Source organism: Streptosporangium lutulentum (assembly GCF_030811455.1).
Lineage (GTDB): Bacteria > Actinomycetota > Actinomycetes > Streptosporangiales > Streptosporangiaceae > Streptosporangium > Streptosporangium lutulentum.
Map to the genome: position 1 here is coordinate 4,006,414 of NZ_JAUSQU010000001.1, position 57,671 is coordinate 4,064,084.

Here is a 57,671-nt window from a genome sequence, read left to right on the forward strand (position 1 = left end):
GCCCCCGGCGCCGGAACATCACCACTCGGTATCGGCCTCACCGGAGGCTCTCACCTGGCAAATCGGATTTCTTGAGCGTTCACGGGCGTGTTCGGACCGTTCCAGGTAGGCCCTGGCGTTCGAAACTGCGATCATTGACGGGTGAGTGCCATCATCGCCCGCCGCTACAAACTTGTCTCCCGCGTCGGCCAGGGAGCGACAGGTGTCGTCTGGCGTGCCTTCGACCTACTGCTGGAGCGAGAGGTGGCATTGAAGGAGATCGCTCTCCCTCCCGGGCCCGCCGCGGCCGAACAGCGGCGCCGGGTGGTGCGCGAGGCCCGGATGGCCGCACGACTGAGCCATCGGGGGATCGTCACGGTGCACAACCTCACCGAGGAGGCCGAGCGGCTCTGGATCGTGATGGAGTTCCTGGAGGCCCTGACGCTGCACGACACGATCGTGCAAGCGGGCCCTCTCCCGGTGGACATGGTGGCCGCGATGGGACGCCGCCTGCTGGAGGCTCTGCGGCACGCCCACGACGGCGGGGTCATCCATCGTGACATCAAGCCCGCCAACATCATGCTGACCGGCGACCGGGTGGTGCTGGCCGACTTCGGCTTCGCCGCGCCGGAGGGCACGGCCAACACCTCGATGCGCGGCACGCCGGCGTTCATCGCGCCGGAGACGCTGCACGGCCACGGCGGGACCCGCGAGGCGGACATGTGGTCGTTCGGGGCCACGCTGTACATGGCGGTGGAGGGCAGGACGCCGTTCCGCACGGTGGATTCGATGGCCGACCTGGTCGCGGCGCTGCAGGAGCCGCCGCGCGCGCCGCGGCGGGCGGGCGCGCTGGAGCCGGTGCTGCGCGGGTTGTTGCGCAAGGATCCACGCTCACGGCTGAGCGCGGAGCAGACGTCGCTGATGCTGTCGGACACGCGCTGCTTCAGCGCGGCCTGAGCGGTCCGGGCACGATTCGAGGACGGCGCGGGCACGGTCCCCGGCATCCGCCGGTCGCGTCGGCCACGCCACAGGCGACGCCCCTGACTCCCCGCTCAGGGGAGCGGAAGGGTCAGGGCGGCGTTCCGCGCACCCAAGCAACCGAATCGTTACATAAAATCACCCAATGTAACCATATAGTGCGTTATTTCAAGTGAAGATGTGAAGCAATTGAGGGCCCGGCTTCTACACGCAACGGGTGGTTCATGGGAACAGGTAAGGGAAAGCCGCGCCTACTGGGAGGCCGTTACCGGCTGATCTCACCGATCGAGCAGACGTCCATGAGCGTGACGTGGCGGGCCCACGACTCCCTGCTCCGGCGAGATGTGGCGATCAAGGAGATCCGGCCGCGATTCCTCGAGCACGGGGCGGATCTGCGCGACGCGCGCCGCCGGGCACTGCGCGAGGCGCGTTCGGCGGGACGGCTGAACCATCCGGCGGTGCTCTCCGTACACGATCTGCTGGAGGAGGGCCAACGGCTCTGGATCGTGATGGAGCTCCTCCAGGCCCACACGTTGAAGGAGACGGTGCGGCGGCTGAGCCATCTGCCGGTCCGCCGGGTGGCGTGGATCGGGCTCCAGCTCCTGGGCGGGTTGCGCCACGCGCACGGGGCGGGCGTGCTGCACCGCGACATCGGTCCGAGCAACATCCTGCTGACCGGCGACCGGGTGGTGCTGTCGGACTTCGGGCTCTCGGCGCTGAACGGCAAGGCGCTGAACGGGAGTTCGGGGGCGCTGGCGACCACTCCGGCCACCTGCACCCCCGACTACATGGCGCCGGAGCGGCTGCGGGGCATGCCGGCGACCCCGGCGGCGGACCTGTGGTCGTTCGGAGCGAGCCTGTACTTCGCGGTGGAGGGCCGGCCGCCGTACTCCGCTTCGGACGAGCTGGCGGCGCTGGGCATGAAGACGACCAGGGATCTGCGGCCGGCCCGGAGGGCAGGCCCGCTCCACCCCGTCCTGGAGGGGCTGCTCCAGTGCGATCCGGCGGTGCGCATCAGCGCCAGGCGCGCGGCGCGCATGCTGTCGGAGCTCTCGCGGGTGAAGGGCACCGCGACGGCGCCGCCACCGCGGCTGTCCATGGCGCGGCGCCCTCCCCACTCCTTTACATCGTAGATCAAAAACTCTGGGCGCGGCACGCCTCCACGAACCGGGGAGCCAGGTGAGGGCTGCCGGCCCAGTGCAGGTGCAGGTAGGAGGCGCTCACCCGGTCGTCGGCGAATCCGTCGGCACCGCCCCGCCAGCGGAACAGGGGCCGCTCGGGTGCGGGATCCACGGCGGTGCGGTGGAACTCGTGACCGCGGTAGCGCTCCCCGTCCCTGGTCAGCACCGAGTCCCGGACGGCCACCGCGTCGCGGTACCCGAGGGTGAGGGTGCCGGTCATCCGGGCCTCGATGTCGAGGATTCCGCACATCGGCCTGCCGTCCAGCTGCCTGGCGAGGTAGAGCAGGCCCGCGCACTCGGCCGAGATCGGCCCGTCGAACGCGGCGACCTCCTTGCGCAGCGGTTCGTTGGCCGACAGCTCCGCCGCGTACACCTCGGGGAAACCACCGCCGATGACGATCCCCCTGGCCCCCTCCGGCAGGGTCTCGTCGGTGAGGGGGTCGAAGGGGACGACCTCGGCTCCCGCGGCCGTCAGGAGCTCGGCCTGCTCGGTGTAGCCGAAGGTGAACGCCTGGCCGCCCGCGACCGCGATCCTCACGGAGGCGGGGGCGGAAGGGCCGGGGGTCCACGGGGCCGCGGGCAGCGGCGGGGCCGAGCGGGCGAGCCGCAGGAGCTCCTCCAGGTCGCAGGAGGCCGCGATCAGCGCGGCGACGGCGTCCATGGCCTGGGCGGCCTGGGTGCGGCGTTCGGCGGCGGGGACGAGGCCCAGGTGGCGGGAGGGGGTGGCGACGGCGTCGCTGCGGCGGATCGCGCCCAGCACCGGGACGCCGCTCTCGGCGAGGGCCTCGCGGCAGATGCTCTCGTGCCGTTCGGAGCCGATCCGGTTGAGGATCACCCCGCCGAGCCGGATCCGGGTGTCGTAGGAGGCGAACCCGTGCACGAGCGCGGCCACGGACCGGCTCTGCTTGGCGGCGTCCACGACCAGGACCACCGGCGCGTCCAGCAGCCTGGCGACGTGCGCGGTGGAGGCGAACTCGCTCGCGCCCGCGCCGTCGTACAGGCCCATCACCCCCTCGACCACCGCGAGGTCGGCCCCGGCGGCGCCGTGCCCGAAGAGCGGGGCGATGCGCTCCTCCCCCACCAGCCACGGGTCGAGGTTGCGCCCGGGACGGCCGGTGGCCAGGGCGTGGTAGCTGGGGTCGATGTAGTCGGGGCCCACCTTGTGCGGGGAGACCGCCATGCCCCGGCGGGTGAACGCGGCCATCAGCCCGGTCGCCACGGTGGTCTTGCCCGCTCCCGAGGCCGGGGCCGCGATGACCAGACGGGCTACCATTCGATGCCCTTCTGGCCCTTCTGCCCGGCGTCCATGGGGTGCTTGACCTTGCCCATCTCCGTCACCAGGTCGGCGGCGTCGAGCAGCCGGGGGTCGGCGTCGCGGCCGGTGATGACGACGTGCTGGCTTCCGGGCCGGGCCCGCAGGGTGTCGATCACGTCGTCGACGTCGATCCAGCCCCACTTCATCGGATAGGTGAACTCGTCGAGCACGTACAGGCGGAACGTCTCGGCGGCGAGGTCGCGTTTGATCTGCTCCCAGCCCTCGCGGGCGTCGGCGGCGTGGTCCTCCTCGCTGCCGGGGCGCTGGATCCAGGACCAGCCCTCTCCCATCTTGTGCCAGGAGACCGATCCGCCCTCTCCGGAGTCGCCGAGCACCCGCAGGGCGCGTTCCTCGCCGATCCGCCACTTGGCGGACTTGACGAACTGGAAGACCCCGATCGGCCAGCCCTGGTCCCAGCCGCGCAGGGCGAGGCCGAAGGCGGCGGTGGACTTGCCCTTGCCCGGTCCGGTGTGGACGATCAGCAGCGGCCGGGCGCGGCGCTGCCGGGTGGTGAGACCGTCCTCGGGAACGCTGACCGGTTTGCCCTGCGGCATCGTCAGTCCTCTCTCTTCGTCATGCGGCGCTCCGCCGCTCACGGATCATGCCGGCGAGGTCGGTGAGGTCGTCGAGACGCACCGTCTCGGCCCCCATCCGCCCGGCCAGGGCTCGGGCGAGGCCCAGGCGGACGTGCCCGCCCTCGCAGTCGACCACCACGCTCGTGACCCCGGCCAGGAGTCCCGCCGCGCGATGCGACTCCTCCACGGTGCCCGAGGTGGCCCGCCCGTCGGTGACCAGGACCACCAGCGGGCGCCTGGCCGGGTCGCGCAGGCGTTCGACCCTCAGCACCTCGGCGGCGCGCAGCAGCCCGGCGGCCAGGGGGGTACGGCCTCCGACGGGCAGCTCGCGCAGGCGGGCCGCGCCGGTCTCGACCGAGGAGGTGGGCGGCAGGACGAGGTCGGCGCGGGTGCCCCGGAAGGTGATGAGCCCGACCTTGTCGCGGCGCTGGTAGGCGTCGAGCAGCAGTCCCATCACGGCGGTCTTGACGGCGCGCATGCGCTGCCTGGCCGCCATGGACCCGCTGGCGTCGACGACGAACAGGACCAGGTTTCCCTCGCGGCCCTCGCGGACGGCCTCCCTGAGGTCTCCGCGCCGCAGGAGCAGGCCCGCGCCGCTCCTGCCGCGTTCGAGCTGGTACGGCGCGGCGGCGCCGACGGTCGCCCGCAGGTGCAGGGAGCCCGGGCGCCCCTGGGGAACGCGGGCGCCGGTGGTCCGGCCGAGGGGTGTCATGGCCCTGGACCGCCGTCCCGGAGCCCCCGAGCCGACCCCCGGGACCGTGAACAGCCTGGTCCTCGCCGCGGGGTCGGCGTCGAAGGTCTGCTCGCGGCCTCCGGGACCGGCCTCCGGCCCGGGGCCGGCGGAGGGCTGGGCGCCGGAGGGCGGGGTGGTGGGGGGCGGGGCGCCCGGCGCTCCGGGGTCCGGGGCTGCGGGTCCCGGGACGTCCGGGGTCGCGGAGGCGGTGGAGTCGGTGGAGTCGGTGGAGTCGGTGGAGTCGGCGCCGCCGCCCGAACCGTCCGGCCCCTGATCGTCGGGGCCCGCGCCGCCCGGACCCTCCGGACCCGGGTCGTCCGGATCCGGGTCCTCGGGGCCCACGGCGGCCGGGTCGTCGGGAATCCGGTTCAGGAGGTCCTCCAGCTTGGACTCGTCCAGGCCGGGGGCGTCGAAGGGGTCACGGCGCCGGCGGTGCGGAAGGGCGAGCCTGGCGGCCTCGCGCACGTCGTCGGCGGTGACGACGGTACGGCCCTGCCAGGCGGCGTGGGCGATCGCCGCACTCGCGGTGACCAGGTCGGCGCGGAGCCCGTCCACCTCGAACGCCGCGCAGACCGTGGCGATCTGCAACAGCGCGGAGTCGGGCAGCACCACCCGGGGCAGCCGGGCCCGGGCCTCGGCGATCCGCCTCGCCAGGTCCTGCTCCTCGCCGGCCCACTTCTGGGCGAAGGCGTCGGGGTCGGCCTCGAACGCCAGGCGCCGCCGTACCACCTCCGCCCGCTCCGGCGCCTCCCGCGACGCCCGGACCTCCACGGTCAGCCCGAAACGGTCCAGGAGTTGCGGCCGGAGCTCCCCCTCTTCGGGGTTCATGGTGCCCACCAGCAGGAACCGGGCCGCGTGCCGTACCGACACGCCTTCGCGCTCGACGTAGCACGTGCCCAGCGCGGCGGCGTCCAGCAGCAGGTCGACCAGGTGGTCGTGGAGCAGGTTGACCTCGTCCACGTAGAGGACGCCCCGGTGGGCGCCCGCCAGGAGGCCGGGTTCGAAGGACTTCACGCCCTCGGTGAGCGCCCGTTCGATGTCGAGGGAGCCGACCAGGCGGTCCTCGGAGGCGCCGACCGGCAGCTCCACCAGGCGGGCGGGCCGCACGGTACCGGCCGCGGAACCCGCGGGCGGCTCGGCGTGCGCCCGGGCCTCGTGCGGCCCGTCGGGGCAGCCGGGGTCCGGGGTCGCGGGGTCGCAGGAGAAGCGGCAGCCGCTCACCACCTCGACGGGGGGCAGCAGCGCGGCCAGCGCCCGCACGATCGTGGACTTGGCCGTGCCCTTCTCCCCTCTGACCAGCACCCCGCCGGAGCGGGGGGACACGGCGTTGAGGATCAGCGCGAGCTTCAGGTCCTCCGATCCCACGATCGCGGTGAAGGGATAACGGGACTCACGCACCTTCGAGATCTCCTTGCCTTTTGTCATGGGGTGTAGCTCAGCTGCCAGCGCCCGCCCCGGCCGGTGAGCGCGACGCGGGCCAGCGGCGCGACGTCGATCCGCCAGAACGCCGCGGCGGGCGCCCCGAGGGCGTGGACGACCGCGGCGCGGATGACCGGGGGGTGGGTGATCGCGACGAGCCTGCCGGGGGCGCGGCCGGCGAGCCAGCCCGCCACCCTGCCGAGGAGGCCGGCGATCGACTCTCCCCCGTGGGGCGCCGCGGCGGGGTCGCCGAGCCAGGAGGCGAGAGCCTCGGGTTCGGCGGCCTCGACCTCGCCGAGCGTCCGGCCGCTCCAGCGACCATAGTCGCAGTCGGCGAGCAGCGGGTCGGGGTCGGCCCGCAGGCCGAGCGCCGCGGCGGTCTGGACGCAGCGCACCTCGGCGGGGCAGGCCGCCGAGCCGCGGCCGAACTCCCGCGCCAGGCCGGTGGCCCGGCGCAGGCCGCGTTCGTCGAGCGGTTCGTCACCCGGGAACGCGGCCCGTGCCGTCGCCGAGGTGGAGGCGTGACAGACGAACAGCAAGCGGGTGACCCCCGAGGGGGTCGTCACCCCGTGCTGCGCCCGCGCGCGGCGAAGGCGAACAGCGCGCCGATGCCGGTCCAGAACACCGCCTGGGTGCCGATGGACGCGATCCGGAAGTTCCACAGGAGATCGGCGGGGAAGCCCGCGGGCACCTCGTTGATCTCCGGAAGGAGGATCAAGGCCACGGCCACGGGGATCAGCACCGAAGCCCCCGCCGACAGCCAGCGCAGCCAGGGCTCACGCTGTGCGGCGTACCGGTAGGCGGCGGCGCCCGCGGCGACGGCGAGGATCCCGATGAGCACCGCGACCAGGTAGAGCACGGTGCGCTGGTTGATCGTCTCGGGATCACCGACCGCAGGTGGGTTGGCGGGATATTTCAGGAAAGGGATGAGGACGATGGCGCCGAAGGCGGCGGCCGCGAGGGTCACCGCGAGCACCGGTTCGGAGCGGGGCCCGGCCCGGCCGCGCAGGAACGCGTAGACGAGGGCGAACAGCCCCCCGACGGCCAGTCCGTACAGGGCCAGGGCGAGGAAGAGCCCGAAGCGCTGCCCGTCCCTGCTGACCAGTGCCTCGTCCTCGTCGTGGGAGTGGGCCGCGGGTTCGGCGGCCTCGTGGGAGTGGGATCCGGCCGCCGGGGCGGCGGCCGAGGCCGCCTCCTCGATCGCGATGGCCTGGTCGATGCGCGGCTCGCCCACGGCGTAGGCGAAGGCTGCCGCGAACAGCCCGGCGAGCAGTCCGGCGAGTAGTCCCCGGACGATGAGTTTGGTGATCACATGCGGCTCAGTGACACGGGACGCCGAGCAGATGGCGCCCGTCGTGCATGAGCTCGTGCAGGTAGTTCCCGGCCTGCGAGACCGCTCCCTGGTCGAACGTGACCAGGTAGGCGAGCAGCAGCAGCACCGGTACGGCGAGCAGCCACCAGGTGAGTGAGGACAACGGGATGGGCTTGGCGTGCGGAGCCGAGATCTGGCTCACGGCCACCTCCTTCGGGATTGACGCGTCCCTTTTTCGTAGGTCGGTGGCGGTCGAGTGACCTGGCTTCCGGCACTGACGTGCCGGTTACAGTGGCGCGACCGCACCGGTATTTCACCGGATTTCCCTCGCACCGCCACAAATCCCCCGGAACGTACCCCGGTTACCTATCCCCCGTCAATCCAGACATCAAGACCATCCGGACATGACGGTGCGGGGAGGCGATCCCATCGGGACCGCCTCCCCGCACGATCGGAGGATCACTACTCGCCGGTGAGGGCCGTCACCAGCTCCGCGGCGGTCCGGCAGCGGTCGAACAGCTCACCCACGTGGGCCTTGGTGCCGCGCAGCGGCTCCAGGGTCGGAACGCGCTGCAGCGACTCGCGGCCGGGGATGTCGAAGATCACCGAGTCCCAGGAGGCGGCGGCGACCGACTCGCTGTACTGGCTCAGGCAACGCCCCCGGAAGTAGGCGCGGGTGTCGCTGGGCGGGATCTCGATGGCCCGCTGGACCTCTTCCTCGGTGACCAGCCGCTGCATCCGGCCCCGGGCGACCAGCCGGTTGTACAGACCGCGGTCGGGCCGGATGTCGGAGTACTGGAGGTCGACGAGCTGCAGGCGCGAGTGGGACCAGGGAAGGTTGTCGCGGGTGCGGTAACCCTCCAGCAGTTCCAGCTTGGCGACCCAGTCCAGCTCCCTGGAGAGCTGCATCGGGTCCTCGGCCAGACGGGTGAGGACCGACTCCCAGCGGTCCAGGACGTCCTTGGTGGGCTCGTCCACGCCGTTGGCGCTGCGCTCCTCGGCATACTTGCGCGCCAGCTCCAGATACTCCATCTGGAGCTGTACGGCCGTCAGCCTGCGGCCGTCGCGCATCGGGATCTCGTATTTGAGCGTGGGGTCGTGGGAGACCGCCCGCAGGGCCTGGACCGGGTTGTCCACGGTGAGATCGCGGGTGAAGTAACCGTCCTCGATCATGGCGAGGACCAGCGCGGTGGATCCGAGCTTCAGGTAAGTAGAGATCTCCGACATGTTGGCGTCACCGATGATGACGTGCAGGCGGCGATACTTCTCCGGATCGGCGTGCGGCTCGTCGCGGGTGTTGATGATCGGCCGCTTGAGCGTGGTCTCCAGGCCCACCTCGACCTCGAAGAAGTCGGCGCGCTGGCTGATCTGGAAGCCCTCGCTGCGTGAGTCCTGGCCGATGCCGACCTTGCCCGCGCCGGTGACGACCTGCCGGGAGACGAAGAACGGCGTCAGGTGCCTGACGATGTCGGCGAACGGCGTGGCCCGCCGCATCAGGTAGTTCTCGTGGCAACCGTAGGAGGCGCCCTTGTTGTCGGTGTTGTTCTTGTAAAGCTGGATCGGGGCGTTGGCCGGCACCGCCGAGGCGCGGACCGCCGCGTCGTGCATGACCCGCTCCCCCGCCTTGTCCCAGATCACCGCGGCTCGCGGGTTGGTGCACTCGGGAGTGGAGTATTCGGGATGGGCATGGTCCACATAAAGCCGGGCGCCGTTGGTCAGGATCACGTTGGCCAGGCCCAGATCCTCATCCGTGAGCTGGCTCTGGTCGGCCACCTCCCTGGCCAGGTCGAAACCTCGCGCGTCTCGCAGAGGATTCTCCTCCTCGAAGTCCCAGCGCGCGCGCCGCGCCCGGGCCGTCGAGGCGGCCAGGTAGGCGTTCACGACTTGGGAGGAGGTCACCATCGCGTTGGCCCCCGGCTGTCCGGGCACGGAGATGCCGTATTCGGTCTCGATGCCCATCACCCGCCGTACCGTCATGCGCACCCTCTGTTCATCCGGGACTGTTCTCTTCTCCGTATGTATTCCCGACCCTAGACCCTTCACTATGCCCGGTGGTCGGACAGTTATGGCACCGAGGCCTTTTCGCCCGCAACGAGGGGCCCCACGACGGGCGGAACGGGCGCCGGCGAGGGCCTTCCCCGCCGCCGGGCCTTCACGAACTCCTGGACGGGGCGTTCGGCCACCCGGTACACGAGGTAGGAGAAGGCCATCGCGGCCAGCACGGTGACCGCGGCGGTCAGCCAGGGCGGCAGCGTGTCCCGCAGGGCCGGAACGATCAGGACGGCGGCCGTGGCGTGGAAGAGGTAGAGGGGGTAGGTGAGCGCCCCCAGGACGGTCAGGCCCCGCCAGCGGAGCCGGCGCAGCCCGCCGAGCGCCACCATCGCCATGAGCACGTAGAAGCCGATCACGGTGGCGGCGACGGCCCAGCCGGGCACGGGCATCGCGGCGTAGCCGACCAGCTCGATCCGCCCCTCGACCCGGTCGAGCGCCGCGCTGACCGCCAGGCCCGCGCTGATCCCGGCGACGCACCACAGGATCAGCTTGGGCCCGTACCTGGTCATCAGGAAGAAGGCCATGCCGCCGACGAAGTACGCCGCGTACTTGGGCATCACCACGAGCTCGACCCACGCGTCGTCGCTGCCCGCGAAGAACCCCGCGGCCAGCAGCCAGACGCCCATGAAGATCAGGCAGCGGTTGAACGTCACCCCGGTGAGGATCAGGATCGAGATCAGCACGTAGAAGCGGAGCTCGACCCAGAGCGACCAGTAGACGCCGTTGGCGTCGTAGACGCCGAAGGCCCGCTGGAGGAGCGTGAGGTTGACCCCGTACTCCCCGAGGCTGAGCTTGGGGTCCAGGGCCGTGGCGGCGGTCAGGCCGTAGACGGCGGCGGTGGCGCCGACGCTGATCCAGTAGGCGGGGAAGATCCGCACCAGCCGGGAGAGGGCGAACGCGCCGAGGCCGCGGCCCCAGATGCTCATCAGGATGACGAAGCCACTGATCATGAAGAACAGCTCGACGCCGAGGATGCCGAGCCCGGACAGCGTGGAGATCGCGGGGAACAGCTTCGCCGGGCGATCCCCCCACACCGAGGCGAAGGCGATGAAGTAGTGGAAGGAGAGCACCGCCATGGCGGCGACGAAGCGCAGGAGGTCGAGTTCGGTGAGACGGCCGCTTCCCCCGGCCGCACCGCGAGGCCCCGCGCCTGTCACCTGGAGGCCGGGTCGAAGTGTTCACGCACGCCACTTGGACGGCATTTCGATCAGTTGGGTTCCCTGTGGCGCCAGTTCACTTCTGTGTACTTTCGTGACGGATGCGAAAAGGGAATCGACGCCATAAAACGCCGACGGCGCGGTCCCCTCCGTCGAGGGGACCGCGCCGCCGGCGCGCTTGCTAGAGGTATTGACCGGTGTTGGCCACCGTGTCGATGGAACGGCCGGCCTCGGTGCCCTGCTTGCCCGTCACGAGGGTGCGGATGTAGACGATCCGCTCGCCCTTCTTGCCGGAGATCCGGGCCCAGTCGTCGGGGTTGGTGGTGTTGGGCAGGTCCTCGTTCTCGGAGAACTCGTCCACGCAGGCCGCCAGCAGATGCTGGATCCGCAGGCCCTTCTGCCCGGTCTCGAGGAACTGCTTGATCGCCATCTTCTTGCCGCGGTCCACGATGTTCTGGATCATGGCGCCGGAGTTGAAGTCCTTGAAGTACAGGACCTCCTTGTCACCGTTGGCGTAGGTCACCTCGAGGAAGCGGTTCTCCTCGCTCTCGGTGTACATCCGCTCGACGACCCGCTGGATCATGCCCGCGATGGTCCCCTCACGGCTGTCGCCGTGTTCGGAGAGATCTTCGGGGTGGAGCGGGAGCTCCGAGATGAGGTACTTCGAGAAGATGTCCCTGGCCGCCTCGGCGTCCGGCCGCTCAATCTTGATCTTGACGTCCAGGCGGCCGGGCCGCAGGATCGCCGGGTCGATCATGTCCTCGCGGTTGGAGGCGCCGATGACGATGACGTTCTCCAGCCCCTCGACACCGTCGATCTCGCTCAGGAGCTGGGGGACGATGGTGTTCTCGACGTCGGAGGAGACGCCCGAGCCTCGGGTCCGGAAGATCGAGTCCATCTCGTCGAAGAACACGATCACCGGGGTGCCCTCGGAGGCCTTCTCCCGAGCCCGCTGGAAGACCAGGCGGATGTGCCGCTCGGTCTCACCGACGTACTTGTTGAGAAGCTCCGGACCCTTGATGTTGAGGAAGAAGCTCTTGCCGGACTGGCCGGTCTTCTCCGCGACCTGCTTGGCCAGGGAGTTGGCGACGGCCTTGGCGATGAGCGTCTTGCCGCAACCGGGCGGACCGTACAGCAGCACGCCCTTGGGCGGGCGAAGCTTGTGCTCCCGGAAGAGGTCGGCGTGCAGGTAGGGAAGCTCGATGGCGTCCCGGATCTGCTCGATCTGCCGCATGAGGCCGCCGATCTCCTCGTAGGAGATGTCGGGCACCTCCTCCAGGACGAGCTCTTCGACCTCCGACTTGGGGATGCGCTCGTAGACGTAGCCCGAGCGCGACTCCAGAAGCAGCGAGTCTCCGGCCCGGATCGGCTGGCCCACCAGCGAGTCGGCCAGTTTCACCACCCGCTCCTCGTCGGCGTGCGAGATCACCAGCGCGCGCTGGCCGTCCTCAAGGAGTTCCTTGAGCATCACGATCTCGCCGAGTTCCTCGAACCCGAGGGCCTCGACGACGTTGAGCGCCTCGTTGAGCATGACCTCCTGGCCACGCTTCAGCGAGTCGACGTCCACCGCTGGGCTGACGTTCACTCGGAGTTTGCGGCCACCGGTGAAAACCTCCACCGTGCCGTCTTCTCTGGCTTCAAGGAACACACCGAACCCGGATGGCGGCTGCGCCAGCCGGTCCACTTCCTCCTTGAGGGCGACGATCTGGTCCCTGGCCTCCTTGAGGGTGGCCACCAGACGCTCGTTCTGGCCGGTGACGGCCGCGAGATTCGCCTGTATGTCATGGAGACGCTCTTCAAGAATCCTGGCCTGCCGGGGAGACTCCGTCAGCTTCCGACGTAACGCGGTGATCTCCTCCTGCAGGAAGGAGACCTGTGTTGTGAGGTCAGCGACCTCCCGTTCGCGCTGCGCGGCTCGAGCCTCAGCGTCGTCGCGAGCTGCCACGGCGTCACCTCCTTCCCAGTCGAGACCGACTACTTAAAACCCTACCCATCTGGGGGCTCTCGCTTACCTAGGTGAGCGGTGTTCGTATGGCTACATTAAGTGCGTGGTGATTAATCCCTTTTAGCGCGTTTAGTGCCTAGAAGCATAAGAACACGGCAATCTGTTCCCGTGGACTCCCCGGCGCACTGTCGTGGCCGAATCGTCATCATGCGGTGGTGGCCGTGGACTCCTCGCCCTGTACCCCCTTAGCCGGACGCCTGCGGCGGGGTGGCGGCGTCACCCCGTCGGCCATGCGACGAGCCGTGACGAGAAAACCGGTGTGGCCGACCATCCTGTGATCGGGCCTCACGGCAAGCCCTTCGACATGCCAGTCGCGAACCAGGGTCTCCCACGCATGGGGCTCGGTGAAACTCCCGTGATCGCGCAGAGTTTCGACGGTACGGGACAACTGGGTCGTCGTCGCCACATAACAGCAGATAACACCACCCGGCGTGAGGGCCTTGGACGCGGCGTCCACGCACTCCCAGGGAGCCAGCATGTCAAGGATGATCCGGTCGACGTCGCTCTCGTCGAGGGCGTCCACGAAGTCGCCGACCACCAGGCGCCACTGGTCCATCGGTCCGCCATAGAACTTTTCCACGTTCTTGGTGGCGACCTCGGCGAAATCCTCACGCCGTTCGTAGGAGGTGACGCTTCCCTCCGAACCCACCGCACGGAGCAGGAAGCAGGTGAGAGCCCCGGAGCCGACCCCCGCCTCCACCACGCGGGCGCCGGGGAAGATGTCGGCCATGCCGACGATCTGCGCCGAGTCCTTCGGGTAGATCACCGCCGCGCCGCGCGGCATGGAGAGCGTGTAGTCGGAGAGCAGATGCCTGAACGCGAGATACTGGGTCCCGCCGGACGAGCGCACCACCGAACCCTCGGGCTGCCCGATCAGCTCACTGTGAGGGATCCCGCCCTTGTGCGTGTGGAATACGCCGTCTTCCTTCAACGTCACCGTGTGACGCTTGTTCTTGGGGTCGGTGAGCTGAACCTGATCCCCGGCCTGAAACGGCCCATGCCTGCGAAAACCCATGCCCGCAAGGTTATCGGCGTACGGCGGCGCCCGGTTCCGGCCGGGGAACCCGGCCCACGGGAGAACCGGCCTCTCGGCGGGCACCCCGTGGTTCGTGCGGGGTGCCCGCCCTCGGCGCCTTCCGGATCAGTCGGCGCCGAACGCGGCCCTGAGCTTGGCGTAGGCGGCGTCGGTTCCCTGCAGGGCCCGGTCGATGTCGGCGTCGGTGTGGGCGGCCGACAGGAACCAGTTGTGCCAGGGGTGGAGGTAGACGCCTTCGCGCAGGCAGGCCGAGGACCAGAACATGGCCTTCTCCAGGGTGGCGTCTCCCTCGAAGGAGAGCCACGGGATCTGCACCGGACCGGTCTGGTTGACCACGAAGCCGTGCGAGGCGGCCTGGGCGGCGAGGCCCTCCCGCAGTCGGGTTCCCGCCCGCTCCATCAGGGCGACGCCGTCGATGGCGCGCAGGGTCTCGATGGTGGCCTTGGCCGCGGCCATCGGGGCGGCGTTGAACCAGAACGAGCCGGTGGAGTAGATCGTCTGAGCCGGGCCCCGCAGGGAGTCCACACCGGTGACCGCGGCGATCGGATAGCCGTTGGCCATGGCCTTGCTGAAGGCGTAGAGGTCGGGGCGGACGCCCAGGGTCTCCCAGGAGCCGCCGAGGTCGAGCCGCCAGCCGCCGCGCACGTCGTCGATGACCAGCGCGGCGCCGATCCGGTCGGCCAGGGCCCGCAGGCCGCGGGCGAACTCACCGGCGGCGAGCTCCTGGTCCTCGAAGGAGTCGTGCTTGAACGGCGTCACGATGATCGCGGCGACGTCGCCCTCGGCCTGGGCCGCGGCGGCCTCGGCGCTGGCCAGGTCGTTGTAGGTGTACTCGATCAGGTCGGCGCGCTCGTTGGGCGTGGTGCCCGACAGGCTGGGCGTGCACCAGGGGTCGGCCCCGTGGTAGGAGCCGTGGGCCATGAGCACCTTGGTGCGGCCGGTGGCGGCCCGGGCGATCATCAGGGCCTGGGTGGTGGCGTCGGTGCCGTTCTTGGAGAACATCACCCATTCGGCCTGCGGGACGGTCTCCACCATCAGCTCGGCGAGCTCCACGTAGACCGGGCCGGGGCCGTTGAGACAGTCGCCCTCGGCGAGCTGCGCGGCGACCGCGGCCTCCACGGCGGGGTGACGGTGGCCGATCACGATGGGACCCCAGGAGCACATGAGGTCGACGTACTCGCGGCCGTCGGCGTCGCGCTGGCGGCAGCCCTCGCCGCCCACGAAGAACTGCGGGTAGCCGGGGCCGTGCAGGGCCGCGTTGAGATGGCCGTACATGCCGCCGGGCACGACCTTGGCGGCCCGCTCCCGGAGATCGGCGTCGTTGAACATATGTCTCTTCCCTTCAGTCCTTGTCCCGCAGTTCCCGCACGCCGTCCAGGCCGGCGTCCGAGCCGAGGCCGCCCGCGACGCGGGCGGCCACCGCGGTGCCGAGCCGGGCGGCGCCGACGACCTCCCGGCCGTCGATCAGACCGGCGATGAACCCGGCGCAGTAGGCGTCGCCGCAGCCGGTGGTGTCCACGACCGGAACGTCGAGCGCGGGGACGCGGGTGACGCCCTCCCCGCGCCGGGCGACGAGGCTTCCCTCACCGCCCAGCGTGACCAGCACGGCCCGCGGTCCCTCGGCCAGCAGGGCGGTCGCCGCCTCCTCCACACCGGCCGCGCCGCTCATCAGGAGCGCCTGCTCCTCGTTGGGCAGGAGGTAGTCGATGTGCGGGAGGAAACTCCGTGCCCCCTGCATCAGATCCGGCATGTTGGACAGCAGGTCCATCGTGACGATCGTGCCCCCCGCCCGCGCCTCGTCCAGCAGCGCGAAGAACCCGGGGTCGTACAGACCCCAGGTCACGTCCATGCCGCCCAGATGCACGACCTTCGCGCCGAGAACGCGCTCGCGGTCCAGGTCGGCGAGGGACAGGCTCAGGTTGGCGCCGGGGACGTGGAAGGACGGGCGCCCGCCGTCGGGCCGGATGGGCAGGATCGAGGCCGAGGTCTGCTCGCCGTCCTTGCGGACGATCCCGGTCACGTCCACCCCGCGCCGCCCCATGACCATGACGAGGAAGTCCCCGAGCTCGTCGCCGCCCGCCGCTCCCATCGAGACGACGGGGACGCCCAGCGCGGCCAGGTCGACGGCCGTCCCGGCCGCGGCGCCCGCCGCGGTGATGCGGATCTGCTCCAGCAGGTGGGTGTCCTGCCCCTCCGGGATCGACTCCACGGGCCTGGCGAGCACGTCCACGATGTGCACGCCGAGGGTGACGACGGTCATAGCGAGTCCTCCTCATATCCTGAGCGGATAGTAGACGGGCGTCCGACTAAAATGTCAACGAGTCCGTCCGGGAGGGATCGAGTTGCCGAAGATCGTCAATCACAGCGAGCGCCGCGAGGAGGTCGTCGAGGCCACCCGCCGCGTCATCCTGCGCGAGGGCATCGAGGCGGCCACCACCAGGGCCATCGCCAGGGAGGCCGGCTACTCCAACGGCGTGCTCACCCACTACTTCGCCGACAAGGACGACATCATGCTGTCGGCGCTGCACCTGTCGCACCGGCACATCGTGGAGCGCCTGCGGGGCAAGCTCGCCGGTCTGACCGGCCTGGCCGCGCTGCGCGAACTCCTCCTGGACAACCTGCCGCTGGACGACGAGCGCGCCGAGGAGAGCGGGCTGGAGATCGGCTTCTGGAGCCGCAGCATGACCAGCCCTGCCCTGCACCAGGCGCAGCGCGCCGAGGCCGAAGAGCTGCGCTACCTGGTGCGCAGCCTGCTCGGCACGGCCGCCGAGGCCGGAGAGATCGCCACGGGGGAGGATCTCGACGACGTCACCGAGCGGCTGCTCGCCCTGGTCGACGGGCTGAGCGTGCACCACCTGCTCTATCCCGACCGGCTGGGCGCCGGGCGCCTGGAACGGCTGCTCGGCGCCGAACTCGACCGGCTTCAGTCCAGCAGCTCGTAGAGCCGGTCCGCCACTCCCCCGGCGGTGGGCCGCTCGGCCTCGTCGCCGAGACAGGCGTGAACGAGCCCGGACAGCTCGGGCTCCAGATCCGCGTCGACCGACGGCGGCGTGCCGTAGACCTTGCGCAGGGTCAGCAGCGGGTCGCGCGCGGGCAGCTCGCCGTAGAGGCCGGCGCCGGTCACCGTCCGGTGCAGGGTCGCGCCCAGGGACCACACGTCCCCCGCCGGGGTGGGCCTCTCTCCCTGCAGCATGGCCGGGTCGGCGAACTCCACCGACCCGACGTCCCCCATCCCCGTCACCGTCACGCCCGGCGTCAGCACCCGCGACAGGCCCAGATCGGAGAGCTTGCCGCCGAGCTCGGTGAGCAGCACGTTGCCGGGACGGATGTCACCGTGCACGATGCCCTCCTCGTGCAGCGCCTGCGCGGCGCGGGCCACGCAGGCGACGGAGCGCAGCACCCGCTCCCGCGACGGCGGCTCGGCCGGATGGGCGAGCGAGCCCTCGGGCAGATACTCCATCGAGTAGTAGAAAATCCCGCCCTGCCGGCCGGCGTCGTAGAGCCTCACCAGGTACGGCGACCGCACCGCGGCGAACGCCCTCAACTCCCCGGTGGCCCGCCGGAACGCGTCGTCCCCGGTGTCCCCCATCACCTTCACCGCGACGAGGTCCACCTCGACGGGCAGTCGTCCGGGCCGCTTCGCCAGGTAGAACTCGCCATGTTCGCCCGCTCCCAGCGACCGGACGAACTCGTAATCGGCGATGCCCTCCACCAACGGTCTCCCTCCGCGCTGCAGGACGTCCGCGCGACACTCGCGGTGACATTCCTCACACGGTAATGGCATCAATGCCATTTCCGGGGCCTTTCCTTACTTAAGGAGAGCGCGTTCCCCGTGCCTCACATAAATCCGCTTCCCCTTGATGTGGTGATCGTCCTCGCCGCCGTGCGATCGTTCGGAACCGCCCGGTCCTCTACCGGTTGCGGTGCGACTCGTAGCGCATGGTGCGGGAGACCCCGATCCGCACGGTCGTACCGGGCAGGATCGCGACCTGCTCGTTCGGCGGGATGTCGTAGAAGTTGGGGTCACCGGGCGGCTGGATCTGGGTGCCGTTGACCGAGCCCAGGTCCACCAGGTTGACGTCCCAGTTGTCCAGCGCCACCCGCAGGTGGCGGCGGGACACCGACCCGTCGGGGCTGGTGACCTTGGCCGGGCGGACCGAGCCGTCCGCGACCTCCGGAGCCCGCTCGGGGTCGCGGCCCACCAGGTAGTCGGTGTCGAGCCGGAGCGTCATGCCGTCGTCCAGGAGCAGCACTCCCAGCGGCGGGCGCGGCCCCTTGTAGGGGACGAGCGAGCGCTGCACCAGCGCGATGCCGCAGACCGCGCAGTACGGCACGCGCGGGTCGTTGAAGTGGTCGTTCTTGCAGTCGACCCCGTACACCAGCGGCCTCGACTCGGGCTCGGGGGCGGGCGCCTGGGGCTCCGGCGCGGGCGGCGGAGCGCCCGGGGTCAGCAGTTCGTACTCGAACGGCTGGTCGCGGGCGTCGACGGGGTCACCGCCCATCCCGCTCGACAGGGCGGTGTCCACGTACTCGTGCTGGATCGCCGGGGGCCCCGGGGCCGGCTCCGGCTGCGAGACCACCGGGGCGGGCTCGGAGTGCCACGCCTGGGGTGCGGCGACCTGCGGCTCCCTCGGCGGCCGCGGCGGCTCCGGGGGCTGCGGGACGGGCGGCGCGTAGGGCTCCGCGGTGCCCATCGGGTAGGGCGCGGGCCGCACCGAATCCCCCGTCTCCGCCTGCGGCGCCCGCCGCTCGGGAGCGGGGGCCGGGGCGGGAACCGCGGGCGGCGGAGGCGGTGGAGGGGTCGCGGCCACGGCCGGTTGAGCGGGCTTCCCGCGCGGCTCGGGCTCCACGTAGGGCTCGGCGCGCTGGGCGGAGGGCTTCGCCGCCTCCACCTCGGACAGGTCGCACGAGACCCCGCCGCCGACGATCACGCCCGAGTCCAGCCGGGTGAGCGGATTCACCGCCCCGGCCTCGGGCAGGCTCAGCTCCACCCGGGTCACCGGACCCGGCACCAGCCGGTCGGACCACGTGAGCGCGTCACGCCCGGCCAGCTGGACCTCGCCGGCCGCGCCGGTCACCGAGGCGAACGCGGGGCCGCTGACCAGCACGGCCACTCCCCCGCTCACCGGGCCCGCGACGGCACACGCCACCGGCTCGCCCATCATGACGGCGAGCACCTGGGCGACGCGGCGAGCGAGCGCGCGCCCGTCACCACCCGAGGTCGCGGTCTCCTTCACCGCCCCCAGCAGGTCTTCGACGACGGCCTCGGCCGCGTCACACACCAGCAGCAGGCCGCCCACATAGGCCACCAGCCCGTTGCCCGGAAGCGGACGCACCACCCCGAAACCCTGGTCGGTCACAGAACTCTCCCTCCCCGGAAACGCCATCGGATGAACGGCACACGCATAGGACCGCTCGCCACCAGCCACATGCATACCCAGACGATCGTGAAGTGCGTCCAGATGGCGGCCGACGGAACCGGATCAATGAAATCAACTGCACCGGACCGTAGCAAAAAGTACAGCACAAGACCCCCAGGCACGAGCGTCAGCAAACCGAACAGGCGCCGCAGCGTCCGGGACGCCATGACGTCGCCCGCCGCGAGGAGGGGAATGCCGCACAGGGGAATTCCGGCGGCCGCGACCGTTCGGCCGGTCCATCGGGGCGAGCCGAGCGGCTCCGGAGTCAGATCACCGGCCGCCGGCGCATGGGGGGGTGCCAATTGATCGTCCCTAAGCCACTCGGTGCGTCTCTTATAGCTACATGGCCAACCAGTTCGGTCGATCAAAACACTAGTCGCGGTGAAAGCCGAAAACGAGTGGGACAAAGGGGGCGATCGTTGTTCACCGGCCCGCTTCTCCCGGCGAGTGTCCGGTGAGACCCGCGGAAACGACGGGGTGCTTCGCTCAGACCCCGCTGAAGACCCGGTTCACGTCCGACGTCGCCAGCACCCCGAAGATCTCACCGCCGTGCTCGACGAGCAGGTATTCCCCCGCCGGGGTCTCGCGCATGGCGTCGATCAGCGGCTCCCCCTCCAGGTCGGCGGCGAGCACCAGCGACGGTTCGAGGCTGCGCGACAGCGAGCCGGCGGTCACCCAGGGGCGGCGGCTCTCGGGGGTGGCCTCCACGGCGACCTCGTTGACGATCCCGGTGGGACGGCCCTCGTGGTCCACCACGACCATCGCCCCCGCCTTGGCCTCGGCGGCCCGGCGCAGGGCCTCGGCCAGGGGAACGTCACCGGTCACCGCGATGGCCCGCCTGGCCAGGGCGCGGGCGTTCACCTTCGGGATGCGGGCGCGCACCCGGGCGCTCCGCAGGGACTGGGTGGCGCCGAACCAGATGAAGGCGGCCAGCAGCAGCGGCCAGATGAGCGTGGTCAGCTCCTGCGGCTGCCCGCTCACCAGCGCCAGCCCGATGGGGACCGTGACCAGGACGACGGCCAGCACGCGGCCTCCCCAGGCCGCGGCGACCGTTCCGGTGGTGGTGCTGCGGGTGATCTTCCAGACGCCCGCGCGCAGCATGCGCCCGCCGTCGAGCGGCAGCCCCGGCAGGAGGTTGAAGATCCCGACGATCAGGTTGGACACCCAGAGCTGCCAGCTCAGGACGCCGATGACGGAGAACGGGTCGAGGAACTGGGAGGCGACGAAACCGATCCCGGCCAGCCCGAGCGAGAGCGCGGGGCCGGAGAAGGCCACCATGAACTCCCTGCCGGGGGTCTCCGGCTCGCGCTCGATCTCCGAGACGCCTCCGAGCAGGTAGAGCGTGATGCGGCGGACCGGCAGGCCGTACATCTTGGCGACCACGCAGTGCGCCAGCTCGTGCAGGAGCACCGACACGTACAGCAGCACGGCGAAGACGAACGCGATGACGTACGTCATCGGGATGCTCAGCTGGGGCAGCCAGGAGGCCATGGTCTTCTGAAACGAGTATGTGATGAACGCCGCCACGATGAGCCAGGTGGGCGAGACGTACACCGGGATGCCGAACGGCCGTCCCATCCGCAGTCCTGGGTTGTCCCGGCGCGGGCTCTCGCTGCTCACCTCTGGCTCACCACTCCTCGCTGAACTTCCGTCTCAAGCCTCGATGCTACGCGCCATCAGGCCCTTCTCGATCGCTCCGAGACCACCTTGAGCACAAACTGTCGCCACTGTGACCTACAGTGCGGACATGCCACTGACCGAGCCCACGATCATCGGAGCCCTGTCGCCGTCCCGCGCCGGCGACTTCATGACGTGCCCGTTGCTCTACCGGTTCCGGGTGATCGACCGGCTCCCGGAGCCGCCGTCCCCCGCCGCGGTGCGAGGAACGATGGTCCATTCGGTGCTGGAGCGTCTCTACGACCTTCCCGCCGCCGCGCGCACGGTCGCCGCGGCCCAGGACCTGCTGGAGCCGCAGTGGCAGAAGCTGCTGGCCGAGGAGCCTTCCTACGGCGAGATGTTCGCCGGCGAGCGGGAGCGGGCCCAGTGGCTGGCACAGGCCCGCGCCATGCTGGAGCGCTACTTCACCCTTGAGGACCCCACCGTCCTCGAACCCGCCGAGCGGGAGCTGTACGTGGAGGCGACGCTCGCCAACGGCCTGATGCTACGCGGTTACATCGACCGCCTGGACGTCGCGCCCACCGGCGAGGTCCGCGTGGTCGACTACAAGACCGGCAGCGCCCCGGGGCCCGACTTCGAGGCCAAGGCCCTGTTCCAGATGAGGTTCTACGCGCTGGTGCTGTGGCGGCTGCACGGCTCGGTGCCCCGCCTTCTCCAGCTGATGTACCTGGGGGGCGGGGGCGAGGTGCTGCGCTACGCCCCCGACGAGGCCGATCTGCGGGCCACCGAGCGCAAGGTGCAGGCCCTCTGGGAGGCCATCGAGCGGGCGCTGGAGACCGGCGAGTGGCGTTCCAGGCGCAGCCGGCTGTGCGACTGGTGCTCCTACAAGGAGCTGTGCCCTGAGTTCGGCGGCACTCCCCCGCCCCTGCCCGAGCGGCAGCCGGGCGACACCGTGCGCAGCACCCGTCGCACCCCCCGGGCGGGCAAGGCCGACAGGGCGGCCACGGACGAGCTCTGACCTCCCGCGACGCCCTCCCCGCCTCACGCGGGGCGGGTCGTGGAGGTCGCCGGCCGTTCCGTCCTCGCCGCCCGCGAGGACCGGGTCATCCGTGGGGATGAGAGGCGATATCCCCCTGTGGCAGGGTGGCCGGGGAGGTGAGGCACCTAAATTGATTGTGTGCGCAACACCTTCGGCAGCCTGCGAGCCTGGCTTCGCGACAATCCGCTGATCTCTGACACGATCTCCGCGACGGCGCTGGCGGCCGTCGCGGTTCCCTGCGCCCGCGTTCCCTCCCTCTTCGGCGACCCCGCGGTGCTGAGGGCACCGGACGGGCTGAGCCTCACCCTGATCGTGGCCGGCTGCCTGACCCTGGCGGCGCGCCGCCGCCTGCCGTTCCTGATGCTCTTCCTGATCATCGTCGTCGACCTGACGCTGGCCTCGACGAGTCAGAGCGCCTCCCTGCTCTGGCTCGCCGCGCTGGCGATGGTCTACACGATCGCCAGCCGGCGCGGCCTGGCGCTCAGCCTGGGCGCACTGGCGCTGAGCTTCGCCGGCCACGTCCTCTCCGCCGTGACGGCCGGCGGCCTCGGCGACTGGAACTCCCACCTGCTCGTGGCCGTCCTCACCATGACCCTGTGGATCGCCGGCCGGAGCGTCCGGCTGAGCCGGGCCTACCGGGCGGAGCTGCGCGACCGCGCCAGGCGCATGGAACGCGCCCGGGAGGCCGACACCCGGGCCGCCAGGGCCGAGGAGCGCTCCCGCATCGCCCGCGAGCTGCACGACGTGGTCGCCCACCACGTGAGCGTGATGACCGTCCAGGCCTCCGCCGCGCGCCGGGTGCTGGCCACCAACCCCGACGGCGCCAGGGAGGCGCTGTCGGCGATCGAGGAGATGGGCCGGACCGCGATGGCGGAGATGCGCGACATCGTGGGCGTGCTCAGGACCGACGCGACACCCGCCGAGCGCGGCCCGCAGCCGGGAGTGCGGGAGATCCCCACCCTGGTCGACCAGATGCGTGAGGCGGGGCTGCGGACGCAGCTGTGGATCGAGGGCGAGCGGGGCCGGCTGACCCCCGGCGTCGACCTGGCCGCCTACCGGCTGGTCCAGGAGGCGCTGACCAACAGCCTGCGGCACGCGGGGCCCCAGGCACGCGCCTGGGTGACGGTACGGCACGAGCCCGGCGAGCTGGCCATCCAGATCGAGGACGACGGCCTCGGCCCGGCGGCCGGCGGCTCCGATGGGGAACAGAGCGGTCACGGTCTGGTGGGTATCCGCGAGCGTGTCGCCCTCTATGGTGGACTTCTGAGGATCGGCCCGCGCTCCGGGGGCGGATTCGAGGTCAATGCCCGGTTCCCCCTCAAGGACACGTGATGACGATCAGAGTGCTGCTGGTGGACGACCAACCCCTCCTGCGCACCGGTTTCCGCCTGATCCTGGAGGCCGAGCCGGATCTCACCGTGGTCGGGGAGGCCGGGGAGGGGAAGACCGCCCAGGACCAGGCCCGCGCTCTCCTGCCGGACGTGGTCCTGATGGACATCCGGATGCCCGGCGTGGACGGCATAGAGGCGACCCGCCGGATCGTACGGGAGGCCGCGAGCGGGGCCCACGTGCCCCGGGTGCTGGTGCTGACGACCTTCGACCTCGACGAGTACATCGTGGAGGCGCTGCGGGCCGGGGCCAGCGGGTTCCTGCTCAAGGACGTCCCCGCGGACGAGCTGGTGCAGGCCATCCGGGTGGTCGCGGCGGGAGACGCCATCGTCGCGCCGAGCGTCACCAGGCGGCTGCTGGACAGGTTCGGCGCGCACCTGCCCTCGGCCTACCAGCAGACCACCCCCGCCCGCCTGGACCGGCTGACCGAGCGCGAGATGGAGGTGCTGCGGCTGATCGCCAAGGGCATGTCCAACGCGGAGATAGCCGCCGAGCTCGTGGTGAGCGAGACGACGGTCAAGACCCATGTCGGCAACGTGCTCACCAAGCTCGGCCTGCGCGACCGCGTCCAGGCCGTGGTCCTCGCCTACGAGACCGGTCTGATCACCCCCGGCGCCATCTCCTGACGGGCGCCGCTCCCCACCGGCGGACGCCCGTCCCGTGTGCGGCGTCGAGCATGCCTCGCGGAATCGGGCGTCGGCCGGATCGGACGAGAGGCTCAGGCCGGGGTGACCTCCAGGGAGGCCGGCTCCTTGGGGGCGTTCTCCGGGAAGTGGCAGGCCACCTGGTGACCGGGGCCGAGCTCCACCAGGGGCGGCTCGATCGTCTTGCAGATCTCCTGGGCCTTCCAGCATCGGGTGTGGAAACGGCAGGCGGGCGGAGGGTTGAGCGGGCTGGGCACGTCGCCCTGGAGGCGGATGCGCTCGCGGTCGGTGCGGCGGATCGGATCGGGGATCGGGACCGCGGACATCAGGGCGTTGGTGTACGGGTGCATGGGCGACTCGTACAGGTTCTTACGGTCGGCCAGCTCGACGATCTTCCCGAGATACATGACCGCGACCCGGTCGCTGATGTGGCGGACCACCGACAGGTCGTGCGCGATCACCACGTAGGTCAGGTCCAGCTCGTTCTGCAGGTCCTCCAGCAGGTTGACCACCTGCGCCTGGATCGACACGTCCAGCGCCGAGACCGGCTCGTCCGCGATGATCATCTTTGGCTTGAGCGCGAGGGTGCGGGCGATGCCGATCCGCTGGCGCTGGCCGCCGGAGAACTCGTGCGGGTAACGGTTGTAGTGCTCGGGGTTGAGTCCCACCAGCTCCAGGATGTCCTGCACGGCCTTCTTCGTGCCGTGTTCGGTCTTGACGCCCTGGATCCGGAACGGGGCTCCCACGATCGCCCCGACGGTGTGGCGGGGGTTCAGCGACGAGAACGGGTCCTGGAAGATGATCTGCATGTCGCGGCGGAGCGGGCGCAGCTTGCCCTGCGACATGTGGGTGATGTCGGTGCCCTCGAACGACACCTTCCCGCCGGTCGGCTCCAGCAGCCGGGTGACGAGCCGTCCCATGGTGGACTTGCCGCACCCCGACTCGCCCACCACGCCCAGCGTCTCACCCTTGAAGACGTCAAAGGTGATCCCGTCGACCGCCTTCACCGCGCCGACCTGCCGTTTGAGCAGCCCCTTGGTCACGGGGAAGTGCTTCTGCAGGTCCTGGACGGACAGCAGCGGCTCATTGGAAGGAGTGGTCACGTGGTCTCCAGCATCGGCTTGATCTCGTTCTCCCAGAGCGACCGCCGCTCCTCACGAGGCATGTGGCAGCGCACCAGGTGGCCGCCCTCGGACTCCGTGAGAGTCGGCACCTCGGTGTCGGCCTTGTTGTGCGTCCGGTCGGAGTAGGGGCAACGCGGGTGGAAGGCGCAACCCGGCGGGACGTTGATCAGCGAGGGCGGTGAGCCCTTGATCGGCAACAGCCGTTCGGTGCGCTCCCGGTCCAGACGGGGCATCGATCCCAGCAGACCCCAGGTGTAGGGATGCTCGGGACGGTAGAAGATGTCCTCCGCCGTGCCGTACTCGATGCACTTGCCGCCGTACATCACCAGGATGTCGTCCGACAGCTCCGCCACGACGCCCAGGTCGTGGGTGATGATGATCAGTGCGGAGTCGAACTCCCGCTGCAGATCCCGCATCAGGTCCAGGATCTGGGCCTGCACGGTCACGTCCAGCGCGGTGGTCGGCTCGTCGGCGATCAGCAGCTCCGGGTCGCACGACAGCGCCATCGCGATCATCGCGCGCTGCCGCATGCCGCCGGAGAACTCGTGCGGGTAGGCGTCCACCCGGCGGCCCGGCTCCGGGATGCCGACCCGGCCGAGCAGGTCGATCGCGTGCTTGCGGGCGACCTTCTTGGTCACGTTGTGATGGATCCGGTACGCCTCGACGATCTGGTCGCCGACCTTGTAGTAGGGATGCATCGCCGACAGCGGATCCTGGAAGATCATCGCCATCTTCTTGCCGCGCAGCCCGCGCACGTGCTCCGGGGAGGCGCTGACCAGTTCCTCGCCGTCCAGCCAGATCTCGCCGCCGATCTTGGCGTGGCTGCCCTTGTGCAGTCCCAGGATGCCCAGGCTCGTCACGCTCTTGCCGGATCCGGACTCTCCCACGATCCCGAGCGTCTTGCCGCGCTCCAGCGAGAAGCTCAGCCCGTCGACGGACTTGACCAGCCCGTCGTCGGTCGGGAAGTGGATCCGAAGATCCTTCAGTTCAAGGAAACTCACGCCAGCCTCACCCTCGGGTCGACCACCGCGTAGAGCAGGTCGACGATCAAACTCGCGACGACCACGAACAGCGCCGCCATCAACGTCACGCCCATCACCTTGGGCAGGTCCTGGTTGACGATGGCGTCGATGGCGTACTTACCGAGGCCGGGCAGGGAGTAGGCGCTCTCGGTGAGGACGGCGCCGCCGATCAGCAGGCCGAAGTCCAGGCCGAAGACGGTGAGGATGGGGGTCAGCGCGCCCCGCAGACCGTGTTTGGTGACGACGGTGCCCTCACGGAGCCCCTTGGCTCGCGCGGTGCGGATGTAGTCCTCGTTCATCGTCTCCAGCATGCCCGCCCTGGTGAGACGCGCATAGGTGGCCGCGAACAGGAAGGCCAGCGTGATCCAGGGAAGGATCAGGTTGTAGGCCCATTGGCCGGGGCTGTCGATGAAGGTGGTGTAGTGGCCGCCCTGCGCCGCTATGGCGAACGGGTTGCCGTAACTGAACACCAGCAGCGATATGAGCCCGGTGAAGAAGATCGGTAGTGACACTCCGGCCAGCGCGAAGGTCATCGCCGCCCGGTCGAAGAGACTGCCTCTGCGCAACGCGGACAGAACGCCGATGCCCACGCCCATGACCACCCAGATCACCGCCGCGCCTATCGCGAGGGACAGGGTGACCGGCAATCGGTTCAGCAGGTCGGGGAAGACCGGCTGGCGAGTGATGAACGAATAGCCGAGGCAGGGGGCGGGGCACTGCTCGACCCCGGGACCGTAGTCGTATTCCGCGCCCGCGACGATGCCCTTCACGAACCTGCCGTACTGCACGACCAGCGGATCGTTGAACCCCAGCCGGTCGGCGGCCAGCTTGGCCGTCTCCGCCGAGGCGGTCCTGCCGACGTACCGGCTGGCCATGCCCTCGGGAGTCGCCCCAGCGATCTGGGGCACGAGGAAGAAGATCGCGAAGGTGGCCATGCTCACGATGAGGAGCATGATCACCGCGCCGATCAGGCGTCTGATGATATATGTGATCACAGTGCCCGGCCAGGTGGCCGCCGGGAGGGTTCCTCCCGGCGGCCACCACTGCCTTCACCTGCCTAACTACTCGTTTGGCCTGATAACGGTGTTACTGGACGCCCATCGCGACGTAGTCGTACATCTGCTGGCCGTCACTGATGAAGACGTTGGTCACACCCTTGCCGCGGAGCAGCAGGCTCTTGGCCCACAGACCCGGCAGGACGACGGCCTCTTCCATGACGCGCTTGTCCACGGCGGTCCAGATCGCCTCACGCTTCGTCGCGTCCGGCTCCTGGAGCGAGTCGTCGAACATCTTGTCCACTTCGGGGATGCGGACGCTGGTGTTGGAGGAGCCACCGGTCTCCCGGATGACCCGGCTGTCGGTGATCTGCTGCAGGAAGCCGTAACCGTCGGGATAGTCCGAGCCCCAGCCGTTGACGGCCAGGCCCAGCTTGTTCTCGACGACGTACGGCGGCTTGCCGGCGTACAGCGAGAAGTAGTCGGCCTGGGCGTACGGCTTCAGGGTCAGCTTGATGCCGGCGCGGGCCAGCGACTGCTGCAGGGCCTCGGCGGTCGCCTTCTCCTTCGGACGCTCCGCGCGGTAGGCGATGTTGGTCTCGAAACCGTTCGGCTGGCCACAGGCCGCCAGGTGCTCCTTGGCCTTGGCCACGTCGCCCGTACCACCCGCGGAGGGGTAGAGGTCGATCGCCTGGGCACCCGGGATGCTCGGCGGAAGCAGGTTGGTCGCGATCGCGCCACCGGAGAGCTCACCGCCGTAGGCGGCCTGGTAACCGGTCTTGTCGGCCGCGAACTCGACGGCCTTGCGGCACTCGATGTTGTCCAGCGGCTTCACCGTCGGGTTGATCGAGGTGTACCACAGACGCTGGATCGTCGGGTTGTCGGTCTGCGCCTTGAGCGCGGGGTCCGGCACGATCTTGCTCATCGCGGCCGGCTGCACACCGGTGCCCGCGATGTCGACGTGGATGTCACCGGAGAGCAGACGGTTGTCGAGGTCGTCGGCGTTGACGTTGGTCTGGACCTCGATCTTGTCCGGCAGCGCCGGGCGGTTCGGGTCGATCGACGCGTCCCAGTTCGGGTTGCGGACGAGGGTGAAGCCCTTGCCGATCTCGTTCGTCTCGAACATGTACGGACCGGAGGAGATCACGTGCTCGCGGTACTTCGCGCCCGTGTCCTTGGCCTCCGGCACCGGCATGGTCGGCGACATCTGGGTCAGGTAGTCGAAGGCGCTGTAGGGCTGCTTCAGGTGGAAGATGATCGTCTTGTCGTCCGGCGTCTCGATCGCCGAGCTGAAGTCGGCGCCCTTCGACTTGTAGACGCCCTTGTAGTCCTTGGGCCAGTCGAGCATGTCGTTCAGGTAGGTCGGCCCGTTCGGGAACGTCTCCTTGTCGAACGCGCGCGCCACGCCGTAGGCCACGTCCTTGGACGTGATCGGGGTGCCGTCCTCGTACTTCACGCCGTCACGCAGCGTGTAGGTCCACGTCTTGAAGTCGGCGCTCGCCTTGCCCAGATCCTGAGCGAGGTCGGGGACGACCGTCGCGCCCTCGGCGCCCGGAGCCGACTTGAACATCGTCAGCGCGCGGCCGTACAGGCGGATGAAGTTCCAGGAGTAGCCGTAGTACGTGTCGGCCGGGTCCAGGGAGTCCCAGTCACCGGAGTTGGCGAACTTGAGAGTGCCGCCCTTCTTGGTCGAAGGGTTGAACACCTTGGTCAGTGCGACGTTGAACTCGGCCGCGGGCGCAGCCCCCGCCGACTCACCGCCACTCGCACCCGTGCTCGCCTGAGGCGTCGTGCTGGTTCCACCGCAGGCGGACAGGCCCAATGCGAGCGCCGCGGTGACCGCTAACGTCGCGAATGCGGGTCTTCTCTTCATTCGTTACTACCCCTTGTGGATGGGAGCCGGGAAATTACGGAGATCGAAGCACATCAACGGCCACGCGGGTCAAGCGCGTCGCGCAGGCCGTCCCCGAAGAGGTTGAAGGCAAGTACGGTAATGAAGATCGCCAAGCCGGGGAAGATCGCGAAATGCGGCACGGTGTAGAAGCGCGCCGCCTCGGCGAGCATGCCTCCCCAGGTCGGCGTCGGCGGACGGACACCCACGCCGAGGAAGGACAGCGCCGCCTCGAACAGGATGTTGGTCGGGATCACCAGCGTCGCGTAGATCAGAATCGGCGCGATCAGGTTGGGCAGCAGCTCACGGAAGATGATGTAGGGCCCACGGGCGCCGAGGCTCCTGGCCGCGTCGACGAACTCCCGTTCGCGCAGGGAGAGTGTCTGGCCCCGGACGATCCGGCCGATGTACGGCCAGCTGAAGAACCCGATGATGAACACCAGCAGCGAGACGCGCAGGGCGTCCCCGGACAGGCCGAACGCCTGGTCCGGGATGACACCGGCGAGCGCGATGGCGAACACCAGCAGCGGGAAGGCCAGGAAGACGTCCATGGCGCGGCTGATCACGGTGTCGACCCAGCCGCCGAAGTAGCCGGCGACGATGCCGAGGACGGTCCCGATGACCACGGACAGAAGCGTGGCCAGGAAGGCGATGAGCAGCGAGATCTGGGCACCGTAGAGGATCCGGCTGAAGATGTCGCGTCCCCAGAGGGGTTCGACGCCGAACAGGAAGTCCGAGCTCATGCCGCCGAACGGCTCTTTGGGCGTGAACGTGGACGGGTCGATCTTCTCTCGGTGGAACTCCAGCGGCGGATGACCGAGGAACTTCACGATGAGCGGCGCGAAGATCGCCAGCAGGATGAGGAAGACGATCACGCCTGCCCCCGCCATGGCGAACTTGTCGCGCTTCAGCCTCATCCAGGCGATCTGGCCGAGAGAACGGCCTTGGATGGCTTTCCGATCCACGCCCGCGAGCACGGCTTCGGGTTCTACCTCCGACGCCGAACCAGGAAGGTCGAGCGGTGCGGTCATACAGGGGCCCCCTGGATCCCAGACGACGTTGTCCGTGAACGCGTCCCCCGGGTCGGGGTCACGCGCCCTGAAATCAACGGGCCCGGTTGTGTGGTTCCGTTGTCGCAGAATCTAAGGGCTGATCTGCGCCGACCAGCCCCCCAGGGCGCTATGTGGCTTAACTGTGATTCACGCGAAATTCATTCGTTTTGATCTTGAGAAAAATGTCCCGTCCCCGTTCTTATTCTGTCTCGTTTTCGTGACATTTCACGGGCCGGTTACCTAGGGTAATGCCCCCTCATCCGATCCCGTGACGCTTGAGAATGTCCTCGACATCGGAGAAATCGTCGTCGTCGGCCGGTTTCGCCGCGGGTTTGGCGGCCGGTTTGGCGGCCGGCTTGGCCGCGGGTGCCGCCTTCCGTTGCGGCGACTGCGGCGCGGTCCCGCCCGGCGCCAGAGGTCTGCCCTGCCCCGTCGAGGGGACCGCCGCCGGCGTCTCCCGGGCGGCGGCTCTGCGGCGTCCGCGCAGCAGCCCCGAAACCAGGAAGAGCACCACGGAAAGACCGGCCACGGCCACTCCGGCCCACACCTTGGGGTTGAACGCCAGCCCGGCGAAGAAGCCGCCGATCGCCGTGCCGATCTGCCACAGGGTGGGCAGCGCGTCGGTCAGGAGGGCCGCGATCGGCAACAGCGACCAGGCCGCGGCGCGCAGTCCCGCGGCGGCCCCCCTGCGGCGCAGTAGAAGGAAACTCAGTACCAGCCCCACACCGGTAGCCCCGGCACAGAGCGGCAACCATGCGATCTGGTCGAACGACATAGCGGACCGTCCCTCGTATCGACGTACCAATCCATCCTGGCACGCCGAATCCGAGGAGATCCTCCTCCCTAAGGAGGGATCATCCCCTAAGGGTCATCCCGGTCACGGTTCGCCGCCGGACAGGGCCCGCAGGACCGCGAGATCGACCTCGCGCAGGGAACTCACGACGAGACGGCCCGGTGCGGCGGGAATCGGCAGCACGCTCGGCACCGCCACCACCCGGCAGCCCGCGGCGGTGGCCGAGGTCACCCCGTTCGGGGAGTCCTCCAGCGCGACGCAGCGGGCGGCCTCGACCCCCAGCAGCCGGACGGCCGTCCGGTACGGCTCCGGATCGGGTTTGGTCCTGTCCACGTCGTCGCCGGTCACCACCCGGTCGAAATTGTGCCTGCCGATGCTCTCCAGGCAGGCTTCGGCGATCGGCCGGACCGAGGAGGTGACCAGGGCGGTGGGCAGGCCCGCCAGCCGTACCTCCTCCAGCAGCTCGGCGGCCCCGGGCATCATCTCCACGCCGTCGGCCAGCCTGTCGATCATGCCCTTCAGCATCCAGGCCGCCACCTCCTCCGGCTCGGCTCCCCCGCCGGAGACCTTGAGCATGTAGGCGACGGTGGAGGCCATGGAACCGCCCACCAGGTTCTCCTGGTCCTCCGGGCCCCAGTCTCCGCCGAGCCGTTCCATCACCTCGGTCTCGACCTGAAACCAGATTTTCTCGCTGTCCACGAGAAGCCCGTCCATGTCGAAGAGGACAGCGTCCATTGCCCCGAAACCCCCTGGTCGTTCAGACGTTGAAGTAGCTGGCCTCAGGATGGTGGACGATCAGCGCGGACGTCGACTGCTCGGGGTGGAGCTGGAACTCCTCCGACAGCTCCACGCCGATCCGGCCCGGATCGATCAGCTCCATCAGCTGGACCTGGTCCTCCAGGTTGGGGCAGGCGGGATAGCCGAAGGAGTACCGGCAACCGGTGACGTTGACCTTCAGCATGTCCTCCAGCGACTCCTGCCCGCCGATGCCCAGCTCGCCGCGGACGCGCGCGTGCCAGTACTCGGCCAGGGCCTCGGTGAGCTGGACCGACAGCCCGTGCAGCTCCAGGTAGTCGCGGTAGGCGTCCTTGGCGAACAGCTCGGCGGCGGCCGTCGAGACCCGGTTGCCCATCGTGGCGACCTGGAAGGCGACCACGTCGACCTCGCCGGAGTCCTTGGAGCGGAAGAAGTCCGACAGGCACAGGTGCCGGTCGCGGCGCTGGCGCGGGAAGGTGAACCGGGTCCGCTCGTTGCCCGCCTCATCCAGGATGATCAGCGAGTCGCCGTCGCTGACGCACGGGAAGTAGCCGTAGACGACCGCCGCCTCCAGCAGGCCCTCGGTCTGCATCCGCTCCAGCCACATCCGCAGCCGGGGCCGGCCCTCGGTCTCCACCAGCTCCTCGTAGGAGGGCCCGTCGCCTCCGCGTGCGGCCTTCAGACCCCACTGGCCCATGAAGGTGGCCCGCTCGTCCAGGAACGCGGCGTACTCGGCCAGCGGCACCCCCTTGATGACGCGCTCGCCCAGGAACGGGGCCTTCGGGACGGGGTTGTCGGCGGCGACGTCGGAGCGGGAGGGCAACTCCTCCTCCGGAGTCCTGGCCAGCGTGGCGCCCACCTTGACCCGGCGCTCGCGCAGCGGCGGCAGGCTCGCGCCCGCCTCACCGCGCTTGACCGCCATGAACGCGTCCATCAGGCGCAGGCCCTCGAACGCGTCGCGGGCGTAGCGGACCTCGCCCTGGAAGATCTCCGCGAGGTCCTGCTCGACGTAGGCGCGGGTCAGCGCGGCGCCGCCGAGCAGTACCGGGAACTTTTCGGAGATGCTGCGGGAGTTCATCTCCAGCAGGTTCTCCTTCATGATCACGGTGGACTTCACCAGCAGCCCGGACATCCCGATCACGTCGGCCTGCTTCTCCTCGGCCGCCTCCAGGATGACCGACACCGGCTGCTTGATGCCGAGGTTGACGACCTCGTAGCCGTTGTTGGACAGGATGATGTCGACCAGGTTCTTGCCGATGTCGTGCACGTCGCCCTTGACGGTCGCCAGCACGATGCGGCCCTTGACCTCCCCCTCGACGCGGTCCATGTGCGGTTCGAGGTAGGCCACGGAGGTCTTCATGACCTCGGCCGACTGCAGCACGAACGGCAGCTGCATCTGCCCGGAGCCGAACAGCTCCCCGACCGTCTTCATGCCGTCCAGCAGCACGTCGTTGACGATCTCCAGGGCGGGCCGCTGCTCCAGCGCCTCGTCGAGGTCGGCCTCCAGTCCCTTGCGCTCACCGTCCACGATGCGGCGCTTGAGCCGCTCCCACAGGGGCAGGCCGAGCAGCTCCGCGGCCCGGTCGGCCTTGACCGAGGCGGCGTCCACGCCGTCGTACAGCTCCATGAACCGCTGCAGCGGGTCGTAGCCCTCGCGCCGCCGGTCGTAGATCATGTCCAGGGCGACCTGGCGCTGCTCGTCCGGGATCCGCGCCATCGGCAGGATCTTGGAGGCGTGCACGATGGCCGAGTCGAGACCGGCGTTGACGCACTCGTTCAGGAACACGCTGTTGAGCACGATGCGGGCGGCCGGGTTGAGGCCGAAGGAGATGTTGGACAACCCCAGCGTGGTCTGCACGCCCGGGTAGCGCCGCTTGAGCTCGGCGATCGCCTCGATCGTCTCCAGGCCGTCGCGGCGGGTCTCCTCCTGGCCGGTGGCGATCGGGAAGGTGAGGGTGTCGACCAGGATGTCCTCGACGTTCATGCCCCAGTTGTCCCGCAGGTCCTCGATCAGCCGGCTGGCCACCCGGACCTTCCAGTCGGCCGTGCGGGCCTGGCCCTCCTCGTCGATGGTCAGCGCGATCACCGCCGCGCCGTACTCGCGCACCAACGTCATGATCTTGTGGAAGCGCGAGTCGGGGCCGGCGCCGTCCTCGTAGTTGACCGAGTTGACCACCGCGCGCCCGCCGAGCATCTGCAGGCCGGCCTCCAGCACGGCGGGCTCGGTGGAGTCGAGCACGATCGGCAGCGTGGAGGCGGTGGCGAAGCGGAACGCCAGCTCCTTCATGTCGGCCACCCCGTCGCGCCCGACGTAGTCGACGCACAGGTCGAGCATGTGCGCGCCGTCGCGGGCCTGGGCCCGCGCGATCTCCACGCACTCCTCCCAGTTCTGGGCGAGCATCACCTCGCGGAACGCCTTGGAGCCGTTGGCGTTGGTGCGCTCGCCGATGGCCAGGTAGGAGGTGTCCTGGCGGAAGGGAACGCTCTGGTAAAGGGAGGCCGCGGCGGCCTCGGGCCGCGGGCGGCGGGCCACGACCTCCTGACCGCGCACCCGCTCCACCACCTGACGCAGGTGCTCGGGCGTGGTGCCGCAGCAGCCGCCGACCAGCGACAGGCCGTAGTCGCGGGCGAAGGTCTCGTGGGCGGAGGCCAGGTCCTGGGGGCTGAGCGGGTAGTAGGCGCCGTCGGAGGTCAGCACCGGGAGCCCCGCGTTGGGCATGCACGACAGGCGCGTCCGCGCGTGCCGGGCCAGGTAGCGGAGGTGCTCGCTCATCTCGGCGGGGCCGGTCGCGCAGTTGAGGCCGATCACGTCGACGCCGAGCGGCTCGATCGCGGTCAGCGCCGCGCCGATCTCCGAGCCCAGCAGCATCGCGCCGTTGGTCTCGATGGTCACCTGGGCGATGATCGGCACGTCACGGCCGGCGTCGGCGATGGCTCGCTTGGAGCCGATCACCGCGGCCTTCACCTGGAGCAGGTCCTGGGAGGTCTCGATGATCAGCGCGTCGGCGCCTCCGGCGATCAGGCCGGCCGCGTTGTCGTAGTAGGCGTCGCGCAGCGTCTGGTACGGCTTGTGCCCGAGCGTGGGCAACTTGGTGCCCGGCCCGATGGAGCCCAGCACGAAGCGCGGCCGGTCGGGGGTGGCCCAGTGGTCGGCGGACTCCCTGGCGACGCGGGCTCCGGCCTCGGAGTATTCGAAGACGCGTTCGGAGATGTCGTACTCGCCCAGGGCCGCGAGGTTGGCGCCGAAGGTGTTGGTCTCGACGCAGTCGACGCCCACCTCGAAGTAGGCGTCGTGCACGGCGCGGACGATGTCGGGGCGGGTGACGTTGAGAACCTCGTTGCAGCCCTCGTGATTCTCGAAGTCATCCATGGTGACGTCATGGGCCTGCAGCATCGTCCCCATGGCCCCGTCGGCGACCATCACGCGCTCGGCCAGGACATCACGGAAAGACGGAGTGCTTGTCATGGGCTCAAGCCTACTGGGAACAGTCCAAACGTTATTCTCCACGGCCCCAATCGGATGACGCCGTCCGGCCGGTCACTTCCGCCCCTTGAGACCGTCCGGCGGCGACGACGCCAGCACCCGCCCGCCGCATCAGCCGCTCACCCGCCTCCCGCCCGCCGCACGGGTCACTCCCACCCCACCGGCGGCCCCGTCCTCCACCGCGGATCCGCTCCGCCCTCCGCGCCGCTCCGGCCCGCGCCGGCGGCCGCATCGCCGCCTCCCGCGGCCTTGCCGGACGAGCCCGCCTCCCGCGTGTCTCCCGGACGCGGCCCGGGGCGCGCTGATCGTTCGCACCGCCTCGGGGAGGTGACGTGGAGGCCCCCTAACCGCATAGGCTTAGCCGAATAGGACGGCGAGGCAAGGAGGAGGCGGCGCGTGATCGAAATCGAAGGTCTACCCGAGCTCGTCGACCCGGTGCTGATCGCCGCGTTCGAGGGGTGGAACGACGCGGGCGAGGCCTCGAGCGGAGTGATCGCGCATCTCGAGGACGCGTGGAAGGCCACCCCGCTCGTGTCCCTCGACCCGGAGGAATACTACGACTTCCAGGTGACGCGCCCCATCGTCGAGATGGGCGAGGGCCTGACCCGGTCCATCACCTGGCCGACCACCAAGCTGTCGGTGGCCCGGCCGCCGGGCGTCGACCGCGACGTGGTGCTGCTGCGCGGCATCGAGCCCAACATGCGGTGGCGGGCTTTCTGCGAGGAGATCATCGTGGTCTGCCGCGAGCTGGGAGTGGAGCTGGCGGTCCTGCTGGGCGCGCTGCTCAACGACTCCCCGCACACCCGCCCGGTGCCGATCGTGGGCTCGGCGACCGACGAGGGCCTGGCCCGGGCGATCAACCTGGAGCTGACCCGCTACGAGGGACCGACCGGGATCGTCGGCGTGCTCCAGCACGCCCTCGGAGCCGCCGGGATACACGCGGTGTCGCTGTGGGCGTCGGTGCCGCACTACGTGGCCCAGCCGCCCAACCCCAAGGCCACCATGGCACTGCTGAGCCGTATGGAAGACCTCCTCGACATCCCGATGCCGCTGGGCGAGCTGGCCGAGGAGTCCAGGGCCTGGGAGCACGGCGTGGACGAGCTGGCCTCGCAGGACAGCGAAGTGGCGGAATACGTCAAGGAGCTGGAAGAGCGCAAGGACGCCGCCGAGCTGCCGGAGGCGAGCGGCGACGCCATCGCCGCGGAGTTCGAGCGTTACCTTCGCCGCCGCGATCGTGACGCCGACAGCTGAAACCCGCAGCACGTATTCACCGTCGGCCCCTGCTTTCCGCACAGGTACCGGGCGACGATCGGCCCACCCGGGCGGCACCGAGTCAGGCGAACGGTTTCACCACGCCTGCTCCGAGATGTTCGTCGGCGTCGACTTCGCGCCCTCGCGGGACGACAGCGCGGAGGAGATCGTCCGGGAGCTGAGGCCGGAACCCCGGCGGGCCTGATCGAATCGGGTCCACACCAGCGCGGCCAGGTCGGCGTCCACCCCCAGGGGAGCGCCGGCCAGGTCGGCGCCGGACGACTCCAGACGCTCCTGGAAGAAGCCGGGGGCCAGCAGGTACGACGCCATGGCGATCCGCGGCGCGGGACCGGACCGCAGCCGCTCCAGCGTCTCCCCGATCGAGGGGGTCCCCGTCGCGGCGAAGGCCGCCGTGACCGGGCGGGAGAGCCGTACCGCCAGCAGCCGGGCCGCCGCCCGCACGTCGGCCAGAGCGGCCGGGTCCGACGACCCCGCCGCTCCCAGGATCACCGAGTCGGTGGCCCTCAGCCCGGCGCTCGCGAGCCTTCTGGCCAGGATGGCGGCGAGCAGCGGGTGCGGTCCCAGCGGGGCCGCCACCGTCGCGTCCGGCCTGGTCGCCGCCACCACCGAGGGCAGGTCGACGTGAACGTGGTAGCCGCCCGCCAGCAGCAGCGGGACCACGACCACCGGGCCGGGCAGAGCGGGCAGCACCTCGGCCAGCGACGGCGAGCTGATCTCCAGGAACGCCTGCTCCACGCGGGTCCCCGGACGCGTCCGCCGCACGAGGTCCCGCAGCCCGGCGAGTGTCTCCTCGCCCCGCGCGCTGCGCGTCCCGTGGCCGGCCAGGACCATCGTCGTCACATGACCTCGCCGCGGTCGCAGGCCAGGCGGTAGCCGCGCTTGACGACCGTCTCGACGATGCCGGAGGGGCCCAGGGCGCGGCGCAGGCGGGTGATGGCCATCTCGACGGCGTGTTCCGCCGAGTCGCGCGACGCGCCGCCGGGCAGCACGGTCCGCAGCTCGGAACGGGCCACCACGTGGCCGGGCTTGTCGGCCAGGCGTTTGAGCACCGCCATCGGGGCCGGCGGCAGCGGCTTGAGCTCGGCGTCCACGGCGACGGCGTGACCGCGGATCTCCAGCCGGTGGCCGCCCGCGACCAGGCGGGTGACGCTGTGCTCGGGCAGATGCCGGGCGAGCGTGCGGGCCAGCGCGCCCAGGCGGGCCCGCTCGGGCAGTACGGCGGGCACCCCGCGAGCCTCCAGGGGGCCCGCCGTGACGGGTCCCACGCAGGCCGCGACGACCGGCCCGGCGAAGGCCGCGATCAGCGCGTCCTCCAGGCCGTCGGCACGGGCCGCGTTGAGCATGGCCAGCACGGCCGGGGCGCTGGTGAAGGCGACCGCGTCCACCCCGCCGGAGATCGCCTGGCTGATCAGGCGGCGCAGCGGCGACGCGTCGCGGTAGGGCAGCCAGCGGTAGACCGGCACCTCGATGACCTCGGCCCCCGCCTCGCGCAGCGCGGCCACGAACCCGGACAGCGGCTCACCGTGCAGTTGCACGGCGATGCGGCGACCCCTCAGGTCCTGGGCCAGCAGGTGCTGCTTGACCTCCTCGCACGACTCGGCCGGGGGCGTCCAGTGGTCGTTCAGCCCCGCGGCCCTGACCGCTCCGCGCGCCTTGGGCCCGCGGGTCAGCAGCCGGGCGCGGGTCAGGTGCGCCGTGAGGTCGGCCGACAGCCCCCACCCTTCGGCCGCGGCCATCCAGCCCCGGAACCCGACCCCCGTGGTGACCACCACGTCGTCGACGGGACCCGACAGGCTGGCGCGGGTCGCGGCCAGCAGGTCGGCGTCCGCGGCCAGCGGCACCAGCCGAATCGCCGGGGCACGCACCACTCTCGCGCCCCGCCGTTCCAGCAGGGCGCAGAACTCCTCGCGCCGCCGGGTGGCGGTGACTCCGATCGTGAACCCGGCCAGCGCGTCGGGCGCGGTCTCGGGGGACCCCGCAGGGATGTCCGGAACGGCGATGCTCATCTGTCGCTCACCACTCCTCGCTCACCACGCGGACGACTCGTCCCTCGCCGGCCACTCCGCGCACTCCGTCGGGCTCGCTCCGCGTTCATCTGTCGCTCACCGCTCCTCGCTCACTCCGCGGGCCGCTTGCTTCGCCGCGCGGACCACTCCGCGCACTCCGTCGGGCTCGCTCCGCGTTCATCTGTCGCTCACCGCTCCGGGCCCTTCGTTCGCATCTGTCGCTCACCGCACGCCCACCTCCACGGCTCCCCCGACGATCCGGACGGGATAGGTCGGCACGACCACCTCGGGGTCGTCCATGCACACCCCGGTGACGAGCGAGAACACCTGCTTGTGCATGGGAGAGGCGACGCTGGGTTCGCCCGCCCTGGTGCCCACGATCCCCCGGGAGAGGACCTGGGCGCCGCTGAACGGATCCCGGTTGCCGACGGCGAACAGCTCGCCGTCGAAGGTCCGGAACAACGCGATCTGGTGGTCGCCGACGAGTGCGCAGGCGCCACGCTCGGGAAGCAGGTCGGTGTAGGAGCAGACCGGTGTCCAGCAGGTCGTTTCCACGTCTTCGCGCAAGACGGTCATCGGGAAAATCCTCTCTCCTTCGTCTGTCGTCGATCGGATCGCAGGTCGCGAAGGGCGTCAGGAACGGATCACCTCCAACGGGATCAGGACCGGCTTGACCTGGTCGCGCTCGGTCTCGAAGGCGATGGAGGGGTCCGGGGTCCCCGGAGCGTTGACGAAGGAGACGAAACGCCGCAGCTTCTCCGGATCCGCCAGAATGGCGCCCCACTCGTCGGCGTAGGTGGCGACGTGACGCTCCATCTGGGCGTCCAGGTCGGCGCAGATCCCGAGGGAGTCCTCCAGGACGACCTCCTTGACGTAGGCGAGTCCCTGGCTCTCCAGCCAGACCGAGGTGCGCTGCAGCCGGTCCGCCGTGCGGATGTAGAACATCAGGAACCGGTCGATGGTCCGGATCAGCTCGCCGGTGCTCAGGTCCGCGGCGAACAGGTCGGCGTGCCGCGGGGTGAACCCGCCGTTGCCGCCGACGTAGAGGTTCCAGCCCCGCTCGGTGGCGATGACGCCGAAGTCCTTGCTCCGGGCCTCGGCGCACTCGCGGGCGCATCCGGAGACGGCCGACTTCAGCTTGTGCGGCGAGCGCAGTCCCCGGTAGCGCAGCTCCAGGTCGATGGCCAGCCCCACCGCGTCCTGCACGCCGTACCGGCACCAGGCGGAGCCCACGCAGGACTTGACCGTCCGCAGTGCCTTGCCGTAGGCGTGGCCGGACTCGAATCCGGCGTCCACCAGGCGCCTCCAGATCAGCGGGAGCTGCTCCACCCGAGCCCCGAACAGGTCGATCCGCTGCCCGCCCGTGATCTTGGTGTAGAGGTCGAAGTCGCGGGCCACCTCGCCGATCACGATCAGCTTGTCGGGGGTGATCTCCCCGCCGGGGATGCGCGGCACCACCGAGTAGGTGCCGTTGCGCTGGATGTTGGCCAGGAAGTGGTCGTTGGTGTCCTGCAGGGCGGCCTGCTCGCCGTCGAGGATGTGCCCGTTGCCGAGCGAGGCGAGGATCGAGGCGACGACGGGCTTGCACACGTCGCAGCCGCGCCCGGTGCCGTGCTCGGCGATGAGCTGGGAGAACGTCGCGATGCCCCGGACCCGGACGATGTCGAACAGCTCGGCCCTGCTGTGCGCGAAGTGCTCGCACAACGCCTTGGAGACCTCGACGCCCGACGTGACCAGGATCCGCTTCAGCATCGGGAGGCAACTGCCGCAGGTGGTCCCGGCCCGGGTACAGGCCTTGATCCCGGCCACGTCGGTGAGGCCCTCGCCGGCGATGGCCGCGCACACCCGGCCCTTGGTGACGTTGTTGCAGGCGCAGACCTGGGCGTCGTCGGGAAGGTCCGTGTTCGCCGGGCCGCCGGTGAACAGCAGCTCGCCCGGCGCGCCGGGCAGGTCCCGTCCGACGAAGGGCTTGAGGGTGTTGTACGGCGTGGCGTCGCCGACGCAGATCCCCCCGAGCAGGGTGCGGGCGTCGTCGCTGACGAACAGCTTCTGGTAGACCCCGCTCACCGGGTCCATGAAGGTCACGTTCAGCGCGCCGTCCATGGCGCCGAACTGGGCGACCTCCACGCCGAGCAGCTTGAGCCTGGTGGACAGGTCGGCCCGGGTGAAGACCGCCTCGCCGCCGAGGATGCGGTCGGCGGCGACCTCGGCCATCGTGAGGCACGGCCCGACCAGCCCGTAGACCGTGCCCTCGTGCAGGGCGCACTCCCCCACCGCGTAGATCGCCGGATCACCGGTGCGCATCCCGTCGTCCACGGCGATCCCGCCGCGCCCGCCCACCTCCAGCCCTGCCTGCCCGGCCAGCTCGTCGCGCGGCCTGACGCCCGCCGAGAAGACCACGACCTGCGCCTCGATCGTCCGACCGTCCGGCGTGAGCAGGCCCGCGACCCGCCCGTCCGGTCCCGCGACGATCTCCTTCACCCCCGCCTCGGTGTGCACGCCGAGCCCGAGCGCCTCGATGTGGTCGCGCAGGACGGCGCCGCCGCCCTCGTCGACCTGCCGGGGCATCAGCCAGCCGCCCATCTCCACGATGTGCGTCGACAGGCCGAGCCCGCGCAGCGCGTCGGCGGCCTCCAGCCCCAGCAGCCCTCCGCCGACGACGACGCCGCTCGTGGCCCGCCCCGCGGCCTCCCTGATCGCGTCCAGGTCGTCGATCGTCCGGTAGACGAAGCAGCCCTCCACGTCCCTGCCGGGGACCGGCGGCACGAACGGGCTGGACCCGGTGGCCAGCACCAGCACGTCGTACGGCTCGGCGTGGCCGTCGGCGGTGACGACCGTCCGGTTCTCCCTGTCGATCCCGGTGACCCTGGAGGAGAGCCGCAGCACGACCCCCTCGGGAACGGGATAGGTGAGATCCGCGACGCTCCTGCCGGCCAGGTAGGAGGTCAGCGCCACCCGGTCGTACGCCGCCCGGGGCTCCTCCCCGAACACCGTGATCCGGCCGTCGAATCCCCCCGCGACCAGCGCCTCGACCAGCCGGTGCGACGTCGGCCCGTTTCCCACCACGACAAGCCGCGACACCCCGGCACTTCCCGTTGTTGTCACGCGGAGACTCCTTCCTGCTCACAGAGCCAGCCGACGATGCCCTCGACCGCGTCGCGGCAACCGCCGCAGCCGGTCGTGGCCCGGGTGGCGGCGGCCACGGCGTCCACGTCCCGGGCGCCGGACTCCCAGCAGGCCCGGATCTGTCCCTTGGTCACGTTGTTGCACTGGCAGACCTTCGCCGCGTCCGGCATCCTGACCGGGCTCTCGGCGACCGCGCCGCCGGAAACGCCCGGGAACAGCAGCCCCGCCCGGTCGCCCGGCAGCGGCCCGCCGCGGTCGAAGAGCTGGGTGAGGTTGCCCACCGCGTCCGTCGCGCCGAGCAGGATCGCCCCGACCAGGCGGTCGTCACGGATGACGAGCTTGCGGTAGGTGCCCGCCGCCCGGTGGCTGAACCGCACGACCTCGGCGTCGTCCTCGGTCAGGTGGGTCTCTCCCATCGCCGCCAGCTCGACGCTTCTGGCCTTCAGCCGGGTGACCAGCCGCGAACCCCGGTAGCGGGAGGTCTTGTCGGTCCCGGTCACGATGTCGGCGACCACGGCGGCCTGCTCCCAGGCCGGGGCGACCAGGCCGTAGACCGTGCCCCGGTGCTCGGCGCACTCGCCGATCGCGAAGATCGACGGGTCGTCGGTCCTCATCTCGTCGTCGACGACGACGCCGCGCGCCACGTCCAGCCCCGCGTCCCCGGCCAGCCCGGTCACCGGGCGGACCCCGCACGCGAGCACCACCAGATCGGCCTCGACCGTCTCGTCTCCCTCCAGCCGCACCCCCTCGTCGAGGATCTCCTCCACCACAACGCCGGTCCTGATCTCCACGCCCAGTCCCGCGAGGGTCTCTCCCAGCACCAGCCCGGCCTCCGCGTCCAGCTGCCGGTCCATCAGGTGCCCGGCCAGGTGGAGCAGCGTCACGGGCAGGCCGCGCCCGGCCAGCCCGCGGGCCGCCTCGACGCCGAGCAGACCGCCGCCGACCACCACCGCGCGCCGCGCCGTGGCGGCCGCCTCCAGGGTCGTCCGGCAGTCGTCCAGCGTCCGGAACGTGACGGCCCGGGCCGCCCCGGGCACCGGCGGCACCACGGCCCGGCTGCCGGTGGCCAGCACGAGGACGTCGTACGGCTCCCGCCTGCCCCCGGCGGTGATCACGGCCTGGGTCTCCCTGTCGACGGCGACCACCTCCACGCCCGGCAGGGCCGTCACCGAATGGTCGGCGTACCAGGCCGGGTCCAGCAGCCGCACCTGCTCGGGCGTCATCGTCCCCGCCACCACGTTCGACAGCAGCACCCGGTTGTAGGGCTGCCAGGTCTCGGCGCCGAACACGGTCACCTTGACGTGCCTGTCCCTGGCGCGGACCTCGCTCACCAGGCGGGCGCCCGCCATCCCGTTTCCCACCACCACCAGCCGGGTCATCCGGCGCGCTCCACTCTCACGGCGCAGACCTTGAACTCCGGCATCCGCGACACCGGGTCGAGCGCGGGGTTGGTGAGCAGGTTGACCCCGGGCCAGTGGAACGGCATGAACACCGTGTCCGGCCGGATCCCCGGGCTGATCCTGGCCACGCCCTCCGTCTCACCGCGGCGGCCGACCACGCGCAGCGTCTCGCCCGGGGACACCCGCAGGCGCTCGGCGAGATCGGGGTGGAGCTCGACGAAGGGACCCGGGACCGCCGCGTTGAGCGCGGGGATCCGCCGGGTCTGCGCGCCGCTCTGGTAGTGGGCGAGCACCCTGCCCGTCGTCAGGTACAGCGGGTACTCGTGGTCGATGTCCTCCTCGGGCGGGCGATGCTCGACGGGCACGAACCTGGCACGGCCGTCGGGGGTGGCGAACCGGTCCAGGAAGGGCCGGGGGGTGCCGGGATGGTCCTCGGCCGGGCACGGCCAGAACACGCCGGTCTCGGCGGCGATCCGCTCGTAGGTGATGCCCGCGTAGTCGGCGATCCCCCCGGCCGAGGCCCGGCGCAGCTCGTCGAAGACCTCGCGCGGGTCGGTGGGGAAGCCCTCCGCGCCGCGCAGCCGCACGGCGAGTCCCCGGAGGATCTCAAGGTCGCTCCGCGCCCCCGACGGCGGAGCGACCGCTTGGCGGCGGAGCAGCACCCGGCCCTCCAGATTGGTCATCGTGCCGCCCTCCTCGGCCCACTGGGTGGTGGGCAGCACGACGTCGGCCAGCGCGGCCGTCTCCGACAGGACCAGGTCGGAGACCACGAGGAGGTCCAGTGAGCCGAGCCTTCCGGCGATGTGACCGGCCCGGGGCGCGGAGACCACCGGGTTGGAGCCGAACAGCAGCAGCGCCCTGGGCCCGCCGTCGGTGCCGAGCGCGTCCAGCAGTTCGTAGGCGGAGCGGCCGGGACCCGGCAGGTCCTCCGGCTCGATGCCCCATACGGCGGCCACATGGGCCCGTGCGGCGGGATCGTCGATCCTCCGGTATCCGGGGAGCTGGTCGGCCTTCTGGCCGTGCTCACGGCCTCCCTGGCCGTTTCCCTGGCCGGTGACGCAGCCGTAGCCGGATCCCTCGCGGCCGGGCAGCCCGAGCGCGAGCGCCAGGTTGATGAACGCGCTCACCGTGTCGGTGCCCTTGGCGTGCTGCTCGGCGCCCCGCCCCGTGAGGATGGCCGCCCGGTCCGCGTCGCCGAGGATCGCGGCGGCGGCACGCATCCGGGCGACCGGAACGCCGGTGATCCGCTCCACCCTCTCGGGCCACCAGGCGGCGGCCGAGGTGCGGACCGCGTCGAACCCGCTCGTCCTGGCGGCCACGTAGTCCTCGTCCACGCGACCCTCGGTGATCACGATGTGCAGCAGGCCCAGGGCCAGCGCGAGGTCGGTGCCGGGGGTCGGCTGGAGGTGGAGGTCGGCCTGCCTGGCCGTCGCGGTGACCCGCGGGTCGATGACGACGAGCCGGCCGCCCCGCTCGCGCATCGCGGTGAGGTGGCGGACGAACGGCGGCATGGTCTCGGCCACGTTGCCGCCCGCGAGCACGACCGCGTCGGCACGGGCGAGATCGGTGATCGGGAAGGGCAGGCCGCGGTCCATGCCGAAGGCGCGGTTGGTGGCCGCGGCGGCCGAGGACATGCAGAACCGGCCGTTGTAGTCGATCTGGCTGGTCCCAAGGACCATCCGGGCGAACTTGCCGAGCTGGTAGGCCTTCTCGTTGGTGAGCCCGCCGCCGCCGAACACGGCCACGCCGTTGGGGCCGTGCTCTTCCTGGACGGCGCGGATCCGGCCGGCGACGAAGTCGAGTGCCTCGTCCCAGCCGGCCGCCCGGCCGTACAGGAGGGGTGTGGTGAGCCGTTCTCCGCTGGTCAGCAGCTCACCGGCGGTCCAGCCCTTCTGGCACAGACCGCCCGCTCCCGCGGGGATGTCCTCCCTCGGGGTGATCGTGATCGTCTTTCCCACGGTGTCGTCCACGGTGACGTTCATGCCGCACTGCAGGGCGCAGTAGGGGCAGTGCGTCGCCGTCCCCGCCTTCACAGGCGTCCGGGTGGGAAGTGAGATCGGCATGTGTCCGATGGTGCTTTCAGGCGGTTTCACAGCTGGGTCCCCCCTGTTACCGATGTGCTACAAGCCGCTAACCGTGTTCACATTGGCGATGAGCCGGATGTGAGCCGGAAGCCGGATACGAGCCGGGAGTCAGACGCGGGCGGCCGCCAGGCTCGGCCTCGGGCCCGCGGTCCGCAGATAACAGCCCCAGGTCACGGCGGCGCACACCAGGTAGAAGACGGCGAACGCGGCGAGCGCGGCGCCCGCTCCCCCGGTGGCGGCGATGGAACCGCCGAATCCCCGGTTGACGAAGAAGCCGCCGAAGGCGCCGATCGCCGAGATGATCCCGATCGCGGCGGAGGCGTCACGCCTGCCGGCGGCCGTCGCGGCCTCGTGGGCGGGCGTGCCGGGGGCGATCCCCGCGGTGGCCCTGGCCCGGAAGATCGCAGGGATCATCCGGTAGGTGGAGCCGTTGCCGACGCCGGTGGTGGCGATCAGGAGCATGTAGGCGCAGAAGAACAGGCCGAAGGCGTGCTGGGACAGTCCCTGCCAGACCAGGGCCGCCGCACCGGCCATGGCGGCGAAGTTGACGAGCGTCACCCGGGCCCCGCCCAGCCTGTCCGACAGCCGTCCTCCGATCGGCCGGACCAGCGAGCCGAGCAGCGGGCCGAGGAAGGCCAGGGTGACCAGGGACGCCTGCTCGGGGAACTGGCTCTTGATCAGCAGCGGGAAAGCGGTGGCGTATCCGATGAAGGAGCCGAACGTGCCGATGTACAGGAGCGACATGATCCAGGTCTGGGCCCGGCCGGCGATCTTCAACTGGTCCCTGGGGGCGGCCCTGGCGCAGGTCAGGTTGTCCATGAAGAAGTAGGCGCCGACCGCGGCGGCCAGGATGAACGGGACCCAGAACAGCCCGGCGGCGGCCAGGCCGAACCCGGCGATGACCAGCGGCATGACGAGCTGGACGGAACTGACCCCGATGTTGCCGCCGGCCGCGTTGAGGCCGAGCGCCGAGCCCTGCTTGGCCTGGGGGTAGAAGTAGGTGATGTTGGCCATGCTGGAGGCGAAGTTGCCCCCGCCCAGTCCCGCGGTGGCCGCGATCACCAGGAACACCCGGTACGGCGTGCCGGGGTCGCTGACCGCGACGGCCAGGAGCACCGCGGGGACGAGCAGGAGCAGCGCGCTGACCACGGTGAAGTTCCGGCCGCCGAACCTGGCGGGGGCGAAGGTGTAGGGGATGCGCAGCGCCGAGCCGACCAGGTTGGGCAGGGCGACGATCCAGAAGAGCTGGTCGGTGGAGAACCCGTGGTCGCCGAGCTGGACGGCCACGATGCTCCACACCGTCCAGAGGGTGAAGCCGAGGTGCTCGGCGAAGATCGAGAAGATCAGGTTGCGCCGGGCGACCTTCCTGCCCCCCTTCTCCCAGAAGCCGGGGTCGTCGGGCCGCCAATCGCTGATCCAGCGCTTCACCGTTGTTCCTCCTGCGGTTCCGGGGGCGTCGATCCCGAAATCTAGGAGTGTGGCGTTACGCACATTCACGTTCTGTGATGGTGCGCCGGTTACGCGTGACTAACCTTGGAAATACGCAATGCACAGGTCGCACACTCGCAACGTTCCGGAAACGCGGAAGATCCCCCGGTCACGGTTGAGGCAGGCGGCAATGGGAACCATGTCCATGCCCGTTCGTCGCCTCGGGGAGTTGCGCGTGGCCGTTCAGCCGATCCGACTGTTCAACGATCCAGTGCTACGCACCGTAGCCGAACCCGTGACCGCCTTCGATCGCGAGTTGCGAGGGCTGGTCAAATCCCTGCAGGCCACCATGCGGGCCGGCTCCGGCCGCGCGGGGCTGGCCGCCCCCCAGCTCGGCGTCCCGTTGCGGGTCCTCGTCTACGAACTGGACGGCAAGGCCGGGCACATGATCAATCCTCGCCTGGAGCCGTCCGAGCGGAAGATCGTGGCCGACGAGGCATGCCTGTCCGCCCCGGATCTGTGGTGGCCGCTGGAACGCTCTTACATGGTCACGGCCCGGGGCCGCGACATGTACGGCAAACCCGTCACCGTCCGCGCCCTCGGCATGCTCGCGCGGGTCCTCCAGCATGAGGTCGACCATCTCGACGGCATCCTCTTCGTCGACCACCTCCCGGCGGACGAGCAAGAGCGGTTTCTCGCCGCGATCCCTCGACTTGCACATCAGGAGTCACGTTGATACTCTTTCATGGTTGCAGTCGTAGTTCTCAGCAAAGCCTTATCATCTCAAGTGCTTATGAGAAGTCCGCCGACAGCGGACGTTCCAGTTTCTCCGGAAGGTTTCCGCGGGTGCATGGTAGGGTCCGCAACGCAGCCCCGTGCCGCCGACCTGGCGGTTCGGTGAGGCTCCCAATGAGGAGAAGTTGTTTTGTCTGAGGGCACCGTTAAGTGGTTCAACGCCGAAAAGGGCTTCGGATTCATCGCACCGGATGACGGCACCGCCGATGTGTTCGTGCACTACTCGGCCATCAACTCCGGCGGCTACCGCAGCCTGGAGGAGAACCAGCGTGTCAGTTTCACCACCACGCAGGGCCAGAAGGGTCCGCAGGCCGACCAGGTTCAGGTCATCTGACTTGACTCTGATCGCCTAGGATCTGATCGCTAGGCTTCAGACTGAGCCCGCATCGCTTCGGCGATGCGGGCTCAGATCATTTCCAGGGCTTCTTCACGCCCGGGGTAGACCAGCCTTCACACATGATCGGGACAGTTCTTCACGCGCGCCCGGGACGGGCCCCTGCCCTCACCGACGCGCTTCCTGGATTCGCGGACGCGCACCGGAGATGAGCGCCTCAGCGGCCCCCGGGCGACTCCGCCCGGAAAAAACATAACCGCTCCCCCGGACGCGGCCTTCAGACGCGCTCTCAGGGCCGCGAAGGGCCAACCCCCGGCGCCGGGAGCGGGTGCCCCTGTCGGCCGTGAAACGTTCCGGTGAACGTCCTTTCACCGGATCCCGGGTGCCGCCGGTTCCGTCAGGTACTCGGGGGCCGGCGCGTCCCGGTGGAGCGCAACAGCTTGCGGCCCAGCTCGCGCAGATGCCCGACCAGTTCGGGCGGCTCCAGGACGGTGAACTCCAGGTCCAGGTGGGCGATGCGCAGTGCCGTCCACTCCAGTGAGTCGGGTTCGGTGCGCAGCAGGCAGGAGCGCTCGTCGATCGGCTCCAGTTCGGCATCGGTCACCCGGAGCCGCTCGGCGACCTCCGCCGCCGGGGCGTGCACCCGCAGCACCGCCCGCGCCACCGCCCGCGACGCCGCACGCGACCGGCGCACCTGCTCGGCGGCGTCCCCGGCGGGCAGGTCCCTGGGCGGTACCCGTACCCCGGTCGGGTGCGTCTGGGTGATCCGGTCGGTGCGGAAGGTGCGCCAGTCGGCGCGGCCGGTGTCGTAGGCCACCAGGTACCAGCGGCGCGACGCCGCCACCAGCGCGTGCGGCTCGACCAGGCGGCGGGTCTCCCGGTCGTCGCGGTCGCGGTAGACGAAGCGGACCCGTTCGTGGTCGCGGCAGGCCGCCGCCAGCACCGTCAGCGTCCCGGGCGCCGCTCCCGGCCCGGCGGGCGGCCCGTCCAGCGGGACGGTCGCGGCGTGCAACGCGGCCACCCGGCGGCGCAGCCGGTCGGGCAACACCTGCTCCAGTTTGGCCAGCGCGCGCAGCGAGGTCTCCTCGATGCCCTCCACCGCGGCCCCGGCGGCGGTGCGCAGGCCGACCGCGATCGCGACGGCCTCCTCGTCCTCCAGCAACAGCGGCGGCATCGCGGTGCCCGCCTCCAGCCGGTACCCGCCGATCTTGCCGAGCGTGGCGTGTACCGGATAGTCCAGCTCGCGCAGGCGCTCGACATCGCGGCGGACGGTGCGGACCGTCACGCCGAGCCGTTCGGCCAGTTCCGGGCCGGTCCACTCTCGCCGGGTCTGCAGCAGCGACAGCAGGCGCAGCAGCCGCGCCGGGGTGTCGGTCATACCCTCCAGCATGCCCGCGAATGAGGACCGGTTCTGACCTGTTTTCCTCCTAGCGTGGACGGCATGAGCGGACACGGGGAAACCATCAGGATCACCGGCGCACGGCAGAACAACCTCAAGGACGTCTCGCTGGACATACCCAAGAACCGGATCGTCGTGTTCACCGGCGTGTCGGGGTCGGGCAAGTCCTCGATCGTGTTCGACACCGTCGCGGTGGAGTCCCAGCGGCAGCTCAACGAGACCTTCGCCTGGTACATCCGCAACCGGCTACCCCGCCACGAACGGCCCGACGCCGACCTCATCGACGATCTGGCGCCCGCCGTGGTGGTCGACCAACGGCCGGTGGGCGGCAACGCCCGCTCCACCGTCGGGACGATGACCGACATCTACTCGGTGCTGCGGGTGCTGTTCTCCCGGTACGGCGAGCCCAGCGCCGGAGAGGCCGGCGCCTACTCCTTCAACGACCCCGCCGGCATGTGCCCCGAATGCGACGGCCTGGGCCGCGTCGCCCGCGTCGACCTGGACCGGTTCCTGGACGTCGGCAGGTCGCTGGACGACGGGGCGATCCTGTTCGCGCCGTTCGGCACCGGAAGCTTCGTGTGGCAGACCTATGCCAGATCGGGGTTGTTCGACCCCGGTAAGCCGCTGCGCGACTACACCGATCAGGAATGGGACCTGCTGCTGCACGGCAAGGGCTTCAAGGTGTCCCGCGGCGGCGACGGGGAGGTCGGCGGCACGCATGGCAACACCTACGAGGGCCTGCTGGAACGCTTCGACCGCCTCTACCTCAAACGGGACCTGGCCTCCCAGCCGGCCCGCAACCGTCAAGCCGCCGAACGCGTCACCATCCGCGCGACCTGCCCGTCCTGCGGCGGCGCCCGCCTCAACGCCGCTGCCCTGGCCACCCGGATCGGCGGCCACACCATCGCCGACCTGACCCGGATGGAGGTCACCGAGCTCATCGAGGTGCTCGCCGCCCTCGACGACCCGGTCGCCGCGCCCATCGCGGAGGCCGCCGTCACCAGGCTGCGGCGGCTGGCCGCGATCGGCCTGGGCTACCTCAGCCTGGACCGCGAGACCCGCACCGTGTCAGGCGGGGAGGGGCAGCGGCTCAAGGTCGTCCGGCACCTGGGGTCCAGCCTCACCGGCCTGACCTACATCTTCGACGAGCCCAGCGTCGGGCTGCACCCACGCGATGTCGGGCGCCTGACCGGCCTGCTGCGCGAGCTGCGCGACCGCGGCAACACCGTGCTGGTCGTCGAGCACGACCCCGACGTCATCGCCGTCGCCGACCACGTCATCGACATGGGCCCCGGCGCGGGCGCGGACGGCGGGCAGGTGGTGTTCACCGGCATGGTCGAGCGGTTGCGCGCCGCCGACACCGTGACCGGCCGCGCCCTGCGGCAGGTCATCCCGGTCAAACACCGGGTTCGCGAACCCTCAGGGTGGCTCACCGTGACCGGCGCCGACCTGCACAATCTCAGAAACCTCACCGCCCGGTTCCCGCTGGGGGCCCTGACGTGCGTCACCGGTGTCGCGGGGTCCGGCAAGAGCACCCTGGTCAGAGAACTGGTCACCCGGTGCCCTGAGGCGGTGGTGGTGGACCAGTCGGCCATCACCGCCTCCCGCCGCTCCAGTCCCGCCACCTATCTGGGGCTGATGGACCCGATCCGGCGGTTGTTCGCCGCGGCGAACGGCGTGGAGGCCGGATTGTTCAGCCACAACTCCACCGGTTCCTGCCCCGGCTGCGAGGGCGCCGGGGTCATCTACACCGACCTGGCGTTCATGGACCCGGTCACCACCGTCTGCCGGCTCTGCCACGGCACCCGCTACCGTCCCGAGGTCGCACGCCACACCCTGCGGGGCCACACGATCGTGGAGATGCTGGCGCTGACCGCCGAGCAGGCCCTGGGCGTGCTCACCGAACCGCCGCTGCACGCCAGGCTACGGGCGCTCAACGACGTCGGGCTGAGCTACCTCTCCCTCGGGCAGCCGCTCAGCTCCCTGTCGGGCGGCGAACGCCAGCGCGTCAAGCTCGCGGGCCGGCTGCGCCGCACCGGAGAGCTGTACGTGCTGGACGAGCCGACCACCGGCCTGCACCGCGCCGACGTCACCTCCCTGACCGCGCTGCTGGACCACCTGGTCGACACCGGCAACACCGTGGTGGTCATCGAGCACGACCTGGACGTGGTGCGCCGCGCCGACCACGTCATCGACCTCGGTCCCGGCGGCGGACGGCACGGCGGCGACATCGTCTTCACCGGGCCCCCGTCCTCCCTGCTGGAGCACGGAACCTCCCACACCGCCGAGCACCTGCGCCGCGCCGTGGATCACGACGCCCCATGAGGTTCCGTCGCCGTTGTGCGACGTAGTCGTCAAAGGACGGGCTTGAGACCGGTGCGCCTGCCCCGCCGGACGAATCCGGCGGCGTCGGCGGGCCCGCCGGTGACCGACGGGGTCGGCCACGGGGCCCGAAGGAGCCTCCCGGAGCGGGAGGGGTCCTCGAAGGAAGCGGTTCGAGGATTCCCTCCCCATCCGGGATCCCTCTCAGAGGGCGACGCTCAGAGGGCGACGCCGAGCAGGGCGTCCGCGATGTCCTTGACGAGCAGGGGTGCCCGCTCGTCGGTGCCGCCCTCGGACAGTGCCCGCTCCGCCCAGTCGTCGATGATCGCGAGTGCTCCGGGGGCGTCCAGGTCATCGGACATCCGGGCGCGGACCCGGTCGAGCACGGTGCCGGCCTCCGGTCCCGTCCGCAGCCCGGTGGCCGCGCGCCAGCGCTCCAGCCGGGCCTGCGCGGAGGCCGCCTGGTCGGCGGTCCACTCCCAGTCGGCGCGGTAGTGGTGGGCCAGCAGGGCCAGCCGGACGGCCATGGGGTCGATCTCCTGGCGGAGCCGGGAGACGAAGATCAGGTTGCCCTTGGACTTGGACATCTTCTCGCCGTCGAGGGCCACCATGCCCGCGTGGACGTAGGCCTTGGCGAAAGGCCACTCTCCGCCGGCGACGTGGCCCTCGTGGGCGCCGCACTCGTGATGCGGGAAGATCAGGTCGGAGCCGCCGCCCGCGACGTCGAAGCCGCTGCCCAGATTGGCCAGCGCGATCGCGGTGCACTCGATGTGCCAGCCGGGCCTGCCCTGACCGAACGGCGAGGGCCAGGACGGCTCGCCGGGCCGTTCGGCGCGCCAGAGCACCCAGTCGAGCGGGTGCTTCTTGCCCGGCCGCCCGGGGTCGCCTCCGCGCTCGGCGCTCAGGGTGAGCATCAGCTCCTCGGAGTATCCGGAGACGGAGCCGAACTTGGGCGCCGCGGCGACGTCGAAGTAGACGTCCCCGTCGAGTTCGTAGGTGGCGCCCTTGTCGCGCAGGCGCTCGACCAGCTCGGCGACCTGATCGATCACCTCGGTCACTCCGACGTACTCGCGCGGCGGCAGGATCCGCAGCGCCTCCATGTCGGTCCGGAAGAGCTCGATCTCACGCTCGGCCAGCTCCCGCCAGTCCACCCCGATCTGCTCGGCACGTTCGAGCAGGGGGTCGTCCACGTCGGTGGCGTTCTGGATGTAGTTCACCTCGTGGCCGGCGTCCCGCCACATCCGGTTGACCAGATCGAAGGCGAGGTAGGTGTTGGCGTGGCCGAGGTGGGTGGCGTCATAGGGCGTGATGCCGCAGACGTACATCCCCGCCGTGGAACCTGGCTGGGTGGGTTCGGTCTCTCGTGCGGCGGTGTCGAACAACCGCAGGGAAGCACCGGTACCGGGAAGCCGAGGAACCTTCGGCGTAGACCACGATCTCATGTATTGAGCCTATCCAGCAGACAGACCGCCCCGATCAGCTCGGGACGGTAGATACAGGGCACTACCTCAACCGCCGGAACTCGCCGGATCATTCCAAAGGAACACGACCGAAAGCCTCCGGATCGCGGGGATCACCGGTGAACTCGTAGCGGATCCCGCCGGGGGCGAGGGCGAGCAGGGTGACCGACAGGGAGCCGAAGATCCGCCCGTCGGGGAGACCGTGACGGATGATCATGGCGCGGGGGTCGTCGGGAGGCAGCCCCGCACCGGTGGCCAGCCGGCGCCAGTCGTCCCAGTCTCCATCGAGCTCCGAGGGACGGTGGGCCTTGGCGAACAGGGGACGGAAGAACGCGACGCGCTCGTTCTCCTCCCCGCGCTCCCAGCCGCTGTTGACGATCATGTGGGTTCCCGGTGGGAGGTCGTCCTGCTTCAGCGCGATCCCGTCCCACTGCCACAGGCGGACTCCACCGAGATCGGCGAAGATCAGGTGGAACGGGTCGTAGTGGACCAGGTCCGACTCGGGGATGCGCTCCCCGGCCGCCGCCCTGAGCGGCAGGTCGCCCCGGGAGCGGCGTGTCCGCTCGGGGGCGAGCACACCGTGGCCGTTGAGCAGGGCGCCGATCCGCCTGGCGGCGGGATCGACGGCCAGCCAGGTCCCGTTCGCCTGGAGATCTCGCCCGCCGATCAGTCCGGGCCAGTGTTCGCCCGGGGGAACCCACGGCCGGTCGGTGAACTCATCACGCACGCCGACGAGGATCAGGGGGATCTCGGCGCTCGGATCGATGCTGACGGCAACCGTGCACATGCCCGGAGAGTACAGGTTCCGCCGGGTGCGTTCTCAGATCGGGGGCCAGGGAATGGCGGGCCAGTCCTTGGAGGGGAGGGGGTGCAGGCCGGTGTTGAGGAGCCTGCGCACGCGCGACCAGGTGGCCTCGACCTCGGCGAGGGTGAGGAGCTCGCGGAGCCGGCGGCCGAGGCGGCCCTGCTCCAGGTCGCGCTCCAGGCGGGTGAGGACGTTCATGGCGTCGCGGGACAGGGGCTTGCCCCGCCACTGCCAGAGCACGGTGCGGAGCTTGTCCTCGGCGGCGAAGGAGACGCCGTGGTCCACGCCGTAGATGTGGCCGTCGGCGAGCGGCAGCAGGTGGCCGCCCTTGCGGTCGGCGTTGTTGACGATCGCGTCGAACACGGCCATCCGGCGCAGGGAGGGCTGGCGGCTGCGGATCAGCACCATCAGGTCGGTCTCGGAGTCGGCGTCGATCCAGAGCTGGCACATGCCGGGTCCGAAGGGCCCGTCGCGGTAGACGGTGGGCGGGACGATCCGCCATCCGGTCGCGGCCGAGACCTCGTAGGCGGCCACCTCACGGGCGGCCAGGGTGCCGTCGGGGAAATCCCAGAGCGGGCGTTCGCCGCGTACCGGCTTGTAGACGCAGGCCGCCGAGAGCCCGCCGAGCCGGACCGAACAGTAGAGCGTCATGTTGGTCGCCTCGATCAGGCGACCGGCCACCTCCAGCTGACCTTCGCGAAGCAGGCGTATCGCGGTCTCGTCGTCCAGCCCCGCCGCGGGCACCTCACTCAGCGTCGGCTCACTCTCGGCACTCATTCGCCTCCTCCACCTGACGCAGCGCTGCTGCTACCCCGGTAACCGTTGAGCCGCACACAGATATGCCCCTCGGCGTCAAGTGGCTGGGCGCACAGCGGACAGGGGGGGCGCCCGGCCGCGACGAGTGCCATGGCACGTTTGGTGAAGGCCCTGGCCGCGCCCGGGCTGATGTGAACGCGCAGTACCGTGGGCTCGGTGAGCGGGGAGGGCTCGAACTCCTCGTCCTCGTCCTCCGCGACGGCCTCCTGGGCCTCGATGATCACCTGCGCGGTTTCGGAATCCCACGCCAGGGCCATCGTGCCGACTCGGAAGTCCTCGCTGATCGGCACGTCCAGCGGAGCGTTGTCGGTCAGCGCGACAGGGGCGACGGCGGGCACCTGGGCAGTGCCCTCGCTGCGCCGCAGCACCTCGTCGAGAAGCTCATCGAGACGGTCGGCCAGCGCCGCGACCTGGAATTTCTCCAGCCCGACGGTGGTCAACCGTCCCTGGCCCCGGGCCTGCAGAAAGAAGGCTCGTGACCCCGGTTGCCCCACGGCACCGGCCACGAACCTCTCGGGTGGGTCGTAGTCGAAGACCGGCATAGCCCGACCTTACGTGGTCCCGGATCCGCCGCCGACTGCGGCATCGCTCCCGGTGAGGTTTTCTCCCCCGTCCTCGCCTTCCGAACCCTCCTTCGGCCGCAATGCGGCCACATCTCCCCCCAGGTCGTTGAGCCTCAGCACAAAGGGGCGCAATGGGGTATACCGAATGGCCGTGAGGGATGCGGGATCGGCGACTATCCGTTGAAACTGGTCCAGATGGAGGCCCATGGCATCGGCCACTATGGCTTTGATCACATCTCCGTGGCTGCAGACGAGATAGACCGCTTTCGGCCCGAGACGCTCGTTCCACTCCCTGACGGCCGCCACGGCGCGATGCTGCACCGCGGACAAGGATTCTCCCCCGGGAAACGTCACGGCGCTCGGATGGGCCTGCACGACCGGCCAGAGGGGGTCCTTGGCGAGCTCGGCGATCGGGCGGCCCGTCCAGTCGCCGTAGTGGCACTCCCCGAAGCGCTCGTCGGTCAGCACCTCCGTCGCGCGATCGGCGGCGATCGCCTGGGCGGTCTCCTGGCAGCGCTCCAGCGGGCTGGAGACGATCGCGTCCAGCTCCAGCGGCGCCAGCCGTACGGCCAGCTTCTCCGCCTGGGCCTGCCCGGCCTCGCTGAGGTGAACGTCGGGGGTCCAGCCTGCCAGGACCGGGCCGGTAAGGGGAGTCAGGCCGTGTCTGGCCAGTAGCAGGGTCGTCACGTGGCTAAGTCTTGCAGGCCTCACTCCACTACTTTTAAGTGCCCGGGCGGTAATCTGGCCTGATCATGGAGCAGCGCTATGTGGGCCGGAGCGGCTTGTCGGTGTCCCGCCTAGGACTGGGGACGATGACGTGGGGACGTGACACGAGCGCCGAGGAGGCCGCCGCGCAGCTCCGCATGTTCGCCGAGGCCGGCGGAACGCTCATCGACACCGCGGACGTCTACACGGGCGGCGAGGCCGAACGGCTGATCGGGCGGCTGATCCGCGACTCGGTGCCGCGCTCGGAGCTGGTGCTGTCCACCAAGGCCGTGCTCACCCCGGCCGGCCGCCGGCCGCGCGACGCCTCCAGGAAGCATCTGATCGCCGCCATCGACGCCTCGCTGACCCGTCTCGGCGTCAACGAGGTGGACCTGTGGCAGTTGCACGCCTTCGACCCGGACGTCCCGCTGGAGGAGACCCTGGCCGCCGTGGACGCCATCGTGTCCTCCGGCCGGGCCGCCTACGCCGGGGTCTGCGACTACGCGGGCTGGCAGCTCGCGGCGGCGGCCGTCGGCCAGCGGGCGGTCTCCGGCCGGGTGCCGATCGTCGCCGCCCAGGTCGAGTACTCGCTTCTGGCCAGGGAGGCCGAGCGCGAGCTGCTCGGCGCCGCCGAGCACGTCGGCGCGGGCGTGCTGGCCTGGTCGCCGCTCGGCCGCGGGGTCCTCACCGGCAAGTACCGCACGGGCATCCCCGCCGACTCCCGCGCCGCGACCCCGCACTTCGCCGACTTCGTCAAGCCCTACCTGGACGAGCGGTGCCGCCGGGTCGTGGAGTCGGTGACGACCGCGGCCGACGGGCTCGGGGTCTCGCCGCTGTCGGTCGCCCTGTCGTGGGTCCGCGACCAGCCGGGGGTCGCCTCCGCCATCGTCGGCGCCCGCACCCACGCCCAGCTGGCCGGGGTGCTCCAGGCCGAGGATCTGACGCTGCCCGTGGAGATAAGGGAGGCGCTCGACGATGTCTCGGCCGACTGAGGCGCGCCGGGGACGGAAGAGGACACGGGATCACGCACGGAAACCGAACGAGAATTCCTTTCGCGTATCACTAGTCGATACCGAATCGCAACTTTCCGTGGAAAAGACGAGCTCCCCCACAAAACTGTCAAGGGGTGACGGGAGGGGTGCCCGGATCCCGGCGAGGCGCGTTGGCGGGAGGGCATGCGGGTGTCAGCGAGGGGGCCGTCGTTGATGTCTCAAGGGGGACGTGTGCTAACTGCGATCTCTGCCGGTGCGCTGGCACTGGCGCTGGGCGGCGGGATCCCCGTGGTCGTGGCCGCACCGGTGAGCGCCGCATCGCGGCTGGACGACTGTCCGCAGAAGGGGGTGCTGGGCACGGTCACCGGGGGGATCTGCAAGACCGTGGACACCCTCGGCGACGTCGTGAGCGGGATCGCCGAGGACCTCCCCGCCCCGCTGCCCAAGATCCTCGAAGCCCCCGCGAAGCCGGCCGAGAACGGCGCCGGCGACACCGCGAGGGCCGGCGACACCGCGGCGGTCACCTCACGGACACCGGACCCCACCGCCGCGCCCGCGCCGCACCCGATCGAGGAGTCGGAGAAATCGGAGAACGGCGACCTGCTGCCCAAGGTCCTCGGCGGGGTCTGCCTTCCCCTGGCGGCCTCCTCCGAGTGCGCCGGCCCGCCGGTCTCCGCCACTCCCGAACCCTCCGGCGGCACCGCGCCCCCCGAGCAGACGGCCCAGCCGTCCGGGTCACCGACTCCCAGCCCGTCGCCGACTCCCAGCCCGGAGCCCACGAGGGAGAAGTCCGCGCCGCTGCCGGTCAGGCGTCCCCTGCCGCCGGAGACCCGGACCCTCACCACGGACGTGGGCGAACCGGTGGTCCCCGAGCCGCCCCCCGTGGTCGACGCCGAGGCGCCCCGGGTGGAGCTGCTGTGGCCGGGCCCCCTGATGCAGCAGTTCCAGGAGCAGATGCCGGAGCGGCAGCCGCTCAAGCCCACCCGGTCGTCCGACGCGCAGGGCACGGTGCTCAGCACGGCGCTGCTGATCGCGGCGATCCTCGCCGTCCGCCTGCTGTACAGCAGGCGGACGGGAGAGGAGTCCATGCCGTTCGAGCCGCTCCGGATGGGGCGGCACCGGGTGGCCTAGCGGGTGCTAGGCGCCGATCGCGTGCACGCCGCCGTCGACGTGGACGATCTCACCGGTCGTGGCCG

The 57,671-nt window shown here is 70.5% G+C and carries 49 protein-coding genes and 1 riboswitch (1 of these 50 running past the window's edge); of the genes, 12 read left to right on the top strand and 37 right to left on the bottom strand.

Annotation, left to right across the window (positions count from 1 at the left end; all coding sequences use genetic code 11):
• The first annotated feature begins 141 nt into the window (after window positions 1-141).
• Complete coding sequence (locus J2853_RS17945) at window positions 142-936, top strand: serine/threonine-protein kinase (protein WP_307559380.1); 795 nt, start codon at window positions 142-144, stop codon at window positions 934-936.
• Between the two features lie 320 nt (window positions 937-1,256).
• Window positions 1,257-2,090 (top strand): serine/threonine-protein kinase, encoded by an 834-nt coding sequence (locus J2853_RS17950; protein ID WP_307559381.1) that lies wholly within the window; start codon window positions 1,257-1,259, stop codon window positions 2,088-2,090.
• Between the two features lies 1 nt (window position 2,091).
• Here J2853_RS17950 and J2853_RS17955 read toward each other — a convergent pair whose 3' ends face one another.
• From J2853_RS17955 to J2853_RS18010, 12 genes are all read right to left on the bottom strand, one after another.
• Entirely contained in the window at window positions 2,092-3,411 is a 1,320-nt protein-coding gene (locus J2853_RS17955) for a cobyrinic acid a,c-diamide synthase CobB (protein WP_307559383.1), read from the bottom strand.
• Complete coding sequence (gene cobO, locus J2853_RS17960) at window positions 3,405-4,007, bottom strand: cob(I)yrinic acid a,c-diamide adenosyltransferase (protein WP_307559385.1); 603 nt, start codon at window positions 4,005-4,007, stop codon at window positions 3,405-3,407. Before cobO ends, J2853_RS17955 begins: the two co-directional genes overlap by 7 nt.
• A gap of 19 nt (window positions 4,008-4,026) precedes the next feature.
• Window positions 4,027-6,186 carry a putative cobaltochelatase gene (locus J2853_RS17965; protein ID WP_307559387.1) on the bottom strand — a complete coding sequence of 720 codons (2,160 nt, stop codon included), beginning with the start codon at window positions 6,184-6,186 and terminating at the stop codon, window positions 4,027-4,029.
• Window positions 6,183-6,746, bottom strand: a complete 564-nt coding sequence (locus J2853_RS17970) for a histidine phosphatase family protein (RefSeq protein WP_307559389.1) — start codon at window positions 6,744-6,746, stop codon at window positions 6,183-6,185. Before J2853_RS17970 ends, J2853_RS17965 begins: the two co-directional genes overlap by 4 nt.
• Window positions 6,743-7,492, bottom strand: a complete 750-nt coding sequence (locus J2853_RS17975) for a CbtA family protein (protein ID WP_307559391.1) — start codon at window positions 7,490-7,492, stop codon at window positions 6,743-6,745. The genes J2853_RS17970 and J2853_RS17975 overlap by 4 nt, the downstream gene beginning before the upstream one ends.
• Window positions 7,493-7,499: 7 nt before the next feature.
• Window positions 7,500-7,694 carry a CbtB domain-containing protein gene (locus J2853_RS17980; RefSeq protein WP_307559393.1) on the bottom strand — a complete coding sequence of 65 codons (195 nt, stop codon included), beginning with the start codon at window positions 7,692-7,694 and terminating at the stop codon, window positions 7,500-7,502.
• Window positions 7,695-7,737: 43 nt separating this feature from the next.
• A riboswitch (adenosylcobalamin (AdoCbl) riboswitch) is annotated at window positions 7,738-7,831 on the bottom strand.
• A gap of 123 nt (window positions 7,832-7,954) precedes the next feature.
• Window positions 7,955-9,469, bottom strand: coding sequence for a depupylase/deamidase Dop (gene dop, locus J2853_RS17985; protein WP_307559397.1), 1,515 nt, complete (start codon window positions 9,467-9,469; stop codon window positions 7,955-7,957).
• A gap of 86 nt (window positions 9,470-9,555) precedes the next feature.
• On the bottom strand, window positions 9,556-10,701 hold the full coding sequence (locus tag J2853_RS17990) for an acyltransferase family protein (RefSeq protein ID WP_307559400.1): 1,146 nt from the start codon (window positions 10,699-10,701) through the stop codon (window positions 9,556-9,558).
• 181 nt (window positions 10,702-10,882) lie between these two features.
• Complete coding sequence (arc, locus tag J2853_RS17995) at window positions 10,883-12,646, bottom strand: proteasome ATPase (RefSeq protein ID WP_307559401.1); 1,764 nt, start codon at window positions 12,644-12,646, stop codon at window positions 10,883-10,885.
• A gap of 205 nt (window positions 12,647-12,851) precedes the next feature.
• Window positions 12,852-13,721, bottom strand: coding sequence for a tRNA (adenine-N1)-methyltransferase (locus tag J2853_RS18000; RefSeq protein ID WP_307559403.1), 870 nt, complete (start codon window positions 13,719-13,721; stop codon window positions 12,852-12,854).
• Between the two features lie 126 nt (window positions 13,722-13,847).
• Window positions 13,848-15,071: an aminotransferase class III-fold pyridoxal phosphate-dependent enzyme gene (locus J2853_RS18005; protein ID WP_307559404.1), complete on the bottom strand. Its 1,224-nt coding sequence runs from the start codon at window positions 15,069-15,071 to the stop codon at window positions 13,848-13,850.
• A gap of 13 nt (window positions 15,072-15,084) precedes the next feature.
• Window positions 15,085-16,002 carry a carbohydrate kinase family protein gene (locus J2853_RS18010; RefSeq protein ID WP_307559406.1) on the bottom strand — a complete coding sequence of 306 codons (918 nt, stop codon included), beginning with the start codon at window positions 16,000-16,002 and terminating at the stop codon, window positions 15,085-15,087.
• A gap of 82 nt (window positions 16,003-16,084) precedes the next feature.
• Between J2853_RS18010 and J2853_RS18015 the strand changes: the two genes are divergently transcribed.
• The gene (locus tag J2853_RS18015) at window positions 16,085-16,684 is read left to right on the top strand and encodes a TetR/AcrR family transcriptional regulator (protein ID WP_307559408.1); all 600 of its coding nucleotides are present in this window, start codon (window positions 16,085-16,087) and stop codon (window positions 16,682-16,684) included.
• On the opposite strand, the gene J2853_RS18020 is transcribed toward J2853_RS18015, so the two are convergent.
• The 3 genes from J2853_RS18020 to J2853_RS18030 all read right to left on the bottom strand — a co-directional run bounded on the left by J2853_RS18020 (window position 16,666) and on the right by J2853_RS18030 (window position 20,740).
• Window positions 16,666-17,454, bottom strand: a complete 789-nt coding sequence (locus tag J2853_RS18020) for a serine/threonine-protein kinase (RefSeq protein ID WP_307559410.1) — start codon at window positions 17,452-17,454, stop codon at window positions 16,666-16,668. The genes J2853_RS18015 and J2853_RS18020 overlap by 19 nt on opposite strands.
• Before the next feature lie 199 nt (window positions 17,455-17,653).
• Window positions 17,654-19,102, bottom strand: coding sequence for an FHA domain-containing protein (locus J2853_RS18025; RefSeq protein WP_307559412.1), 1,449 nt, complete (start codon window positions 19,100-19,102; stop codon window positions 17,654-17,656).
• A gap of 546 nt (window positions 19,103-19,648) precedes the next feature.
• Entirely contained in the window at window positions 19,649-20,740 is a 1,092-nt protein-coding gene (locus J2853_RS18030) for a site-2 protease family protein (protein WP_307568715.1), read from the bottom strand.
• Window positions 20,741-20,909: 169 nt separating this feature from the next.
• Here J2853_RS18030 and J2853_RS18035 point away from each other — a divergent pair, with 169 nt between their 5' ends.
• The 3 genes from J2853_RS18035 to J2853_RS18045 all read left to right on the top strand — a co-directional run bounded on the left by J2853_RS18035 (window position 20,910) and on the right by J2853_RS18045 (window position 23,833).
• The gene (locus tag J2853_RS18035) at window positions 20,910-21,797 is read left to right on the top strand and encodes a RecB family exonuclease (protein WP_307559414.1); all 888 of its coding nucleotides are present in this window, start codon (window positions 20,910-20,912) and stop codon (window positions 21,795-21,797) included.
• 159 nt (window positions 21,798-21,956) lie between these two features.
• The gene (locus J2853_RS18040; RefSeq protein WP_307559416.1) at window positions 21,957-23,150 is read left to right on the top strand and encodes a sensor histidine kinase; all 1,194 of its coding nucleotides are present in this window, start codon (window positions 21,957-21,959) and stop codon (window positions 23,148-23,150) included.
• The gene (locus J2853_RS18045; RefSeq protein ID WP_307559418.1) at window positions 23,150-23,833 is read left to right on the top strand and encodes a response regulator; all 684 of its coding nucleotides are present in this window, start codon (window positions 23,150-23,152) and stop codon (window positions 23,831-23,833) included. The genes J2853_RS18040 and J2853_RS18045 overlap by 1 nt, the downstream gene beginning before the upstream one ends.
• 92 nt (window positions 23,834-23,925) lie before the next feature.
• Here J2853_RS18045 and J2853_RS18050 read toward each other — a convergent pair whose 3' ends face one another.
• From J2853_RS18050 to metH, 8 genes are all read right to left on the bottom strand, one after another.
• Window positions 23,926-24,954 (bottom strand): ABC transporter ATP-binding protein, encoded by a 1,029-nt coding sequence (locus tag J2853_RS18050; protein WP_307559420.1) that lies wholly within the window; start codon window positions 24,952-24,954, stop codon window positions 23,926-23,928.
• Entirely contained in the window at window positions 24,951-25,976 is a 1,026-nt protein-coding gene (locus tag J2853_RS18055) for an ABC transporter ATP-binding protein (protein WP_307559422.1), read from the bottom strand. The genes J2853_RS18050 and J2853_RS18055 overlap by 4 nt, the downstream gene beginning before the upstream one ends.
• Window positions 25,973-26,992 carry an ABC transporter permease gene (locus J2853_RS18060; protein ID WP_307559424.1) on the bottom strand — a complete coding sequence of 340 codons (1,020 nt, stop codon included), beginning with the start codon at window positions 26,990-26,992 and terminating at the stop codon, window positions 25,973-25,975. The genes J2853_RS18055 and J2853_RS18060 overlap by 4 nt, the downstream gene beginning before the upstream one ends.
• Before the next feature lie 91 nt (window positions 26,993-27,083).
• Entirely contained in the window at window positions 27,084-28,865 is a 1,782-nt protein-coding gene (locus J2853_RS18065) for an ABC transporter substrate-binding protein (protein WP_307559426.1), read from the bottom strand.
• Between the two features lie 53 nt (window positions 28,866-28,918).
• Entirely contained in the window at window positions 28,919-29,914 is a 996-nt protein-coding gene (locus J2853_RS18070) for an ABC transporter permease (protein ID WP_307559428.1), read from the bottom strand.
• Between the two features lie 277 nt (window positions 29,915-30,191).
• A complete protein-coding gene (locus J2853_RS18075; RefSeq protein WP_307559430.1) occupies window positions 30,192-30,710 on the bottom strand; it encodes a cellulose synthase in 519 nt (172 codons plus the stop codon).
• A gap of 102 nt (window positions 30,711-30,812) precedes the next feature.
• Window positions 30,813-31,463, bottom strand: a complete 651-nt coding sequence (locus J2853_RS18080) for an HAD family hydrolase (RefSeq protein WP_307559432.1) — start codon at window positions 31,461-31,463, stop codon at window positions 30,813-30,815.
• Between the two features lie 22 nt (window positions 31,464-31,485).
• A complete protein-coding gene (gene metH, locus J2853_RS18085; protein ID WP_307559434.1) occupies window positions 31,486-34,950 on the bottom strand; it encodes a methionine synthase in 3,465 nt (1,154 codons plus the stop codon).
• A gap of 414 nt (window positions 34,951-35,364) precedes the next feature.
• Here metH and J2853_RS18090 point away from each other — a divergent pair, with 414 nt between their 5' ends.
• Window positions 35,365-36,219, top strand: a complete 855-nt coding sequence (locus J2853_RS18090; RefSeq protein WP_307559436.1) for a PAC2 family protein — start codon at window positions 35,365-35,367, stop codon at window positions 36,217-36,219.
• Window positions 36,220-36,315: 96 nt separating this feature from the next.
• Here the strand turns inward: J2853_RS18090 and J2853_RS18095 are convergent, their stop codons facing one another.
• The 7 genes from J2853_RS18095 to J2853_RS18125 all read right to left on the bottom strand — a co-directional run bounded on the left by J2853_RS18095 (window position 36,316) and on the right by J2853_RS18125 (window position 46,284).
• Window positions 36,316-37,071, bottom strand: a complete 756-nt coding sequence (locus tag J2853_RS18095; RefSeq protein ID WP_307568716.1) for a sirohydrochlorin chelatase — start codon at window positions 37,069-37,071, stop codon at window positions 36,316-36,318.
• Window positions 37,072-37,076: 5 nt separating this feature from the next.
• Window positions 37,077-38,246 (bottom strand): uroporphyrinogen-III synthase, encoded by a 1,170-nt coding sequence (locus J2853_RS18100; protein WP_307559438.1) that lies wholly within the window; start codon window positions 38,244-38,246, stop codon window positions 37,077-37,079.
• Between the two features lie 222 nt (window positions 38,247-38,468).
• Entirely contained in the window at window positions 38,469-38,822 is a 354-nt protein-coding gene (nirD, locus tag J2853_RS18105; RefSeq protein WP_307559439.1) for a nitrite reductase small subunit NirD, read from the bottom strand.
• 57 nt (window positions 38,823-38,879) lie between these two features.
• The gene (gene nirB, locus J2853_RS18110; RefSeq protein WP_307568718.1) at window positions 38,880-41,327 is read right to left on the bottom strand and encodes a nitrite reductase large subunit NirB; all 2,448 of its coding nucleotides are present in this window, start codon (window positions 41,325-41,327) and stop codon (window positions 38,880-38,882) included.
• Between the two features lie 20 nt (window positions 41,328-41,347).
• Window positions 41,348-42,751 (bottom strand): FAD-dependent oxidoreductase, encoded by a 1,404-nt coding sequence (locus J2853_RS18115; RefSeq protein ID WP_307559441.1) that lies wholly within the window; start codon window positions 42,749-42,751, stop codon window positions 41,348-41,350.
• The gene (locus tag J2853_RS18120; protein ID WP_307559443.1) at window positions 42,748-44,835 is read right to left on the bottom strand and encodes a molybdopterin oxidoreductase family protein; all 2,088 of its coding nucleotides are present in this window, start codon (window positions 44,833-44,835) and stop codon (window positions 42,748-42,750) included. Before J2853_RS18120 ends, J2853_RS18115 begins: the two co-directional genes overlap by 4 nt.
• Window positions 44,836-44,964: 129 nt before the next feature.
• Window positions 44,965-46,284, bottom strand: a complete 1,320-nt coding sequence (locus J2853_RS18125) for an MFS transporter (protein ID WP_307559444.1) — start codon at window positions 46,282-46,284, stop codon at window positions 44,965-44,967.
• A gap of 205 nt (window positions 46,285-46,489) precedes the next feature.
• Between J2853_RS18125 and def the strand changes: the two genes are divergently transcribed.
• Complete coding sequence (gene def / locus J2853_RS18130) at window positions 46,490-47,020, top strand: peptide deformylase (protein WP_307559446.1); 531 nt, start codon at window positions 46,490-46,492, stop codon at window positions 47,018-47,020.
• A 189-nt stretch (window positions 47,021-47,209) separates the two neighbouring features.
• Window positions 47,210-47,413: a cold-shock protein gene (locus tag J2853_RS18135; protein ID WP_086571699.1), complete on the top strand. Its 204-nt coding sequence runs from the start codon at window positions 47,210-47,212 to the stop codon at window positions 47,411-47,413.
• Window positions 47,414-47,810: 397 nt separating this feature from the next.
• Here the strand turns inward: J2853_RS18135 and J2853_RS18140 are convergent, their stop codons facing one another.
• Entirely contained in the window at window positions 47,811-48,791 is a 981-nt protein-coding gene (locus tag J2853_RS18140) for a helix-turn-helix transcriptional regulator (RefSeq protein WP_307559450.1), read from the bottom strand.
• Between the two features lie 63 nt (window positions 48,792-48,854).
• On the opposite strand from J2853_RS18140, the gene J2853_RS18145 reads away from it, so the two are divergent.
• The gene (locus tag J2853_RS18145; protein WP_307559452.1) at window positions 48,855-51,137 is read left to right on the top strand and encodes an ATP-binding cassette domain-containing protein; all 2,283 of its coding nucleotides are present in this window, start codon (window positions 48,855-48,857) and stop codon (window positions 51,135-51,137) included.
• A 215-nt stretch (window positions 51,138-51,352) separates the two neighbouring features.
• Here J2853_RS18145 and mshC read toward each other — a convergent pair whose 3' ends face one another.
• From mshC to J2853_RS18170, 5 genes are all read right to left on the bottom strand, one after another.
• Entirely contained in the window at window positions 51,353-52,576 is a 1,224-nt protein-coding gene (gene mshC, locus J2853_RS18150; protein ID WP_307559454.1) for a cysteine--1-D-myo-inosityl 2-amino-2-deoxy-alpha-D-glucopyranoside ligase, read from the bottom strand.
• A gap of 88 nt (window positions 52,577-52,664) precedes the next feature.
• On the bottom strand, window positions 52,665-53,381 hold the full coding sequence (locus J2853_RS18155) for an NRDE family protein (protein ID WP_307559456.1): 717 nt from the start codon (window positions 53,379-53,381) through the stop codon (window positions 52,665-52,667).
• Window positions 53,382-53,414: 33 nt separating this feature from the next.
• On the bottom strand, window positions 53,415-54,176 hold the full coding sequence (locus J2853_RS18160; RefSeq protein ID WP_307559458.1) for an SCO1664 family protein: 762 nt from the start codon (window positions 54,174-54,176) through the stop codon (window positions 53,415-53,417).
• Window positions 54,173-54,757 carry a DUF3090 domain-containing protein gene (locus J2853_RS18165; RefSeq protein WP_307559460.1) on the bottom strand — a complete coding sequence of 195 codons (585 nt, stop codon included), beginning with the start codon at window positions 54,755-54,757 and terminating at the stop codon, window positions 54,173-54,175. Before J2853_RS18165 ends, J2853_RS18160 begins: the two co-directional genes overlap by 4 nt.
• Before the next feature lie 9 nt (window positions 54,758-54,766).
• The gene (locus J2853_RS18170) at window positions 54,767-55,465 is read right to left on the bottom strand and encodes a histidine phosphatase family protein (RefSeq protein ID WP_307559462.1); all 699 of its coding nucleotides are present in this window, start codon (window positions 55,463-55,465) and stop codon (window positions 54,767-54,769) included.
• A gap of 65 nt (window positions 55,466-55,530) precedes the next feature.
• On the opposite strand from J2853_RS18170, the gene J2853_RS18175 reads away from it, so the two are divergent.
• Together J2853_RS18175 and J2853_RS18180 are read left to right on the top strand one after the other, a co-directional pair.
• Window positions 55,531-56,475, top strand: coding sequence for an aldo/keto reductase (locus tag J2853_RS18175; RefSeq protein WP_307559464.1), 945 nt, complete (start codon window positions 55,531-55,533; stop codon window positions 56,473-56,475).
• A gap of 231 nt (window positions 56,476-56,706) precedes the next feature.
• Window positions 56,707-57,606 carry a hypothetical protein gene (locus tag J2853_RS18180; RefSeq protein WP_307559466.1) on the top strand — a complete coding sequence of 300 codons (900 nt, stop codon included), beginning with the start codon at window positions 56,707-56,709 and terminating at the stop codon, window positions 57,604-57,606.
• 6 nt (window positions 57,607-57,612) lie between these two features.
• Here the strand turns inward: J2853_RS18180 and fabI are convergent, their stop codons facing one another.
• Window positions 57,613-57,671 carry the 3' portion of an enoyl-ACP reductase FabI gene (gene fabI, locus J2853_RS18185; protein WP_307559468.1) on the bottom strand. 706 nt of this gene lie beyond the right edge of the window, so the window shows 59 of its 765 coding nt (coding positions 707-765); its start codon lies off the right edge, out of view; the stop codon is at window positions 57,613-57,615.

Coding starts and splice junctions, on each gene's coding strand:
- J2853_RS17950 (WP_307559381.1), top strand. CDS start 1,257: ATGAGCGTGACGTGGCGGGCCCACGACTCCCTGCTCCGGCGAGATGTG.
- J2853_RS17955 (WP_307559383.1), bottom strand. CDS start 3,411: ATGGTAGCCCGTCTGGTCATCGCGGCCCCGGCCTCGGGAGCGGGCAAG.
- cobO (WP_307559385.1), bottom strand. CDS start 4,007: ATGCCGCAGGGCAAACCGGTCAGCGTTCCCGAGGACGGTCTCACCACC.
- J2853_RS17965 (WP_307559387.1), bottom strand. CDS start 6,186: ATGACAAAAGGCAAGGAGATCTCGAAGGTGCGTGAGTCCCGTTATCCC.
- dop (WP_307559397.1), bottom strand. CDS start 9,469: ATGACGGTACGGCGGGTGATGGGCATCGAGACCGAATACGGCATCTCC.
- J2853_RS18000 (WP_307559403.1), bottom strand. CDS start 13,721: ATGGGTTTTCGCAGGCATGGGCCGTTTCAGGCCGGGGATCAGGTTCAG.
- J2853_RS18005 (WP_307559404.1), bottom strand. CDS start 15,071: ATGTTCAACGACGCCGATCTCCGGGAGCGGGCCGCCAAGGTCGTGCCC.
- J2853_RS18010 (WP_307559406.1), bottom strand. CDS start 16,002: ATGACCGTCGTCACCCTCGGCGTGCACATCGTGGACGTGCTCGCCAGG.
- J2853_RS18030 (WP_307568715.1), bottom strand. CDS start 20,740: ATGGGACGGCCGTTCGGCATCCCGGTGTACGTCTCGCCCACCTGGCTC.
- J2853_RS18035 (WP_307559414.1), top strand. CDS start 20,910: ATGCCACTGACCGAGCCCACGATCATCGGAGCCCTGTCGCCGTCCCGC.
- J2853_RS18045 (WP_307559418.1), top strand. CDS start 23,150: ATGACGATCAGAGTGCTGCTGGTGGACGACCAACCCCTCCTGCGCACC.
- J2853_RS18065 (WP_307559426.1), bottom strand. CDS start 28,865: ATGAAGAGAAGACCCGCATTCGCGACGTTAGCGGTCACCGCGGCGCTC.
- J2853_RS18070 (WP_307559428.1), bottom strand. CDS start 29,914: ATGACCGCACCGCTCGACCTTCCTGGTTCGGCGTCGGAGGTAGAACCC.
- J2853_RS18075 (WP_307559430.1), bottom strand. CDS start 30,710: ATGTCGTTCGACCAGATCGCATGGTTGCCGCTCTGTGCCGGGGCTACC.
- J2853_RS18080 (WP_307559432.1), bottom strand. CDS start 31,463: ATGGACGCTGTCCTCTTCGACATGGACGGGCTTCTCGTGGACAGCGAG.
- metH (WP_307559434.1), bottom strand. CDS start 34,950: ATGACAAGCACTCCGTCTTTCCGTGATGTCCTGGCCGAGCGCGTGATG.
- J2853_RS18095 (WP_307568716.1), bottom strand. CDS start 37,071: ATGGTCCTGGCCGGCCACGGGACGCGCAGCGCGCGGGGCGAGGAGACA.
- J2853_RS18100 (WP_307559438.1), bottom strand. CDS start 38,246: ATGAGCATCGCCGTTCCGGACATCCCTGCGGGGTCCCCCGAGACCGCG.
- nirD (WP_307559439.1), bottom strand. CDS start 38,822: ATGACCGTCTTGCGCGAAGACGTGGAAACGACCTGCTGGACACCGGTC.
- J2853_RS18115 (WP_307559441.1), bottom strand. CDS start 42,751: ATGACCCGGCTGGTGGTGGTGGGAAACGGGATGGCGGGCGCCCGCCTG.
- J2853_RS18120 (WP_307559443.1), bottom strand. CDS start 44,835: ATGCCGATCTCACTTCCCACCCGGACGCCTGTGAAGGCGGGGACGGCG.
- def (WP_307559446.1), top strand. CDS start 46,490: ATGCCCGTTCGTCGCCTCGGGGAGTTGCGCGTGGCCGTTCAGCCGATC.
- J2853_RS18140 (WP_307559450.1), bottom strand. CDS start 48,791: ATGACCGACACCCCGGCGCGGCTGCTGCGCCTGCTGTCGCTGCTGCAG.
- J2853_RS18145 (WP_307559452.1), top strand. CDS start 48,855: ATGAGCGGACACGGGGAAACCATCAGGATCACCGGCGCACGGCAGAAC.
- mshC (WP_307559454.1), bottom strand. CDS start 52,576: ATGAGATCGTGGTCTACGCCGAAGGTTCCTCGGCTTCCCGGTACCGGT.
- J2853_RS18155 (WP_307559456.1), bottom strand. CDS start 53,381: ATGTGCACGGTTGCCGTCAGCATCGATCCGAGCGCCGAGATCCCCCTG.
- J2853_RS18160 (WP_307559458.1), bottom strand. CDS start 54,176: ATGAGTGCCGAGAGTGAGCCGACGCTGAGTGAGGTGCCCGCGGCGGGG.
- J2853_RS18165 (WP_307559460.1), bottom strand. CDS start 54,757: ATGCCGGTCTTCGACTACGACCCACCCGAGAGGTTCGTGGCCGGTGCC.
- J2853_RS18175 (WP_307559464.1), top strand. CDS start 55,531: ATGGAGCAGCGCTATGTGGGCCGGAGCGGCTTGTCGGTGTCCCGCCTA.